Source organism: Geminocystis herdmanii PCC 6308, from assembly GCF_000332235.1.
Taxonomy (GTDB): domain Bacteria; phylum Cyanobacteriota; class Cyanobacteriia; order Cyanobacteriales; family Cyanobacteriaceae; genus Geminocystis; species Geminocystis herdmanii.
The window spans coordinates 3,252,231-3,309,901 of sequence record NZ_CM001775.1 but is presented as its reverse complement, the minus strand read 5'-3'; the positions used below and the strand labels follow the sequence as shown (position 1 = coordinate 3,309,901).

Sequence of the window (57,671 nt, the reverse complement as noted above, 5' to 3'; positions counted from 1 at the left end):
TTCAGTGGGTTTACGCCCTTCAAAATCAATTACTGCCAAATCACCCATTTGAGCAGGGCGATTTTCTACGGGGATTAAAGTAGCTAACTTTTCACGACGTTCATTAATCAGTTTATTTACGTCTTCTTCATTGTAAACAACTTCTTCCGCTTTAACCTGTAAGCCTTGATACTGTCCTAAAGTTACTTCAGGAGGAACATCCACAGCTGCCAAAAAAGTAAATACTTCTCCAGGCTTATAGGTATTAATTAATTCTTCAAAATCGGAACGTAATTTATAATTTCCTAAAGCATTAATAGATTCTTGTTTAATCGCTTCTTCTAGGCTATCTTGAATTAATTCCTCTAAAACTGCCGCTTTTATTCTTTCACTACCGATACGTTGCAATAAAATAGGGCGGGGTACTTTTCCTTTACGAAAACCGGGAATGTTAGTTGTTTTAGCTATTTCTTTAATAACTTTTTCGTAAGTATTTTTGGATGTTTCTGCAGGAATCTCGATTTCTAAACCGATTTGACTAGCAGGAAGTTTTTCCTGAGTTATTTTCATAAAAATTACTATGTTTTTCTTTTAACGAATTGCTCTTTTTTTGAGCAAAATTTTATCTAATAATTGCCATAATATAAGGGCTAAAGCCCTTATTACAAAATATGATTTAGATAGATTTAACCTTTTTTACGAGGTGCAACAATACCCATAATATTTTTGTTGGGATCATCTAAAACTTTAATGCCTTCGGGTAACACTAAATTGGCTACAGAAAAAGTTTTACCAATATCGACTCCAGAAATATCCATTTCTAAAAATTGGGGAATATTGGTAGGTAAACAACGGACTTTTACTTGTGTTACCATTTGTTCCATGATTCCACCTTTAGAAATTCCGATCGAACTACCGACAATTTTCAAAGGCACAACGACTTCTACATCATTATCTCCTGAAGGACAAAAGAAACTAATATGATGTAAATTACGTTTCCAAGGGTGAGTTTGTACTTCTCTGATTAAAACTTTTCCATTCCATTCCAACTCAGGAATCGCTAAATCCACGAGGGTATTATTAACGGAGGCATTTTTCAAAAGAGTAATAGCTTCTTTTTGAGTTAAAACTAAAGATACAGCTTCCGCCCCATTATGACCATATAAGTTCGCAGGAATAACACCTTCACGGCGTAAAGCTCTAGGCTTACTGCCTTCAGGTCTAGTCTTACATTCTAATTTTACTTCCATTTTACTTAATTGATTTCTTTATAAATTTGAATGCTATTGATGATTACAAAAAGAAATTAAATTACTATTAACTATAAATATAATGGTAAGTTATACAAGGAGATTTAGTTAGGATTGCACTGGATTACCGTTAGGGTGTAATAACGCTCTTTTTGGTCCATGAATGGGATCTTCTATAATAATAGTCTGATCTCGTCCAGGTCCTACGGAGACAATGGCAATAGGCAATTCCATTAATTCAGCTAAGAATTTTAAATAATTTAATGCTTTTTGTGGCAATTCCTCTAAATTATGACAATGAACTGTCGATTCTTGCCATCCTGGTAGAGTTTCATATATTGGCTTACAATTAGCGAATTTCATGGCATGGGTTGGAAATTCTCGACAGATTTCTCCGTCTATTTCATAGGCAACACATACTTTTATTTCTGCTAATTCATCGAGGACATCCAGCTTAGTAATAGCTAAACAGTCTAAACCATTGATTCGTGCCGCATATCTACCGATTACGCCATCAAACCAACCACAGCGACGACGACGACCTGTCGTTGTGCCAAATTCAGCACCTCGATCGCCCAATAAAGTACCGATGTCATCTTCCAATTCTGTAGGGAAGGGTCCTTCTCCCACACGGGTTGTATAGGCTTTTGCCACCCCAATAATTCGATCGATAATTGTTGGACCGACTCCAGCACCAACACAAGCACCACCAGCAATAGGATTTGAGGAGGTAACATAGGGATATGTACCATGATCTAAATCCAAAAGTGTACCTTGTGCTCCTTCAAACAAGATATTTTTCTTGCTACGAACGGCTTGATCAATTTTCAAGGAACTATCAATGACAAAAGGACGTAAACGATCGGCATAAACCATATACTCTTGAACCACCTCTTTTGCATTTAAAGGAGGTAAGTCATAGAGTTTTTCTAACACCGCATTCTTATAGTTAATAGTCCATTCTAATTTATCTGGATGTCGATCGCAGTTGATCAAATCAAGCATTCTAATGCCGATTCTTTCAGCCTTATCCGAATAAGTCGGACCGATACCCCGTCCAGTTGTACCAATCTTATATTTACCTCGTTTTTCCTCTGCTGCTTGGTCTAAAATACGATGATAGGGCATCGTTACATGGGCAGTTTGGGAGATAAATAAATTTTCCGTGGACACATTGAGAGCTATAAGCTGATCAATTTCTTCCAACAATTCTTGAGGATCTATCACAGTACCAGAACCGATTATACATTCAGTATCAGGGTACAAAATCCCTGACGGAATTAGATGTAATTTAAAGGTTTGGTCTTGAACAACCACAGTATGACCGGCATTCACACCTCCTTGAGAGCGAACTACGACATCTGCTGATTTACTGAGTAAATCTGTTATTTTTCCTTTTCCTTCATCGCCCCACTGGGCTCCGATTACGATAACGTTAGCCAAGGGTTTTATAGAGCTAAACTTTACACAAACTCTTATTATCGCAGTTTCGGTCTTTAATGTCAAGCACTTTATTCAGGTTGAAAGTTAAATGAGTCATGATCAAGTTTTTGGGAATGCTCAAGATACTTTAAAATACTGATAAAATAGTCGATAATTACTCTGGTTTCATTGTTTTTCCGATCTCTTATCTTCCTCAAAAAACTGTTTGTGTTGTCTCTAGTTAACCAAATTGTTCGCTAATTTCAAGGTTAAATAAAGTTTGCAGAGTCTGTAAAGCCTTACGTCGGGCTTCAATGTCTTGTTGCGATCGTAATTGTACCATAGGATCGTGTAAAATTTTGTTGACAATGCCTCTGGTTAAGGCTTCGATGACTTCTTGATGTTTTTCGGCAAATTCTGAACCTAAACGGGATAAGGCTTTCTCTAATTCTTGTTCCCTAATTTCCTCTATTTTACTGCGAAGACAGCTAATAGTTGGCACTGTTTCTAAAGATTGCCACCATAGCTCAAAAGCCTCGATTTCTTCTTCTAATAATAATTCGGCTTCCCTTGCCATTTCTCTACGACTAGCTTGGTTTTGTGCTACTACGGCTTTTAAGTCGTCCACGTTATAAGCCACAATAAAATCTAATTCCTCTACATCACTGGCAACGTTACGGGGTACAGAAATATCCACTAACATAATAGAATGATGACATTCGATCGAGCATAGATTATTTTTATCAAGAATCGGCTGAGTTGCTCCTGTGCTAGTAAAAACTATATCTGAATCCCTGACTATTTCCATCATCTCTTCGAGGAGATTAAGTTTTAACTCAATTTGAGGAAATTGTTTTGCTAATTCTTTCGATCGAGAGACAGAGCGATTTACTATCGTAATATCAGAAACACCTTTGGAAATGAGATGTTGTACTAACAAACGAGACATTTTCCCCGCACCAATAATAGATACTTTTTGACGGGATAAATCATCTAGCTTCATGTCCACTAATTCTACTGCCGCCGAACTAATGGACACCGCTCCCGTACCGATATTTGTCTCTGTGCGTACTCTTTTTCCAGCACTCATTGCCTGTTTGAAAAGTCGATCGAGTAATCGACCCATACCCTGATATTTTGTAGATAGCTTATGAGTATTTTTGACTTGGGCGAGAATTTGTCCTTCCCCTAACACCAAACTTTCTAAACCAGCAGAAACCCTCATCAAATGACGAATAGCATCCTGATGTAACAAGATAAACAAATGTCGTCTCAAACTATGTAAAGAAAGATGACCAATTTCCGCTAAAAATTGAGTAATTTCCTTAACACCTTGCTCTGTTTCTTTCACTACTGCATATATTTCAAGGCGATTGCAGGTGCTAATAATACCAACTTCTTCAATATGAGGATAACTAAGAAGATGTTTAATGGATTCTTCAATCTTAGCTTCAGGAATACTTAATTTTTCTCGCACTTCAACGGCGGCGGTTTTATGAGAAAGTCCGACTACAATAATATTCATATTATGATCTGATGTCGAAATAAATTTAGTTACTATAAAAATGCTTTTAAACAATTTTAATCATCACTGATATTGCGGTGTTTGGCAATTTTTTCTTAATCTTTTGCAATGAAACTTCATAAATAATGGAGAATTGAGAATTGAGAATTGAGAATTGAAAACTAATCAATTTTTTTGCTGTCTTCCTATTCTCCTATCTTATCTTTTCACCAGTGTAAGCACTTCGATCGAGCGACTAGCGTAGGCTTGATAACGTTCCCGTTTATTGCGTATTTTTTCGGGGAAAGGAGGAATAATACCGAAATTAGGAGGCATGGGTTGAAAATGTTTAGCGTCAGCAGTACTGATAAACTCAAATAACGCCCCCATCATGGTGACATTAGGAAGGGTTAAAGGGGTTTTGTTTTGAGCAACTCTGACAGCATTTGTACCTGCTAACCAACCTCCTGCCGCCGCCGCCGTGTAACCTTCTGTACCAATAATTTGTCCTGCGGCTAAAAGAGTGTCTCTGTATTTGAACTGTAAAGTATTTTTGAGCAGTTGGGGTGCATTTAAAAAAGTGTTTTGGTGCATTACCCCCATACGCACAAACTCCGCATTTTCTAACCCCGGTATCATCCTAAATACCCGTTGTTGCTCTCCCCATCGTAAATTTGTTTGAAATCCTACCATATTCCATAACTGTCCAGCCTTGTCTTCCTGACGTAATTGCACTACGGCATAGGGGCGTTTATCTTTGTTTTCCCGAAAGTCTCCTAAACGAGAGTCAAATAAACCAATGGGTTTCAAAGGACCATATCTCATAGTTTCTTCTCCCCGTTGCGCTAATTCTTCAATAGGCAAACAGGCTTCAAAAAATTTGGCGTTTTCTCGCTCAAAATCTTTCAATTCCGCTTGTTGGGCTTGGCGTAATTCCTGCCAAAAATGTAGATACTGCTCTTTATTCATGGGGCAATTCAGATAAGCGGCTTCTCCTTTGTCGTAACGGGAGGCGAGAAAAGCAATGTCTTTATTGATGGACTCTCCCACAATAATCGGACTCGCTGCGTCAAAAAAGTTAAGGTAATCCATGCCCGTCAAATTCTGTAATTCTTGGGCGAGGGGAGGACTGGTGAGAGGACCTGTAGCTAATACTACAATTCCGTCCGATGGTATCGCCTTAATTTCTTCTCGTTTAAGGGTGATTAAAGGGTGATGAGCAAGGGTGTTCGTGAGTTCTTGACTAAAAACGCCTCGATCGACCGCTAAAGCCCCTCCCGCGGGAACTTTGTGGGCATCCGCAGTGCGTATTACGATCGAACCAAGGGTTCGTAATTCTTCGTGTAATAATCCTGCTGATCGATCGACGGCATCCGCACCAAAGGAGTTACTGCACACTAATTCGGCTAATTCCTCGCTATGGTGTGCCGGGCTTTTGACAACGGGGCGCATTTCATAGAGGGTAACGGGAATACCTGCTTGGGCGATTTGCCATGTGGCTTCTGTACCTGCTAAACCACCTCCAATAACTGTTACGGAATTTTGATTCATAAACCTTCGATCGCATTAGAATAATTATCTATATCATAAACTAGACTTGAAATTAAATATTAGTTATTACTCATTACTCCTTACTCATTACTCCTTACTCTTCCTTATGAGTTTAAAGTCGAGCCACTCCTGCTTCTCTGGCGGCTTGTTGTACGGCAGCCGAAACGGTGGTAGCTACTCGATTATCGAAGACGGAGGGGACAATATGTTCTTTATCCAATACATTAGGAGATACCAAAGATGCGATCGCCCTAGCCGCTTGAAGATACATTTCTGTCGTTAAGGAAGTAGCACGACAATCTAATGCACCTCGGAATAAGCCGGGGAAGGCTAAAACATTATTAATTTGGTTGGGATAATCGCTTCTTCCTGTGGCAATTACGGCGGCAATGTCTTGGATTAATTCGGGTTGAATTTCGGGGATGGGGTTAGCCATAGCGAAGATAATTGGCTCTTTTGCCATAGTTTTAACCATTTCAGGGGTAACTACTTTCGGGGCACTCACTCCAATAAAAACATCGGCATCCACTAAGGCATCCGCTAATAATCCGCTTTTTTCTACGGCAAAAAATTGTTTTTCTGGAGTTAAATTGGCTCGATCGAGACTTATGATACCTTTAGAATCACAAAGAGTAATATTAGTACAATGGGCTTTATTGAGTAAATTAGCGATGGCAATTCCTGCCGCCCCAGCACCATTAATCACTACTCGGATGGTTTCCATTTCTTTTTTAACCAATTTCAAAGCATTGATTAAAGCCGCTACGGTTACGATCGCAGTACCATGTTGATCATCATGAAAAATAGGAATATCTAACTCCTCTTGTAATCTTTTCTCGATTTCAAAACAACGGGGGGCGGCAATATCCTCAAGGTTAACCCCGCCAAATACAGGGGAAATATTTTTCACAGTTTTAATGATTTCTTCCACATCCTGAGTTGCTAAACAAATGGGAAATGCGTCAATGTCAGCAAATTCTTTGAATAACATCGATTTGCCCTCCATCACTGGTAAAGAGGCTTCCGCACCCAAGTTTCCTAAGCCTAAGACGGCACTACCATCGGTAACGATCGCCACACTATTACTTTTGATTGTCAAGGAAAATACTTTTTCGGGTTCTTCGTGGATAGCCTTACAAATGCGCCCTACCCCCGGAGTATAAGCCATAGCTAAATCGGAGGAAGAAGTGATGTTAATACGATTTTGGATGCGAATTTTGCCTCCCCTATGAATATCGAAAGTTCGATCGCTTACATGGAGAATTTGCACCTCAGCTACGGATTTAATAGCATTGACAATTTTTTCAGCGTGTTCGGTACTAGATGCGTCAATTTGTAACTCTCTTTTAATGGTTTTCAAATTACGTTCAATGAGGGATACTTGACCTAGACTACCGCCAACATCGGCAATGGCTTTGGTTACTTTTGCCAATGTACCCGCACGATTGATTAATTCTAAACGAACGGTTAAACTAAAACTAGAGTTAGGGGTTAAATCTACCATTATTCAAAGATTCTATAATTTAATGTATGTTTTTCTATATTCTCTGAATTGTATCGTAAACGATCGATCTCCTTTATTCTTCTTTGTTATGGAATAATCACTTTGAAAAAAAATTAAAAAAATCGAGAAAATCCCTTGACAACTTATTGACTTTTTGATAAAATATATGATAATGGGAATATTGACATTTTTGTAGATAGACGGTAAGATTCCCATTATGATCTTTATATTTTCTATTATTACCAAAAAAAAGAAAAAAGTCAAGGAAAATCGAATTTTTTTGGTCAATAATCAAAGTGCGATCGCTCTTCAGTCGCACTGCTTGATCGTTTGAAGCTAGATGATAAGATAAAAACCTACAGAAATATTGTTGGCAATTCCTGTTCAATCATCCTAGAAATGAGGAAGGTCGAATGAGATAATAAAAGCTAGTTATGATTAAATTATTGAAAAATAAAAGTATGATGATCAAAAATAAAGTATTATCTTGGCTCACTATAATTATATTTAGTGTTATTTTAGTGGGTTGTAATGATTCGATTGAGAGTACACAGGCTTTTAATAGTGAAGCAAAACCTCCCATTCCCAACGTGGAAAACATAGCCGAAGTTGCCCCCCCTAGCTTGATTTCACAATTAAATGAAAATTTTGCCCAAAATCAACCCCAAGTCAAAATTTTAAGCCCTCAAAACAACGAAACATTAAATACTAACAACGTCTCCGTTAGTTTACAAGTCAAGGGATTAGATATATTTAAAAATGAAGAATTAAAAATGGGTCCTCATTTACACTTTTTTGTAGATGATCAACCCTACCAAGCTATTTATACCACAGAAGATTCCATTCAACTCAAAGATTTATCACCCGGTACTCATACTATCAGAGTTTTTGCTTCTCGACCTTGGCATGAAAGTTTTAAAAACGAAGGTGCTTACGCCCAAACCACTTTTCATGTATTTACCCCCACAGAAGACAACAACCCCTCCCCAGATTTACCCTTACTTACCTACAGTCGCCCCCAAGGAGTATATTCTGCTGAACCGATTATGTTAGACTTTTACCTAACTAATGCTCCCCTCCATGTAGTGGCTAACGAAAATCCCGATGATGACATTGCCGATTGGCGCATTCGAGTCACCATCAATGGAGAATCTTTTTTATTAGATACATGGCAACCTATTTATTTAACTGGTTTTAATAAAGGGCAAAACTGGGTAAAATTAGAATTTATCGATGACAATGGTAATGTAATCAAAAACGCTTTTAATAGTACTGTCAGAGTTATTGATTTTCAACCCAAAGTTAAAGATACTCTAGCTAAATTAGTTACCAATAAAATTAGTTTAACCAAAGCTAAAGCTATCACCTTCAAAGATTATCCCGTCACCCAAGAAGAAGAAGTTATCCCCGAAGAAACAGAAGAAATTATCGTAGAGGATACAACTATCGAAGAAATTCCTATGGAAGAAATCACTCCCCAAGAGGTAGAAGTTAAAGAAACAACTACCATTCCAGAGGAGACAAGTATTATTGAAAATACAACTCCAGAGGAAGTAACAGCAATAGAAAATAATCCAGAGGAGGTAAAAGCGGAAGAAGTTATCCCAGAAAACTTCAGTGTCATAGAAGAAAAATGATGATGGTTTAGGGAGGGAGGAGAAATCGTTAAATATCCGTTTTCCTCTTCTCTCTGTTGAATAAAAAGTCAACATTTTCCCCAAAACAGAACGATAAAACAAGGCTTGTAAGGTTGTTGAATAAAAAATCAACCTTTTTCAAGGTGTTGAATAAAAAGTCAACAGAAGGATTAAGTTAACCTCGTTTAACTTAGCGTATCAGTTATTCAATGGTTAAATCTCGATCGAGTTTTAAGTTGAGATTTTCAGGGGTTACTACTAATAAATCCGCACGGTTTAAACCAGTGAATTGAGGAATTAAAGTAGCTAAAAGTCCTACTCCTGTACCAATCAATAACTCCCCTGTAGTAATACGTCGATCGCCCGTAACTCCTGCAATAATGGCAGCCGCCCCCGTGCCAAAAGCCGCATTACGCAATAATTTAGTTACATCCATGCCTTTACTTACCCTTTCTGTGTCGGTGATAGTTTGAGAAGAAGCATCAACCCTGATAATATTACCATTAGGCAACTCGATCGAATTAGCAAAAAATCGTGTACCATTATTTCCACTAGGTCGTAGTTCTCCTATTACTCGACTATCACGGGGAATAATTACCGTTTGATTATTGAGGATATTTTGAGTAACCGTAAAAGTTAAGGGTACAGTTTCGGAATTAGTAAGAAAAATCTTCTCTTGTTCATGTCTGACAGGGATTCTTGTACCTTGATTTAAGCCGTAAAAAGAATCATTCACTATGGGAGTCAAAGCGACAATATAGTTAGAATTAACCGCTTGTAATTGCCCTTGAGATACCAACGCCTGATAGATAAAAGCCGCAACTTCTGCTCTGGTAGCATTTCGATCGGGGTTTAACTGTTGTAAACTAGGGTAGTTAACCACGAGATTGTTTTCCGTAGCCGCCGCTACAGGAGAACGGGCAAAATTCGAGATACGATTAGCATCGTTAAAATTATTAAGAATGCTATTTATCTCATTATTCGGGGCAAAATTAAGTCCATTAGCTAATGATACCAACACTTGCTCCCTGGGGATATTTTGTTCAGGGCGAAAAACTTGCCCGGGGTAGCCCGAAAGAAAACCCATCATCACCGCATTATTAATCGCAGTATTCGCCCAATAAGTGGAAGAAACATCATTAAAATTAATCATCGGTCTGGTACTATTTCTAGGTAAGGCTTTTTGTACCATCGCCGCAAATTGCGCCCTCGTTACTGGGGCATCAGGTTTAAATGTACCGTCTGGAAATCCTGCTATAACGCCTTTTTGTACTAAAGGATTAATAAAATTAGCCGCCCAATAATTAGGGGAAACATCATTAAATTGTCGATTTTGTGCCATCACCATAGGAGGATTTATGAATGATGGTATCATTGGTATAGTAGTTCCTAATCCGAAGGTAAGACTAAGAAATAAAGCAGTGGTAGTTTGAGATTTATATAGTGTTTTCATAACTTTTTTTTATTATTGTTAATTAATTAGACTAGATAAAATTTTGAAAAGTTCCCCTAATAAAAAATAACAATTTATCCCATAATAAAGTTAGAATATAGAATCAATAATTACCTTGTTGATTGCCAATGAGTTATAAGCACTATATAGAAATATATAATTGCAGATTAATGATCTTATTTTCCTTCTTTTAAAACTATAAAATTATTAAACATACCGAGTGCTTTAAATTCAGTAATTTCTGGATTGACTTCATAAATACTAAATAATAAAAAATTTTGTCTAGTGGTGTTTTCAGTCACAAATCGAGAAACTAATTCCATACTGCTATTAGTTAATAAAGTACAAGCATTACTGACAAATTTTTCTAAGATATTTTCAGATTCTGTTTGACAAATTTCTTGTTTAATAGTGGTACTTCCTTTTTCCATGATAAATTGTTCAAACTTTTTTTGATCAGGATTAGTCACTCCTGCACCTATAATAAATACTGTAAAAAGAGATAAAGGAATTATGGGTAGTTTCATGATATTTTACCTAAAGATTATATTTAATTATAAACGATCGATCTTGCAGAATTATAAAGTTATAGGCTAAGGTAATTCCTAAGAAAAAATATCTTAATCTTCTATTCCCCTTTTTTAAGCAAAGGCTTTCATCAATAAACCGCCTTGCAATAAATTGACAAGGCTTATAGCAAAAGTCGGCTAAAGCGACTCAAAAAATGCAATTTTGCCCCTACTTTGAAAAAATTATGCTCGATAACGGAGGACGAAAATTTTATAATTGAGATAAGATTACTAGAAGTTTTAAAAGTTTCATTTAATGTAAAATATAGTTAAAAATTTGATAGGGTTGAATTTGTGTAGTTTGATTATCGATCGAATTTTCGAGGAGATTAACCCTAGTTTTTACGTCTAAATTTAATAAACCATTTACCTCTAAATTTGCGGATTCTCCATGACATTCATAACCTCTAATTAAGAATTTATTAGGATCATTTTCTGTGGTTTTTAATGCCATTAAAATAATATTATTTGTACCTACTGCACCTAAATTTATTAATTCTCCGCTACTAGGTAAACAGGACAATTTTTCATTATTATTTATATTATTATCTCTCAAAATAATATTTAAAGGGGTATTTAATTCATAGGCTTTTTTGACAGTATTGGCTTTTTTCCAATCTCCTTCATGGGGGTATAAACTATAACTAAATTGATGATAGGATAATGGTGTATTTCGATCACCAAGTGGCGCTGCACGATCGCACTTTTCATCTGGCCATTTCGGACTTCTCAGCAGACTTAAACGTAATTGATTCGGTTTTGTATCATAGCCATATTTACAATTATTGAGCAAACTTACCCCATAATCATTATTACTTAAATCTGCCCAAAAGTGAGCGGGTACTTCCCATTGTGCTTTTTCTGCTTCGGTTTCAGGCTTAGTTGTACGTTGAATATTGCCACAAGCAATGTCATAGGTAACAAAATCACTCTCAATATTGAGAGGAAAGTTTACTTTTAATAATGTATAATCTTCTTGCCAATTAACTTTATTATTTATCGTTAATATTGGTTCATTATAGTTTAAGATATAATCTTGAATAAAGCTCGATCGATTGAAGGTTTTTTCGACTCTAATAATTTGTCTTAAACTACCTTTTTCTAACCATTGAATCGAGATTAAACTAGGACTTTCTAAGGGATAATTTTCGTAATTAGGATCAATATTCCACGCATCCCAATATTGCCCTTTATCATCAAATAATTGTAATTCATTGCCAAAACCTTTTAAGATTTCTTGGTTATTAACTTTGTCATAAACCATGATTAAATTACCAGTTTTATTGTCAATGTTAGCAATAATATAACTATTTTCTAAGATAAATGTTGAATTATTATTCAATGTTTGAGAAAATTTATTTTTGGATGGTAAGCGACTATCAATATCTAAATTTTCTCTAAGATAAAAAGATTTATAACCGATACTAGGGATATTTTCCGCTAAAAATAATAGTTTGCCTTCATGACTAATTTGAGTTTCTAAAATTTGTTGATTATCATCTAAAATTTGATAGTTTTTATCAGAATTTATTTCTAATTCAACTATTTGTGATCTATGCCAATTTAAACTATTAAAAATAATCACTATTTGATAATTTTTACAGTCAATTTTAGGTATATTAATATAAGGTTCGATCGAACTTAAAGAAGACTTTAAAATATGTTGAGTATCGGCAATAACTTCTTGCCAAAGTTGATTTGCGTCTTCAAAAACAGGAGTAATAGAAGTACCGGGTAAAATATCATGAAACTGATTTAATAATACCTTTTGCCAATTTTCTTTAATAGCATTATATTGTTGATTATTAACGGCAGTGATAGAAAAATTTAGGTTAAATTTTTGAGCTAAAATTAAAGCAATAGTAGAGAATAATTCAGCCTGATAAAGTAATCTTTCAGCATATCTATTTTGATATTTTTGATCACCGTGGGTTGTATAACAGCCTCGATGTAATTCTAAATAAAGTTCATTATTCCATAGCGGTAATGTTGATAATTTTTCATCAGAAATAGAGCTAATTTTATCTAAATATTGTTGTGCAGAAGTAAAATTTATTTGAGGGAAAAAAGGCGAATTATCATAACGTTTTGCTACCTCCAGCATATCACGGGTGGGTCCTCCTCCATGATCACCTACCCCCGGAAGCCAGAAAATATCTTGTAATCCCGTTTGCTTTTCCCAATCAACACTATAGTTAGTCATGGTAATAGGGTTAGTATCCATAACTCCTGCAACGTTGGGGGGAGACATGAAAGAGAAAATACGACTACCATCGGGAGACTGCCACCAAAAACAACCATGGGGGAATTTGGTGGTATCATTCCAATGCAATTTACCCGTAACAAAGTAATTAATTTCAGCTTGTTGTAAAATTTGTGGTAACTGCCAAGGAAAACCAAAAGTATCAGGCAACCAAGCGACGGTGTTATATTTACCAAACTTTTTTAAGAAATATTTTTGCCCATATAATAGTTGTCTAACTAAGGATTCTCCACTGATTAAATTAACATCAGGCTCAACCCACATTCCTCCTAAAATTTCCCATTGATTATTTTGTACCGCTTGTTCTATTTGACGAAATAAGAGGGAATTATGGCTTTCTATCCATTGATATAGATAAGCGGTGGTATGTCCAAACATTAAATAAGGATATTTTTTTTGCAGGTTTAAAACAGAGTTAAAAGTTCGTTGGGCGACTTCGTAAGTTTCCTCAAGAGTCCATAACCAAGCCATATCTAAATGGGCATGACCTAGTAAATAAAACTGTCTTTCTTTGATATGATTAGATAGGGATAAAAGATTATTTCTGAGGTTAGCTAATTCTTGATTAAATAAAATTTTATTATTAATATAATCCCAATTAATTTTATTTATTTGGGTGGCTAAAAAATCTTTTTTTTCGGGATAAAAGTTATCAATATATTTATCTAAAATAGTTAATTCATTAGCAACGAAACTGGGATCAATGTCTTCATAATTACTCTCATAAATACAGCGAGAAGCCATTAAACCACCAATATCATGGCTAGGGCTAACTAAGCGTAAACTAATGATAAATTGTTGGTTAATATATGCTCTTTCTGTGACTAAAATTCTACTGGAGGAATCGAATAAATCTCCTTCACAAACTAACTGATTATTGACAAAAATTTGAGCAGATTTTGCCCACCATGTTAAGGCAATTCTTAAACTAAAATCTGCTAAGGAATAACCTTTATTTAAACTTTCTGGGATAACAATTTTTTGGGCAAACCATCGTATTTTATCTCCTTTTTCCCACACTAAATATTTTTTTTCATTAACGGTAGCTTGTTGCCAATTATCATCTATCATTAAAGGTGGTTTATTTAAAGCTCGATCGAGATAAAACCAATTATTTTGAATGTCTAATTCTGTTAAATTTTGGAGATTACTAATAGTATCTTGAATATTCATAAAAGAAAATAACTGGTTCTTTTATAGTAATTATATCTCTTTTTTCTCCAATTCAGCAAACACTTGCAATTGATCAATTTTAGAACTATTTTATATCTATTAATGGAACTAATATTGAATAATATAAATCAATAGACTTCTCCAGAAAAAATTTTTTATTGGCTTGTAGTAAGGGTTTCAACCCTCGTTTTTCTAATTATTGGAGATGTCTAATGAAAACTTTAAATTAGTCTTTAATATAATTAAATTTAAGGTATAGATTTCCTAATTCCCGATTAATTCACGGTGCTAAACGTTGTCTAGTCCATTGATTATCTTCTAGTTTATAGCAAAGTCGATCGTGCAGACGGTTTTCTCTACCCTGCCAAAATTCCATTAAATGGGGTACAACTCTATAACCTCCCCAATGGGAAGGGCGAGGAATATTATCGGCTTCATACTTTGTCATGACATCTTGTAGATTTGTTTCTAAAATGTTTCGGCTAGTAATGACTTGACTTTGAGGAGATGCCCATGCCCCATATTGTGAACCGATGGGACGACTAGAAAAATATACATCCGATTCTTTTTCTGTTACTTTTTCGACTTCTCCTTCAATCCTGACTTGCCTTTCTAATTCACCCCACCAAAACACAAGGGAAGCCCAAGGATTCGTCTCTAAATTTTTACCTTTATTGCTATCATAATTGGTAAAAAATGTAAAGCCTCGATCGTCCATTTTTTTTAATAACACGATTCTGGCACTGGGTTTGCCTTCTGGGTTAATCGTTGCTAAAGTCATTGCATTTGGTTCGAGGATTTGCGCAGATACTGCTTGTTCAAACCAATGGTGGAATTGTTCAAAGGGGTTTAAACTAGCTTCAGATTCGAGTAATCCTCCTTGAGTATAGTTTTTTCTAAGGTGTTCGATCGACATAATGGTACATTCTCCTTTTCTTTGTGGAATATAAATCTTTACATATCTTGATTTTTCTTAATCTGTAAATTAATTATAATCTTAAAGAGCGATCGAACCCTTCTTGATACAATTATTATACTCGATCGATATTCTCCTTTGAGGTTTCCCCGTAAAATATACTTTGATCGAGCTTCTTCCCAATAATAAAGAGCTTATTTCAAGTTTATTACACTTGTTCTAAAAGTTCTAAATATTTATCCCTTGAGATACCTGCCGTTTTTAAATTAGTCATAATATGAGTCACTGCAACATTACGAGGACTGGTTTTTATTACTACAGGGCGAGATACATTAGGTTTAGTGAGAATTAAATGATCACCTTTTTGACGCTTAACGGTAAATCCTTCCAATTCAAAGATTTTGACGAGTTTTTGATAAGGAATTGGTGTAATTTTAGCCATTATGTTAAGCGATCGCCATCAACTCCGAAACGACTGGTTTACGAGGCAACCAAACATTATTTTCCTGAATAAAACCAGCCTCTTGCAAAACTTCTTGTAAAGTATTCATGTTTTCACACTCTTCTAAAAATACCATTAAGGCTTCTTGTAAGGATGCTTTAGCTTCTTCGATGGTTTCACCAAAACTAGAGACATTCAATTCGGGGCAAATACCTACATATAAATCATCTTCTTGAAAAATCTCGCATTTGACTTGTATATTTTTGAGCATATTTCTACTTACTCTATGTTAATAATCTTTTCTACTAAATATATTATCGTTTTGAAAGTTCGATCGAACTTATTAAATAAATGTAGGGCGATGCACACCCCACCATCTTAAAATTTTGAGATTAGATTTAGAGTTATTACAATTTCTAAAAGACATCGTTTATGATTGAATAAGTGAAGGTGATAAAAATTTCAACACTTACAAAACAAAAGGTTATTAAACAATGGAAATTACTTTAAAGCCAGACTTAATCGAATTTCTGACTGATAAAATCGCTCAAGGAAAGTATCAAACTTTAGATGAAGCTATTAATAAAAGTGTTGAATTATTAAAAAATCAAGAGCAAATCTATCAGGGACGTTTTGAGGAATTACAAAAAGATATTTTACGAGGTGTGGAAGCCTCTGAAAGAGGAGAAGTAGTTGATGCTGATTTAATTTTTTCTCAATTAGAAAATAAATTAAAACAGAAAAGAATTGAGGAAAATCATGGCTAATATTTGTGTTTTTACAATTCCAGCAAGTCGAGATTTAGAAAACATTTTAGATTATCTTGCCGAGGAAAGTAGTTTAAATAAAGCAGAAGAATTTTTAGCTCAAATTAATAAAAAATGTCGGACTTTAGCTAATTTTCCTAATATGGGAAAAAGTCGTGAGGAATTATTACCTTTATTAAGAAGTTTTCCTATAGATGATTATTTAATTTTTTATCGTCCAATTAATAATGGTATTGAAATATTAAGAGTTGTTAGTGGTTATCGAGATTTAAACATATTATTTGAAGAAATTTAATGAGAGTAATTTCTATTTTTATGTTTTAAACTTTAATTCTTTGAGAAGGAAAAGGAATCTCTTTTTTACCACTAGAATAAACCGTTTCTATCCATAATTCTCTCGCTTCATCAATATTATTAATTGCCTCTTGTAAAGTTTCTCCTTGAGTGATACATCCATCTAAATCAGGAATCATAATTGTATAGCCTCCTTCTTCTTCTTCTGAATAAATAGACATTGGATATTTTAATGATAAATAATATTTTAAGGATTTTATTTGAGTGAGATTATTCATTATTAATATCCTATAAATTTAACTTTTTAATTATTTCTGTGATCTAACAGCTCCACTTCGTGATCGCACCTTACAAAAACTCATTTAATTCTGTTTGCAAAACCTGTATTTCTTTATTTAAGTTGTGTAAACTTTTTTTCAAATTATTAACCTCTAATTGTTTTTCTTGTATGGAATTTTTGATAAATTCTACTCTATTTTCAATACTTTCAATATCACCATTATTAATACAAAATAATATTTGATGGATTGAAATGTTATTCTGCTCTACAAAAATAACTATTTTATAAATATTTTCTACATTGGAGAGAATAAAATTATTTTGAAAAATAAAAGAATATCTAGCTATTTCTGAAATGGTAAAACTTTTTTGATCTACAACCTTAACAAATTCACTTATTCTTTCCCAATTAGATTTAATTTCATCATTTTCTAATAATTGTGATATGATTATTATCTCAAGATTTGTATTATTTAAAAATTTAAAAATTTTTGTCTTTATCTCTCTTTCCTCTTGATTTTGTTGAACTTTAATTTGTCCAAGAGTGACTCCATATATCTTGTATAAAATAAAATCTAAAACACTTTCTACCGTAGATAATTTTTCTGCTTCTTCATCTGATATTTTAACCTCAAATGCCTCCTCTATCGCCATACATAATTCTATTGGATCAAGTTCATTACTATATAAATTATAAAAATTAGTATCAAGAGTTACTGTATCAGGAGTAACGTCTAGTTGTTCAACAACAATTTCTGTTAGTTTTTCTAAAATTTCACTATACATATTATTCATTTTTGTTTAATTAAATTTATGCTTTAGGATAAGTTAACAAGAATTTTTCCTTGAAAATTATTTTTAGTGGTTTTTTTTTACTGTAATTTCTACATCCTGCCCTAATTTATTTAAAAATCTGATTAGAGTTTCTGTAGAAAAAAGCATTAAATTTCCTTCCAATAAATCTGATAATTCAGCTTGATTAATTCCTAATAATTTTGTTGTATTTTCGGGCTTTAAATTGCGTTGCTCGATCGTTAAACTAATTTGTCTCACTAATTCAGCTTTAGCTAACATTTCATCAGGATTTTCAAAACCTAAATCAGCAAATACGTTACCACAACCAGTGTAAACTTCTATTTCTTCTGTCATCAATTTATTTATTTTATACATTAATCGGTGATTCTATTTCCAATAATCTTTTAGCCTTATTCAAACGATATTGATATACAGGAGAATTTCTATTTTGTTCATCTAATTGAGCAATAATATCATCTAAAATTAGTATTTCAGCGTCCATTCTTTTACAAAGTTCTTGAAATTTAAGGGAAGTTTTTTTAATTTGTTCAATATCAGGGATAAATTTTTCTTGTGTCATGATAGATTAAAACTCCTTTTTTCTTCAATTATAGTAGCTTGGGTTGCCTCTATTGTTGCTTCTGCTTCCTCAATAGAACGATTTAATAAAGTTAGCATTACATTAGTCGCCATCGGTTGAGATTCTGCTATTTTACCTAAAATATTATGTAGTCTTGAATAATAAGTATAAGCTCTCTCTCTTGCATTGTCTAAATCATCTAAAGCGATAATTGTGGTTTCCGTTTCTCCATAAATCTCCAAAATGGTAAATGTTGTTTTCGTTGACTCGTTGATAATGAGAAGTAGTTGCTTCTCTAATTCTAAAACCTTTGTAATTATTTCGTCAGAAAGTTTCGCCATTGTTTTTAGTTAATTGTTGTAACAAAACAAATTAAAAAGGTGGGCATTGCCCACCCTAGTATTAATGATTACTCAATGCCTTCGATGCGATCTTCCGCTTCTTGGTACAGTTGTTGTAATCGATCGATATTCTCCTGAGAGGTTTCCCAGTAACCACGCCCGTTAACTTCTAAAAGGGTGCTTACCATACGGCGGAAGGAGTTGGGGTTTAAATCCATCAACCGTTTACACATTTCTTCATCTTGGATAAAGGTGCTGTTGGTGTCTTCATAAACCCAGTTATCCACTGCGTCGGCGGTGGCACTCCATCCCATTGTATTTACAAGGCGTTTGGATAATTCTCTTACTCCTTCGTAACCGTGGGATAACATCCCTTCGTACCACTTGGGATTTAATAATTTGGTACGGGCATCTAAACGCACGGTTTCCGATAAGGTGCGTACTTGAGCGTTAGCGGTGGTAGTGTCGGCGATATATGCAGAGGGTTTTTTACCGTCATCGCGCAAACTTGCCACAACTTTGGTAGGATCAGAGTCGAAGTAATGGGAGACATCCGTTAAGCTAATCTCAGAAGAATCGAGGTTTTGGAAGGTTGCATCAGCAGTTTTCAAGGATTTCTCGAACATTGCTCGGTTTTCATCCATTACCCCCGGATTATCGGAGTTAAACGCAAAGGATTTACGGTTTAAGTACATATCCCGCAATTCTTGCTCCTCTTCCCAACTACTATTTTCTACCGCTAGGTTAACGTTACTGGAATATGAACCAGATGCGTTGGAAAAGACACGGGTTGCCGCTTGACGTAGGTTGATGCCCATTTCTTCCGCTTGGGCTAATGCGTGTTTACGAACGAAATTCATCTCTAAAGGTTCGTCTGCTTCGGCGGCTTTCTTGACGGCTTGATCAAGTAAATTCATTTGATTGATGAATAGATCACGGAATACGCCCGAACAGTTTACCACTACGTCAATACGAGGTCTGCCTAACTCCTCTAAATCAATTAATTCGAGTTTGTTGACTCGCCCTAACGCATCAGGCACGGGTTTAACCCCAATCATCCACATAATTTGTGCCAATGATTCGCCGTAGGTTTTGATATTATCCGTTCCCCATAATACACAAGCGATCGTCTCAGGATATTTGCCACCGTTGTCTAGCTTTTGACGCTCTAAGAGTCTGTCCACAACGATTTTAGCGGATTGAACAGCTGCCAAAGTGGGGATTTTTTGAGGATCGAGGGCATGAATGTTTTTACCCGTAGGTAATACATTGGGGTTGCGGATGGGATCGCCTCCGGGTCCGGGTAGTACATATTCACCTTCAAGGGCTTTTAATAACGCACCTAATTCATTATCAGCACAAACTTGCTCTAAGCAAAATTCGAGGTATTCAAAGAGGGGTTTAAGGGCTTTTTCGTCAACTTTGGTATAGCCTAATTCGTGTAATTTGGCTACCCAAGGCTCTTTTTTGCCCATATTGAAGAAGTTGAGCTTAGAAACGAAAGAAACTCGCCCTTCTGCGTTGATTTGCTCCTCTACTAAGGCTCTTACGGCTTCTCTCGTGGCTTCGGTGATGTTTTGTAATAGCTCTACATCGACTAAAACTCCTTTGTCAGCGTTGCGGTAAATATCCTCAATTTTTCGATCGATACTATTAGCGATAATGGTAGTTAAGGCTAAAATGCCCTCGTCTTCTCTGTCTAAACTAGCGATATTAACAAGGGTTGCGATCGCCTCCTCCGCAGTGGGAGGTTTACCGACAACGTGTAACCCACAGGGTAACAGACGGGATTCAATTTCCATCAACTTGCGATACACTGAACCCACAATGTGATCTCTTTCATCTTGGGAAAGGTTGCTGGAGTCGAATAAATCTTCTTCTGGGCGAATGCCATTCGCCCCTACAATGTCACCATTCGCCCCTACGGGTGCAATTTCGGGGATGTCTTTATCGAGGTTGCAGATACGGGCTTTATCGACGATCGTATTGACAATTTGCACACCGCGCCCACTATCTTTCAAAGTCTGATATGAGCCGATTAACTCGCTTAATTCTTCTAAACCTTTATATAATCCTGCGTTTTCGGCGGGGGGAGTAAGGTAAGAAATGGTGGCGGCATAACTACGGCGTTTCGCAATAGTCGCTTCACTGGGGTTATTAGCAGCATAGTAGTAGATGTTGGGAATATTACCGATGAGGCTATCGGGGTAACAGTCTCCAGACATCCCCATTTGTTTACCCGGCATAAATTCGAGTGAACCATGAGTTCCAAAATGTAATACTGCATCCACACCCCAAATTTTTTCGAGGTAGGTGTAATAAGCCGCAAAACCATGATGAGGAGAAGCCGATCGAGAGAAAAGTAGCCTCATGGGATCGCCCTCGTAACCGAAAGTGGGTTGCACACCGATGAAGACGTTACCGAACTCTTTACCGTAGATTAACAAATTTTGTCCATCGCTGTTGAGATGCCCCGGAGGTGCACCCCAGTTTTCTTCTAATTTTTTGGAGTAGGGGGTTAAACGCTCGTATTCTTCCACACTCATGCGGTAGGCAACGTTTAATTCGGGGCTAGAATATTGGGCTTGGGCATCGTGAATCACCATCTCCATTAATTCTTTGGCGGTTTCAGGCACGTCTTGCACGTCATAGCCGTTGTTTTTCATGCCCTTTAAAACTTCGTGAATTGAGCCGAAAACGTCTAAATAAGCGGCTGTACCCACGTTTCCTTTATCGGGAGGGAAGCTAAAGACGGTAATTGCTAATTTTTTGTCAATTTTAGGCTTTTTGCGTAAATTAGTCCATTTTAAAGCCCGTCCTGCGATCGCCTCTACCCTGTCTTGTAAAGTGATTGATCGACCTGTATTACCATCACGTCCAGATAAGATGATAGGTTCGATCGCACCGTCTAACTCAGGGATAGCGATTTGTAGTGCAACTTGGATAGGATGCAAACCGAGATCACTTTCTTCCCATTCTTCAGTGGTTTGGAATACCAACGGTAAAGCCACCATATAAGGACGATTCAGACGTTTTAAGGATTCGATCGCCTTGGGATGATCTTGTCGTGCAGGACCTCCTACAAGGGCAAATCCCGTTAAAGATACTACAGCATCAACGATGGGTAACGGCTCAACTCCTGCTACTGCTTTATCTAAGAAATACTCATCCACAGGCTTGGAGAAGTCTAAACCCCCTGCAAAGATAGGGATAACACGAGCGCCCCGATATTCAAATTCTTGTAACATTGCCACATAGTGAGCATCGTCACCCGTAACAAGGTGAGTACGTTGCAACACTAAACCAATGGTAGGTGCAAGAGGGTCTTTTAAATCGTCGTTGATGTCATCACGGGTATTATACCAATTAAGATACTCCTTGATGTCTTCAAACATTTTCGGGGCGAGGGGATGCCAAATACCCATATCAGGATAAACCACAGGCTCGTTATATTCTCGGTTGCTGAGTAAGGATTTTTCCCCGGTGAAGACGTATTTATCCGCTAACATCAAGAAGAAATTTTCGAGGTTATCGGCGTTACCTCCCAACCAATACTGAAAACTTAACATGAAGTTGCGCGCGTCTTGGGCTTTTTCTACGGGGAGATATTTTAAGACGGTGGGCAGGGTGCGTAATAATTTGAGCATGGCATCTTCAAAACCTGCTCCATTTTTCTGTTTACGCTTCTTCATAAACTCGCCGATGACACTCTTACTCTGTCCGAGTTGTGCCATACTGAAAGTACCCATTTTATTGAGTCGCATTACTTCAGGCATGGAGGGGAAAACTACCGCCGCATCAAGGTTATCACGGTGAGGGGTGACGGCATCGACAACTTTTTGGGCTAAGTCTTCAATGAAAATGAGGGAAGCAATGAAGATATTGGCTTCGGATACGTCTTTCTTGAATTCTTCGTAGTTTTCAGGGCTTCGTAGTTCTTCGATAAGATAACCATTTACTTCGATCGCCAAGTTAGGATTATGGGCGTTAATGGCTTTAACGGCGGCAGTGATAGAACTTTGATATTGTGCTTCTAACAACACATAAACCACCTTCATTAAAGCACGTCCTTGTAAATCTTCGGGCGCGATATGACGAACGGCGGATTTTACGTTTGTAAACATTAAGTTGTAAACTCCTGTTAAGTGAGATTATAAAAGAAATATGAGAAAAATAATGACAGTGTGCAAAAAACACTCTTTATTGTTTTTACCACGAAACTAGGCTCTTTTACCTAGTCTGCCTTGAATCTTTACGGTTATCCCTATTTTTTGTTACATTTCTTGACTATATTAGTGAGTTATAAAATTTATGGCTCTTCTACAGTAGTTATGATAAATTACTAGAAAATAATCGCTTAAAACTTTAATATATATAGTTTTGATAATTTTAAAAATGCAATTGTTATAAATTAACAGTTTGAATTTAACCTAATACCTGCTACCTGATACCTGACACCTTTTTTTAGACATAATTTATCACGACGAGAAGTAAGAGAGCCAAATTTATCTTTTTCCGCAAATCCTAATTATCAATAACGCACACTACCCTAAAACCGACAAAGTTATAGTTAGAGTCGGCGGCATAACTACTTCTTTTTGCACTACGACAATACTGAGAAGATAGTGACCACGAACCTCCTCTTACTACTCTGGGTTGATTGCTCATTCCTCCACTATAAGCTGTGCCGTCTTTAGGTTTATGAATGTAGTTATTTGCATAAAAATCTTCGCACCATTCCCATACGTTACCATGGACATCATATAAGCCAAAGGGATTAGGGTAAAAACTATCTACAGGGGTTGTTTTTTTGTCATACTTCCCCTTTTTATGATCATTTCTTCCATCATAGTTGGCGACATCTGGGACGATCGAATCTCCGAAGAAAAAAGCTGATTTAGTATTTCCACGACAGGCATATTCCCATTCTGACTCTGTGGGAAGTCGATAGCTTCTTTTGGTGTATTTACTCAGACGTTTACAAAATTCCTGTGCGTCTAACCATGATACTTTTTCCACTGGTAAATTATCCCCTTTAAATGCAGACGGGTTAGTCTTGACAGGTCGTCCTGCTTTGGGAAATGATGATATGGTGCGCCACTGTAATTGAGTAATGGGATATTTACTGATATAAAATGAGTTGAGATTTACTAAATGTAGGGGAGTTTCGTCTTTCTCTCTACCATCTTCATTGTTATTTGATCCCATCATAAATGATCCTGCGGGAATAAAGATCATATCCAAATTAACTCCTTCCCCTAGATATTCCACGAAAAATTGTCCCTTTTTGGTGATGGGATTTTTCTTAATATTGGACATTAAACCAAATAATTTTTTTTCTAATTCGATCGAAATTGTCTCAAACTCAAAAGTTTCGATATGAGGGTAATTAGTTTTCGGTTTGATGATGGTAGGTGGTGCATTGATGGGGGATATTTTTTGTACAATAGTTTCATCATTATCTACCACGGCATTGAGAATATTTTGCCGAGTTTCTGCGGTGGAAATTGTGGTTTTTGTCGGTGTTTTTGTGGGATTATGATCGGTACTTTCTTTAAATAATTGAAACCAATCTCTTAAATTTTGAGGACGTTTTTCTATATCTAATTCCATCCCCTTAATAATGCCTTCGTTGAATCGATCGCTCAATTCTGGGGTAAACTGTTGTGGTGGTATTAAGTCTTTATAAGTCCGAAAATTTGCTGGATTTGGTAATTGTCCTGTCACGAGAACATACAATATTGCGGATAAAGCATAAATATCTGTAGCTGGTTTATTGTTAATATTAGCGGAAGGTTGCTCTGGTGGACTAAAACAGTCCATATTTTGAAGTTTTCTTGGTGCTAAAGCAAACAACTTCACCGCTAACCCATAATCTGTTAAGATCGGTTCTTCTGTATTTTGATCAATAATAATATTTTGTGGTCTTATATCTTGGTGAATATATTTGTTTTGATGGAGAATATTTAATGCTGTGGCAATTTTCGTAACTAATTTTAATGCAGAATCAGGCTCAAATTTTCCATTTCGATCGAGATAAGTCGCTAAATCCATTCCTTCCAGATAATCCATCACCATATAAGCTCGATTATCTTCCATGAAAACTTGGGGGTATAATTTAACAATATAAGGATTCGCACAGTTAGAAGCGATTAATTGGGCTTGTTTGATCAACTTTTCCTCAAAACCTTTTTTATCTTCAGAAGATGACCAAAATATATCAGTCGCTTTTATTGTTACCAATTGGGAATTAGTTGTATCTTTTGCTCGATAATAAAATCCAGTGCCACTTCTCAATAAAATAGATTCAATAATATATTTACCATTATTTAACTTTAATCCTTTTTTCCAATTACTCATTTAGACCTCTCCAAACATTTATAATCTTTATATAGTAATGACTTGATATTTAGTTGCTTGAAATACTGATTTAAAAACTTTGGGATTATCTCTATTTTTCGATCGAAACAAGTTCAATTAAAAAAGTAGATGCTTTTTGAGCCACATTTTCCCTGACAATCATCGGATGTAAATTAACTAAATTATTTTTCACAAAAGAATCTCTAACAATGACTTTTTCACCCACATTAAAATTAGTCTCATAGAAAACCTCTTTAATCCCTGCGGAAATAATTAACTTTAAACAGGCAATACAAGGCTCAAGAGTAACATAAATAGTTGCCCCATCCGTAGCGATACCGTGCCTAGCGGCTTGAGCGATGGCATTAGCTTCTGCATGAACCGCCCTAGATGGTAAAGTTTTACTAGCATCACAACTACTTAAACCCTCATAACAAAAACCTTGAGCAGTACAATGGATTGTACCAGAAGGAGAGCCATTATAACCCGTTGCCAACACTTGACGATTTTTAACAATAACTGCACCTACTGGAAAAGCTAGACAGGTTGAGCGGGTTGCTGCCAACTTTGCCATTAGCATAAAATATTCATCCCATGTTGGTCTATCTTTTTCTCGATCGAACATTAAAATAATTAACAATTAACAATTAACCATGTTACCCTCTTTTAAAGATGTTTAGTTCAGTTAAAGCTAAATTGATGTTATCACGGACCGATCGAGCCGAATCATGTAAAGCCTGAGTTTCCTCATCCGTAAGATTAATTTCTAAAACCGCCTCCACCCCACAATATCCCAAACGACAAGGCACACCCAAGAAAATATCCGTTAACCCATACTCCCCTTGTAGATATACCGCAGCAGGCAACAAACGAGACTGATTTAATAACACTGACTCGATCATATAATAAGCCGAAGAAGCGGGAGCATAAAAAGCACTACCAGTCTTTAACAACTTAACAATTTCAGCACCACCGTCTCTAGTACGCTGTATTAATCTATTAATAGTTTCCTTATCCATTAATTCTGTGATAGGAATACCACTTACCGTACAATAACGAGGTAATGGTAACATTAAATCACCATGTCCTCCTAAAACCATACCTTGTACATCATTAAAAGATACTCCCAACTCCATAGCAATAAAAGCCTGTAAACGAGTTGAATCTAAAACTCCAGCCATCCCAACTACCTTAGATGTAGCTAAATTAGTGGTTTTCCACACCAGATAAGTCATTACATCTAAAGGATTGGTAATGATTAAATAGAGAGCATTAGGAGAAAAATTAACACATTTTTGAGTGGCTTCCGTGACGATTTTCGCATTAATTTTTAATAAATCCTCTCGACTCATGCCCGGTTTACGAGCAATTCCTGCGGTGATAACTACCACATCAGAATTAGCTGTATCCTCATAATTATTTGTACCAACGACATTGCGAGTATGCAATTCCAAACCCCTAGCCTCCATCAAATCTAGGGCGATACCTTGGGGTAAACCTTCCACAATATCTAGCAAACACACATCGGCAAGATTACGCTCGACAATTCTTTGCGCGAGGGTTTTCCCGACATTTCCCGTACCAATAATGGAAACTTTGGGAAAATTTTTCGTTTTACAAACAAATTTTGTCATAAACTACTCAACTATCTCTAATTGATCTAGTTTTAGCCATACACTAGGAGTAGGAGTATAAAATTTTACAAAAGCATATTCTTCATTGAAGTCTAAAACTTCCCCTTTACTGTCGAAAATATAGTTCGGGAAACGGCTATCACTGGCTTTAGCTTCAAGGCTATCCACTAATTTTTCACGAATAGCCTTAACATAAGTACCTTTTTTTATTTTACCTGCCATAATCTTAATTTTAAATTTGTTGATATTAATTGTTCCCTAATTGTGCCATAAAAACAAGAGGGCAACAATTATCATTTAAGTTCCAATACTGCTCGGTTAGTGTCGAAAACGTTTTGGTGAGGGTAATTTAGAATTTAGAATTTAGAATTTAGAATTAAAATTTCATTGAAGTTCTTACCCTTTGCCCTTTGCCCCTTGCCCTTTGCCCTATCTTAACCGACAATTGTAAATTCCTTAACCGAGCAGTATTGGAACTGAGGTTAAATAAAATTGTTAATATGAGAAAAAAAACGCCCTAGAATTTTATTCCAGAGCAGTTTTTATTATATATATAGTTTTTATGTAATTAAACTAAATTATAAAGAAGAACCTAAACCTGCATAAGCACCATAGAAAAACAGTGCTAGTACAGTTAAAGCACCCATACCTGCGATCGTACCTACAATCCACAAAGGAATTCTGGCTTCACCCATGATCAAACCTCCTATATTAATTAAATTAGTTTTTAGTTGAAGAAATAACTAGAGAATAAAACGCCTAAAACGGCGACAAATAACAACCCTAAATAAAGGGAAGTACGATTTAACTCAACACCTTGACGGTTGGGATTTTGATTTCTGTCCATGGGTATCTCCTATCGTTGAATAAATTGCATAGCGGTAATTGCACCGACGAAAAAGACAGAAGGTACTGCTAAAGTGTGAACAGCTAACCATCTGACAGTAAAAATAGGATATGAAATTGGTTGATTAGGACTATTAGTCATCTTTTATTTACCTTTTTGATCTATTAACTATTTACTAAATTGTTCGACTTGTTGACTTGCTTTATAACGATCGCTAATAATTGGTAATTCTTCACGAGTTTGAGTGAAATACTCGTCAGGGCGAGGAGTACCAAAAGCATCATAAGCTAAACCAGTACTAACAAACAACCAACCAGCGATAAAAAGCATGGGGATTGTGATACTATGAATTACCCAGTAACGTACACTGGTAACAATATCGGTAAATGGACGTTCACCTGTATCTCCAGCCATAAAAACAGTGCCTCCTAAATTTTTTTTACTATTTAACTAATGTACAACATTTGCGACTTAACTTAGACCGCATTCTGAGTATTATATTTTAACAGAACACCACGCTCTCCTAAAACAAAACCTCGATCGGGATCAAGAAAAAGGATTTTATATAAATTAGAGGGTACAGACTCCACTTCTCGATCTTTTTCCCATGTTAAACCACCGTCACGACTAACGAGAAGATTTCCACTACCTCCTGCTACCCACACTTCATCCCCTTGACGGGTGGCTAAATCTAAAAAGCCCCAACTGGTGGAATATTCAGGGTTAATTGGTTGCGCCCAATTTTCTACATCTTGGGATTCACTCAGTTGAATTTGTCCGCCTCTGGCAATCAACCATAGTCGATCGTCATCAAAGAAACCCATATTTTGTAAACGTTTGGAGGAGTTGCGGTTATGGGGAGTCCATTCTCGATCGCCCGGTTGCCATGTAGAATAAAAGTTTCCTCTGGAACTCACAGCGACATATCTACCATCGGCAGAGCGATTAATGCTTCTGGCAACCCCCACAGCACCTTCTACTAAACCTTTCCAACTTTTACCCCCATCGGTGGTTTTATAGATAGCTCCTAAATTAGTCACCATTTCGGCGGTGTTAGGTGCAAGGGCAAATATATCATAGGGAATACCGGGCAATTCATCACTTAAAGGAATACGCTCCCAAGTTTCTCCGCCGTTGACGGTGCGTAACAATATGCCGGGTTGTCCTGTAATCCAACCTTCATTATCATAAAAACTAACCCCTGTAAAACTGACTTTTTCTTCTCCAAAATCAATGGTTTTGGGTTGCCAAGTATCTCCACCGTCATTGGTTTCAAATAAGGTGGCTTTTGTACCCACTAACCAACCATGATTAGAGTCACTGGTAAAGTCTAAATCGGCTAAAATAGCATCGGTTTCTAAATTAATATATTGCCAAGGATTCTCACTGACAGAAGGCACATTCGAGCAACTGACACAAAAGAAAGCGACTATTACTAATACTAGAATTTGTTTGACTCGATCGAATAAAAAATTCATTGTAATTTCCAAAAATATAATTTCTAATTAACCCAATCCGTATAAACTGAGAAAGAATAAGAAAGCTAAAGCCAAAGCTCCAAAAATCAATAGGTTTTTTTGATTGGGAGTTAGTTGATTTACCCCAAAACCATAATTCAAATTTTCAGCAAATCCTGATGGTGCATCGGGTGCACCAATATTAGTAAAAGCATTCCGACTTGAACCACACACAGGGCAACGCCAATTACTCGGCAAATCCGTAAACAACGTACCCGCTGGAATATTGGTTTTACTATCACCCTTAGAAGGGACATAAGTATAACCACAAGAACGACATTCATAACTCGGTGGTGCTTGTTCAGCTAGGGTTTTTTCTTTGGCAGCTTCACTCATAACGTACTTGTTTAGCAAATCTTAAAAGTTCTTTAAGAATTATTACATAAAAGGTGTTAAACAATAGATTCTTTAATCTATTTTCTCAGGTTGAAAGAAAAAATTAAAACCTTTTTTGAGTAAACCTTGCTTTAATTTATTATCCCCTGTCCATAATTTGCCTTGTAACTCTGATGTTAAAGCAACATGAACGGTATCATGTACATCGATGTCTTTACACAAATTATAGGCTAATTTTAAGTTATTTGTGTGGATTAAATCTTCTTTATAAACGTTAATTCTTTTGAGAATAATATGATAAAATTGTATAACTTCTTCTTCTGATAATTTACTCAATTTCAGAATTTTATTTTGATATTTAAAAAGTTCTACTAATACTAATTCACTAATATAAAATTCATTATTTCCTAGTAATAAAATAAAAGCAAAATTAGACTTACTGTTAAGTAATGCAGAAAATAAAATATTGGTATCAATAATTATCGGTTCTAATGGATTTGACATTTATTTTTCTAAAATACGAGATTCGATCGATTTCCAAATTTTTTGATCGATTTCACTGGCTAATTCTTCTGCTTTTTCTGATGTCAATTTACTTGAAGAACTAATATTTTCTAAGATAAGATACTCTAAAAACTTAGTTAATTGTTTTTCAGAAAAAATCTCTTTATTTACTCTCACAATAATATCTTGATTTTCTTGAAATAAACTATAAGCTGGTTGTGTTGTCATAGCAAATCATTATTTATATTGCAATTATTGGCTCTATTATAATCTTATTTATCCAAAAAATATTCATAGTTCATTATGACTTTACATAGTACCTTAAGTTTATTTATTGCGATCGTACTTCTTGCCTTGATACCGAGTGTTAGTGTTTTAGCGGTATCCCTTCGCTCTGTCACCTACGGATTTACTCATGGTGTGCTTACAACTATGGGCATCGTTTCAGGAGATATTATTTTTATCTTATTAGCTATTTATGGTTTAACATTTCTCTCAGAAATAACAGGTAATTTCTTTACATTTCTTAAACTATTGGGAGGAGGGTATTTAATTTGGTTAGGAATAGGTTTATGGAAAGCTAAATCTCAAGAAATCAACCTTGAGATAAATCAAAAATCTTCTTTTATTGCTAGTTTTTTAATGGGACTTTTTATTAGTTTAGGTGACTTAAAAGCCATCTTTTTTTACTTAAGTTTTCTTCCTGCTTTTGTTGATTTATCCACTATTTCCATCATGGATACTTTGATTATTATTGCTATGGCAACCATCGGAGTAGGAGGAACAAAATTAATTTATGCTTTAATGGGAGATAAAACCAGTTATCTTCTGAAAAAATCTCAGATGATGAAAACAATAAATAGAGTAGCTGGTACACTAATAATTTCCATCGGACTCTTTTTAATTTTTCGTTAAAATAAGATGCAATATATAAAATGATTAAAACATGATTTGGTTAGGAATTGATCCCGGATTAGCCATCGTCGGTTGGTCTATATTAGAAGGGGATGAAACTAAAATTCCCACAATTATTGACTATGGAATTATTGAAACCGATAAAAAACAACCCACGGGGGAAAGACTAGCCGAATTAGAAACAGATTTTGTGACTATTATTCAAGAGTTTCAACCTGATGCTATTGCCATGGAAATGCCTTTTTTCAGTCGAGAAATCAAAGCCGCGGGGAAAGTTTTACAGGCTTTGGGAGTGATTAACCTTGTGTGTTATCGAGAGGCTCAATTAACCCCCTTTTTCTTACATCAAGCCAGTTGGAAAGCCCATTTAGGTAACGCAAAAGCTAATAAAAAAGAAGTAGGAGCAATGTTACAACAAATTTTTGATTTACCCACTTTACCCATTGATGATAGTGTGGATGCCATTGCCATTGCTTATAGCGCTTGTTGTGGGTTACGAAACGCTATCCATTGACAGCACTACCTCGATCGACAATAATTTAAGTAAAAAGTAATTTTAAAATTTCTCTCAATTCTCAATTCTTTTTGTCATTGCGAGGCACGAAGCAATCTCAAAGTCTTATTACCGTCAAAAAGTGAATTTCACTATTCACTATTCATTATTCATCATTCATTATTCACTATTTTTATATGAGTCAAGATAATTTAATTCCCGTAGTCGTCAATGGTGCGGGGGGAAAAATGGGCAAAGAAGTCATTAAAGCCATCGCATCTTCTAAGGATATGATGTTAGTGGGAGCAGTAGATCAAAATCCTGCTTTATTAGGGCAGGATGTGGGAGAAGTGGCAGGATGTGGAGAGTTAGAAATTCCTATCCTTAACGATTTGCAAAGTGTGCTTGTTTTGGCTACCCAACACAAAATACAAGGGGTAATGGTGGATTTTACTCACCCTGATAGCGTTTATGAAAATGTCCGTAGTGCGATCGCCTATGGTGTTCGTCCCGTAGTTGGTACAACTGGACTATCCCCCGAACAAATCCAAGACTTAGCAGATTTTGCCGATAAAGCCACTACGGGAGTCTTAATTATTCCGAATTTTTCCATTGGTATTGTCTTAATGCAACAGGCAGCGATTCAAGCGGCACAATATTTTGATCATGTAGAAATTATCGAATTACATCATAATCAAAAAGCCGATGCGCCTAGTGGCACAGCCATTAAAACGGCGGAGATGTTATCGGATTTAGGAAAAAGCTATAATCCTCAATTAGTGAAGGAAACCGAGAATTTAGCAGGGGCGAGGGGCAGTATTTGCGGTGATAATATTAGAATCCATAGTGTGAGACTACCCGGATTGATTGCCCATCAAGAGGTGATTTTTGGTGCTACTGGACAAATTTATACCCTCCGTCATGATACCAGCGATCGATCGTGTTATATGCCGGGGGTATTGTTATCTATTCGTAAAATTGTCGATTTAAAATCTCTCGTTTACGGTTTAGAAAAAATCTTATAAATATATTATTCTCCTCTCCTATAGGAGAGGAGTGAGGGTTACAAAAGACTTTTTCAGCAACCCTTAATTAAGGAAATAACTGTTTTCCTAAAAGCATTTCTTGAGTATTTCCGTTACCGTCAGAGCGTAATTCATGAATATTGCGACTCATTTCTCTGGCTTGATGGTAACTGTCGATGTCTCCTTGCTCAAAATAAAGTAAAGCGGCTTTTCTTAAATCATCAACGGCTTTTTGTTTTAAACCCGTGTCTAAATAAAGCACTCCTCTTTTATGGTAGGCTTTCGCAAAATTACCATCTTTTTTAATAGCTTCGCTGTAATCTTCGATCGCACCATTTTGATTACCTAATTTTTCGTAACCGATACCTCTTTGATAGAAGAAATCCGCAGAATCAGGTTTAACTCTCAACTCTTGAGATAGATTTTCTATTTCTTTAATATCTGTAACGACATTATTTAAGTTTTGATGTTGTAAATCAATTCGCTGAATTTCTCCATTAAGAAATTCTTTTTGTGCCTGTAAATTAGTATTTAAGGATTGCTGTAATTTTTCAATACTTGTGCCTAACTCCCCTTTATTTTGGACTAATTTTTCTGTTAATTCTTGATGATTTTTCTCTAATTTTTGAATTAACTCATTAATAGTTTGTTCTTGTTTATTATAAGCCTCCACTAAACTATCATTTGACTGTTTACGACTAAAAACGTTACAACCTATTCCTATGGCTAAAGGAATAGGTGCGATCGAAAAATTCCCAGTAGCCACAGTCACAATTGCACCTATTCCCGAAATAACTGCTCCTGAAATACCGATAATATCTTGTTGTTTTTCCATAATATAAAAATAATTACTCCAAATCTAAAACATTTTCAAATAAAATAAAAAGTAAAAGTAAAATATTGTCATTGATATTAAATATTTTAGCTTTTACATAATATAAATACTTAGACTAAAACCGCACAATTAAGCTCAAAAATAGGAAGGGCTAATTTAGCTTCTTCTGGGGTTAAAAAATTAGGAATAACATTCAGTAAAACCTCATAGGTATCAATATTGTCATTCTCAAAATTATAGGCACGGGAAATAGTTTGAAACCACAGCAACATATTTGTGCGCAATCTTTCCATATCATCAAATAACAAAGCCGCCGCACAATAACGTACTAAATCGATTAAATCCCGTTTACAGGTGACATAATAATCCTTAAATTCGGGGTTACGTTTTTGTTTCCCGACTCTTACCGCTTCGATAATCTCGTCAGCATTATCTCTGATTTTAGTATAAGCGCTCAGTCTGATTTCCTGAGATTCTAAGTAATCTTCTAAGAATTTTAACTCATAATCTTGGGCATAACGACCATCCGCTTCTAAAGTCAAATCTCCAAATTGTTTTAACATTGTGATAAATCCTTATATACTAAATTGAATAAAAAATTAAACTGCGTCACTGGTATTAGCTAAATATTGGGATACTTCCCCTTTAGTATTCTCTAATTGACTAATCATCGATCGAGTGATCAACTTTCCTTCTTGTACTAAAATTTTTCCTGATATGGGGTGTAAAATGTTTTGTTGCGCTCTCCTACCAATCAACTCCTCAATATCATCAATCTCACTCAAATACATCCCAGCTGGTAACTCCACCACTACCCCTTCACCAATCACCCTAGCTTGACAAGCTAAACGGGAATTAAGTTTACAAGTAGTAATCACTTCTAAAGTGCGTTTTTCCCGCCGATTAAGAGGAGATAAACTCTCCATTCCTGCTTTTACATAAATATGACAGGTTGAACACATTCCCCTACCGCCACACTCCTGCATGACGTTAAGTTGATTTTTTAGTAACCCTGATAAAAGATTATCATTGGTTTTTATCGCTGTTTCTGTACCGAGAGGATCAAGTTTGATGAGTTTAGCCACTATCTTATTTCTCTAAATATGTTTAATAGTCTAATTTTAGATTAGCTTAAATGTTATGGAAAATAAAACATAGCTAGGATTAGTAACAATAATTAAAGTTAACTTTAAGAATCAGAATCTTTTAAAATTCGATCGAGGATAGTACCATGATCATGACCTTCTTCTGATAAAGTTTTAGCTAAGATCAATCGCTCATTTAAACCCAGAATAAAAGTATTATTCTGTGCGCCTAAAGATTCGCAACTGGTTTGAACACAAACAAGGTCTTCTCCCGTTAATTGACTGAAAAAAGAACTTAAAATACCCGCTTCGGGTTGACAAGAAAAACCCTTATCTTGGGGTGCCGCTTGAGCAAAAGGAGAATTAACCGTAGTCGCCACAATAAAACCTTGAGAATAGTAATCAAAATTAAAATTAATTACTCCCCAACCGTGAGTTTTCCAACACTGTTTTAAACAACTTAAAAACTGTGCCATCTCCATCTCAGCTAAAGGCATTTCATAATATTCGCTTACCTCTTGCAGAAAACGGCGGTAAAAACTTTTACCCCACCAACGCCCACAGTTATATAAAACGATACCTGTCGCTTGTCCAATTTCCTCATCTAAACCAGCATAAACCCCCTGTAAAAAAACTTCAGGTAATGCAATTAATCTTGAGCCTAAACGGGTTTCGAGTAATCCTAACTCAAAATCCCCCTGCACATAAGCCTCTGGAGCAAAATAATTGCCTTTAAGGGCTTTGTCTTGAACTAAATCTGCCACTGAAATCATCTATTTTTCCTCATTTCTTGGATATTTTTTAGTAAGTTAAACACTAATAACGGGAATATTGCTTAAATAATCATTTGCTTGAGTTAAAAAAGGTTGAATCTGTTGTAATCCAGCCTCCGATAATTCTTCACCTAATTTCACCATTAATAGAGAATATATAGTAGAAGAAATAGCCTGAGAATCATGAGCTTGAACTACATCTGTTAACCATTCCAATAAACGATGCTCTAAAAAGTCTGGATTATTAAGTAACATTGCCATACCGCAATACCGAGTAATTAATAACCAATGACGGAGGGCAGTTTCTATCTTTTTGGTATTTTCTTCGGGTAATTTTTTTACTGCCTTATCAGCTACCTCTTGAAAAATACTAATTTCTTGATCTCTCAGTATTTTGTAAGCTGTCAGTCTATCTTTTAAGGTAGAAACTTCCTGAGTTAATTTATGTAAATTATCCGCCTGTAAATACTGATGTTCAGCTTCGTGAATTAATGCTTGTAATTCTGGGTACATAGTTTTTCTTTAAAGTAAATCCGATAAATCATTAACATTCAAAGGTTCAACCGTCGAGCTAAAAGTATTTGACGGAGAAACTTGGGGTAAGGATGCGATCGATCCCTTCTTGTAATTTATTTGTCCAGTCCATGGCATTCTTTGGAAAAATTCCCCTACGGACATAGTGAGAGAATAATTAGGCGGAACTACTGAAACAGAAGAGGATGAATCAGAGGATGTAGAAAACTGAACAAATTTGGTTTTAACTACCCCTTGCCAATTAGCCTGTTGAAAAAAATCTTGTACTGTCAAATCAAAAGTAGGTGTAAAAGTATCTTCTACCACTTCCTCTTGAAACCTAGATTCTTCAGGGATAGTAACTAACTTTAATCCTTGCCAATTAGCCCTTTGAAAAAAATCTTCTACGGTAATGGTTTGTGAAAGAATCATTTGAGATACTCTCCGTTAACGAGTTTTTTCTGAATATCTTTTGCACCTGCGCCCTCGTTTTGCCAGAAAGTAGCTGCATCGATGCGATCTTGTTTTCCCAACAAAAATTTACAATAGGTTTCTCCCATAGAGTAACATTGAATCTCAATGCAGTTAAGTTGTTTATTAATAAAACGACTGAAAAAACCTGCCATTAAACCAGCGTAAATATGACATACAGGTTTCCCTACATCTCCTAAAGTACGAGCAACGGCGGAGTCAAAAATATTAACAAACATAAAGCCGTTTTTTTGTTCACTCAAATCCACATCCCAGTTACCCCATCCTTGAGTAGTAAAAGGCCACCACCACGCTTCGAGAACGTATAATAAGTTCATGTTGTGAACATCTTTGGGATACTCATATTCTTTTTGAAACCATTGTTCAAAAAATTCCGCATCTCGAATACCCCATTCACGACCGATATTATACATAACCACGCTAGAAGCAGAACCAACTTCTTCTTCTAAACCTTCGATTAAACCTACGATAAAATCTTCAGTTACAAGAACGTTACGAGACTCATTCCAGTCGGTAATATTACCGTTTGCGGTATCAAAGTAAAAGAAATCTTCTAAAGTATAATGATCATGTTTTTTGGGATACTTATTTTTCCAAAGATTTTGGGAAATTTTTTCTACAGTACGACTTGATTTTGTGGGTGTAAAAGTCATCTGGTTTTTTATCCTCTCAAGTTTATTCTAAATTATTTAATTAATTGACAAAAAATTTTTTTTCTACTTTTATTGTAACCATTTTTTTTGTTTTTAATCTTATTTCTTCAACATTTCTATACAATTAATACTTAACAATTATTAATATTAAAAAATAGGGAATTATGGTGTATAATTTAACGGTTGTTTAATCCATAAAACACTTTTAAGAGGGATTGAGGGGGATCAGAAATTTTTAAAACAACTTCTTACTTATTAGACATCGATCACATTTGGGGTAGGGTGAGCGAAAAAATAGTTGGCAAGTCAGATAATGTCTCGAATGTTAGGCTGTTAGGGTGTTAGGGGGAAATATCCTCAATCCCCCAATTCCCCAATCCCCCAACCTGCGAAAATTGATGTCTATTATTCATTAATCAATTTTACGCTACATTATTTTTAATTAAATAATCAACGGTTAAGTGTTTTTCTTCAATGATATTAGGTAAATCTTGAATAATGATAGAGCTTTTTTTGATGAAAGCGTTAGTCCATTTTTCTAACCATTTTAATTGCATCATGGTGGCTTGATGGTTTAATGTACCTGTAAAACTTATTTTTCCTTGTCTATCCATAGAAAATTGTTGTAGCCATTCGATGTCAGGACGACTTTCGTTAAAGTTTTTAGCGGTTATCATGCCACCTAAATAACAACCTGTGATACTGGCGATCGATTCAAAATTACTAATAACTTGGGCAATAGTAATTTTTTTACTGGCGGATGCTTGAAAAGATGAAAGTAAAGTCATCCCTAGGGTAGCAGGATCAAAACATCGATCGAACCGAGTAGTATTGTCGTATGATGCCCCCTGAAAAATAGCACCATTTAAGTGAGCTCCATTCAAAAAAGCTCCTGATAAATCGGCTTTCATGAAATTAGCTTTGGTGAGGAAACTCCCCGTAAAATAGGTTTCTTTAAGAATAGCTTTTTTAAAACTCGTTTTAGTTAAATAGGCTTTGATGAGATAAGCACCTGTTAAATTCGCCCCTGTTAAATTCGCACCACTTAAATTAGCCTCATTTAAGTAACAATGGCTTAAATTAGCATTGCTCAAATCAGTATCTCTTAAATCAGCATAACTTAGATCAGAACCTTGTAGATTAATGCCTTTTAAGTTACTATTTCTTAAATCAATTCTTCTCAACTGCATTTTAGGAAAATCTCTTTCCCCTTGACCGTATTGAGCTTTAATATCAGTATTGTAGTTATTTACCAGCATCTTATTATTTCCTTTTATCTAAATTATGTTGATTTAAGATTCTTAATTTTTAAGTTTATAAAAGAATTTTTTAATGTTTACTTTTCTTAATGATTTTTTTATCTTTCTTTAATTTTAACGGGATTCATGACAAAAAGGGTATTTTTTTTAACAAAAGTTTGCTAAACTTTAAACATCTTATAAATAATTATTTTTGTTGAGTATTTATACAGAGAAAACATCAAAAATAAATATTATTTATTAAAAATTTTTATTGAGGATTTATGGAGGGTTTGATGATCCTAAGTATTTCTTGATAAATTTGACTACTGATTCGATCGCCCCTCTTGCCATATTCTAATTTAATATCATCCACAAAAAAATTAAGTTTAAACTCATAATACAGAAAACCCTCATCATGATTTAATGCAGTGATCCAAATTTGGGGGTCTTGCCATTTTTTTCTTTCTTTAAATTTCGACTTAAACCAATCGCTCAATTCCAATACATAATCATCTAATCGAGTTTCTTCTAATTGAGGGTTAATAATTTTTTGGTATAAACGATAGGTTCTTTTTTTGATTAAATTAATTTTGCGATCCCATTCTTGGGGGATCAAATAAAGGTCTTCTTCTTGCAAATTAGGGTCTTTTAACCAAAGACGATACCATTGTTTAACTAACTCGATTAAGGCTTCTGAGTCTTGAGACTCGATAAATTCATTAAGAAAGATGTCTTGATCTCCCTCCGTAATATTAAAACCGATTAAAGAAAGAACTTGTTGATATTCTTGGATAATATTAGCAATTTCTTCAGAGGTTAAACCACCCTTTTCGGCGAATTGTAATGTCACCACTAAGGCTTCTAAAGAATATTCGATTTCCTCTAGTTTTTCGTTAACTTGTTGTTCCGCTAATAGTCTTAATTTCCCGATTTCCTGTTGTTGCTTCCCATGAACAGAAGATTCATTATCTAGGTAGTATCGATCGATCAAACTCAATTTTTGTTCAATATTAGCTAAAGTATCAGGATGAGCAAGGACAACTTCAGTAATGATTTTTTGCAGATATTCCAACTCATATTCAGAAGCAGGAATTTCTAAAGTACTGGAATAGTAAAAATAAGAAGTAGGACGACTTAAATTAGTAATATTTTGATTTTGTAAGATACTATTAGGGATATAAACATCACAATGACTATCAAATAAATAAATTTGTGTCACCCTCACACCGATACGAGATAACATTCCGATCGAGCCATCTTCCAATCGTAAAACATCTCCAAATTGAAAAGGAGTATCAATCAACAACACGATACCACTAAAAAAATTAGCGAGAATATCTTTTAAGGCAAAACCAATAATAAAAGTAGCCCCTCCCAATGTCACCCAAATTCCCGTTAAATCCACCCCAAAGGTTTTTAAAGAGAAAACACCACCCAATAAAAAGATAATAACAGGAATAACAGCTTCTACCAAAGGTAATAAAACATCATCCCACATCACTTCTGTTTGTTGAGTATATTGTTTGAGATAGTAGATAATTACTTGCTTTAAAAGTGATACCAACCAATAACTAACAATAATAATTACCGTCACCGTGAGGATAGTTTGCAGGATATTTTTATCTTCTACCAACTCCAAATCTCTCAAAGTGAATTTAAGATTAAGTACTGTAAATATACTTAGAAGAGGATACCCCGATACATTGAGAGTCACTAAAGCAATATCTTGTTCTAACTGACGAAAGAGAGGACGTAAAATAAAAAATAAAATAAGATAAATAACTATAAATCCGATACTTAAAAATCCTAAGTGAAAAAGAATAGATTGAATGGGAGGAGAAAGATTAAACCAATATTCTTGAAACATATTTTAAGAATTGAGAATTGAGAATTAAGAATTGAAAATGCAAAATTAAAAACTATTCATTATTCACTATTCATTATTCACTGCTTAATTGTATTTTTGGATACAGAAAAGATTAGTTAAAACATAACAATATTTAACAGTTAATTGAAGACTTAAGAGATTAAATCCTCAATTTCTATGTAGTTTTGGTGCAAATCTATACCAATAAAAATTCATGGTGATGATGTCAAAAAAAATGAATAACAAAGTATCTCGATCGAACGATCAAGGTAGTTTTATACTTAATTCTATAGCTCGTGTTAGAAATTTATTTTCTCCTTATCAGTTAGCCTGTATTCCCTTAACCGCCATTATTATTATGGTGTGGAATAGCGCCGCAATGGCACAAGGATTTGGACAACCCGAAGATGTAGGGCAATTAAAAATCGTTTTAGATTCTGTTTTCTTATTGATAGCAGGTATTTTAGTTGTGTTCATGAATGCGGGTTTTGCCATGCTAGAAGCGGGTTTTTGCCGTCAAAAAAATGCTGTTAATATCCTTGCTAAAAACTTAATCGTCTTTGGTATCGCCTCTATTGTTTATTGGGCGATCGGTTATGGTTTAATGTACGGTAACGGTAACGGTTTTATCGGTTTAGATGGTTTCTTTTTCAATGGTAGCAGTCTCCCTTACAGTGACTCAGAAGCCTTTGAAATAACCAAAACCATGGTTGAAGGAGTAGAAGTTGAAGTGAAAACTTTGACAAAAGTACCTGAGTCTATCTCTTTCTTTTTCCAATTAGCTTTCGCCGCCACTGCTGCCACGATCGTATCTGGTGCGGTAGCCGAAAGAATTAGATTTGATGCCTTTTTAATTTTCAGTGTACTATTAATCGGAATTGCTTATCCCATTACTGGACATTGGGTATGGGATGGCGGTTGGTTAGCGGAAATGGGATTTAAGGATTTTGCAGGTTCAACCGTAGTTCACTCTGTCGGTGGTTGGGCAGCCTTAATGGGGGCTTCCATTTTAGGACCCCGTCAAGGTAAATATTCCAGCGATGGTAAAGTAAATGCTATACCCGGTCATAATATGAGTATTGCGACTTTAGGATGTTTAATCCTTTGGATTGGCTGGTTTGGTTTTAACCCCGGTTCTGAGTTAGCTGCTACTGCAAACGTACCCTATATTGCTCTTACTACCAACTTAGCCGCAGCGGCAGGTAGTATTACAGCTACTGCGACATCTTGGGCAAAGGATGGTAAACCAGACTTATCCATGATTATTAACGGTGTTTTAGCTGGTTTAGTGGGTATCACCGCAGGTTGTGCTGATGTAACTTATTTCGGTGCTATTATTATTGGTGCTATTGCTGGTGTCATTGTGGTTTTTGCCGTAGGATTTTTTGATAAAGTTTTAAAAATTGATGATCCTGTTGGTGCAACTTCTGTTCACTTAGTCTGTGGTATTTGGGGAACTTTAGCCGTAGGTATTTTTAGTGTAAATGGTCATAGTTTCTTCACCCAATTAATCGGTGTTTTAACCGTGGGTGGTTTTACTGTTGTTGTTAGCACTATCTTTTGGTATGCTCTCAAAGCTACTGTAGGTATTAGAGTTCATGTTGAGGAAGAAGTGAAAGGTTTAGACATTTCCGAACACGGTATGGAAGCCTATAGCGGATTTGTCAAAGAAGCTGACATTCTTGCTGGAGGCTTTGGCTCTAGCGTTGGAGAAGTTAGTTCTGGCATTGAATTATAGTTACAAAAGCAGTTAGGTTGTAGGGACGCAAGGTTTGCGTCCATTAAAGTTTGCGTCCATTAAAGTTTGCGTCCATTAAAGTTTGCGTCCATTAAAGTTTGCGTCCATTAAGGTTTGCGTCCATTAAGGTTTGCGTCCATTAAGGTTTGCGTCCATTACAATCAATAACTCAGTTAATCCTGTCTCTTAGAAGACGGGTTTTTTTTGCTTGTTTTGAAGATTTAAGTTTAAAATTGACTTAAAATTAGTCTTTTTTTACGCAATGATAACCAATGCGATTATTTGTTTCGTTTTATTACTCTTTCAAAGTGTTTGTTTTTTTATTCTTCTGAGTCGATTATTTAGGGGGGCAACTCGATTTCCTCCTTTAAAACCTGAATCTGCTGATCCTTCTTTGTTAGCTAAAGTTAGTGTGATTGTACCCACTCTCAATGAGGTCGATCGAATTGATAAAATGCTAGAAGGCATTACCCGTCAAAGTTACGAAGTCAAAGAAATTATTATTGTCGATAGTAACTCCCAAGATGGTACAAGAGATAAAGTAATAGAAGCCTCAAAAACTGATCCTCGTATTCGTCTTGTCACCGATCCCCCCTTATCTAATAATTGGGTGGGCAGACCTTGGGCATTACATAATGGATTTTTAAATAGTTCAGAAACCAGTGAATGGATTTTAGGCATAGATGCAGATACTCAACCCCAAAAAGGCTTAATTCCCAGTTTGATAAATTTTGCGAATGCACATAATTATGATGTGGTGTCTCTTTCTCCTCAATTTATTCTCAAGGGTGCTGGAGAATGGTGGTTACAACCTGCTTTGTTAATGACTTTGCTTTATCGTTTTGAGTCGTCAGGAGTCGATGCAAAAAGTGCGGAAACGGTGATGGCGAATGGACAATGTTTTTTAATTAAACGCAAGGTTTTAGAAGCTATAGACGGTTATAGTTTTGCTTCTAATTCTTTTTGTGATGATGTGACTTTGGCTCGTTATATCGCCAGTTTAGGTTATAAGGTGGGTTTTGCTGATGGTGCAAAAGTGATCAAAGTGAGAATGTATGAGGGTTTAGAAGAAACTTGGCGTGAATGGGGAAGATCGATCGATCTCAAGGATGCAGGTTCAAAAGCTCAGTTATGGGCAGAATGTGGCTTTTTAGCTTTAATTCAGGCTTTACCCTTTTCGATCGTGCTTATAGGCTTTTTCTTCTGTTCTCAGTTAGATTTTCTCAGTTTTTACTTGTTATATATCCTTAATTGTATTTTACTATTAATCCGTTTTGCCTTATTAGGTGCGATCGCCCCTTCCTATCAATTTACGAAATCACCGAGGGAATTATTCTTTTTACTCTCCCCTACCGCCGATATTTTCGCAGTAGTAAGAATCTTTTTATCAGCTACGCAAAAACCCCGTCAATGGCGAGGCAGAAACTATTAGACATCTCCATTAATTGCTAAAATGAGGGCTGAAGCCCTTACTACGAGCCAATAAAAAATCTTTTTTGGAGAAGTCTATTAAGTACCTGAGTTCGATATAAAAATAGGTGAGGACTGACTTGGAAGACAGGCAGACAGGCAGACAGGAGGATTGTGTTTTTTTGAGTCAATAAAATTATTTTTAAAACCCACAAATATTGGGAATTTTTCTACCTGTCCACTTGTCCACTTGTCTACCTGTCTAGTTTTCATCATTTTCTTTATGTCGAACTGAGGTATTAAGTAGGGTTTGCTGAAAAGTCTACGGAGGAAAATCAATGATTAGTTTTGATGATGAAATGAATAAACTGTCACCTGAAAGACGAGCAAAAATTGAAGCTAAAACTCAAGAATTGTTACAAGAAATGCAAATCATTGACGAGCTTCGTCAACGACTAGAAATTTCTTCGGAAAACATTATAGAAAGTGAAAATGAATACTCCTATTTTTCAAAAAAATCGGCTGATTTAAAACAACATCTTACCCTAGAAAATTTAACCCGTATGATAACTGAATTAGGAGGAGAATGGGAACTTATTCTCAAATTTCCTGATACACAAATCATTAAATTAAATAATCATCAATTAAATTAAACCTAAAATCTACTAACTGAAACCTTCCCTTATCCAATATTTTCGTATCAAACTCTACTTAGATGCAAACTAGCTCACGAATAAATTGGGAGAAAATTGTTCTTTGTGGACTTTTAAAAAACCCTTAAGTAATTACAATTAAAGATTATCTTTAAAAAAGTAACTATGAGCGGAAATAATTCACGGGTTCAAGCCATTAACCAAATTACCAATAGAGAAATCAAGCCCTTTAACACTCCCAAACGGTTAGAGGATATGTGGGCAAAAGATGTTTTTACTCTTAGCAAGATGCAAGAGTGTCTCCCTAAAGATATTTTCAAATCTCTGAAAAAAACCATTCAAACAGGTGAACCTCTTGATGTGTCTATTGCCGATGTGGTAGCAACAGCCATGAGAGACTGGGCAATTTCCAAAAAAGCCCTTTACTACGCCCACGTTTTCTATCCTCTTACTAACTCTACAGCAGAAAAACATGACGGTTTTGTCTCCGTACAGGGTGACGGTTCGGTTATTTCTGAGTTTGCAGGTAAAGTATTGGTAAAAGGCGAACCCGATGGCTCATCTTTTCCTAATGGGGGGATTCGATCGACCTTTGAAGCCAGAGGCTATACGGCATGGGATGTCACCAGCCCAGCCTATGTTATGGAAACTGATAATGGCGTAACCCTTTGTATCCCTACGGTATTTGTTTCTTGGACAGGAGAAGCCCTAGATAAGAAAACTCCCCTACTTCGATCGAATGCAGCTATGAATAAAGCGGCTCGTAAAGTCTTAAAATTATTAGGACATAAAGAGATAGCTCCCGTTAACTCCAGTTGTGGAGCAGAACAAGAATACTTCTTAGTAGATGCCAATTTTGCTCATAGTCGCCCAGATTTATTATTAGCAGGAAGAACCTTATTTGGTAAACCCTCCGCTAAAGGACAAGAATTTGATGATCACTACTTCGGAGCAATTCCTGAAAGAGTACAAGTGTTCATGCAGGATGTGGAAGAATCCATGTATCGCTTAGGAATTCCTGCCAAAACTCGCCATAATGAAGTTGCTCCCGGACAATTTGAATTAGCTCCCTTCTTTGAAGCAGCAAACGTAGCAACAGATCATCAACAGTTAACCATGACCATTTTACGCAAAATGGCAAAAAAACATGGTTTTATCTGTTTACTCCATGAAAAACCCTTTGCAGGTATTAACGGTTCAGGAAAACACGTTAACTGGTCGGTAGGTAATGCTACACAAGGTAACTTACTAGACCCGGGTGATACTCCTCACGCCAACGCTCAATTTTTAGTTTTCTGTGGAGCAGTAATTCGAGGCGCCCATAAATACGGACCCCTTTTGCGCGCAGTCGTAGCAACAGCAAGTAATGATCACCGTTTAGGGGCAAACGAAGCTCCCCCTGCCATTATGTCCGTGTATTTAGGTTCACAATTAGAGGACGTTTTTGAGCAAATCCGCAACGGTGAAGTTAAAAGTTGCAAAAAAGCTGAAACTATGAATATTGGTGTGGATACTTTACCAGAGATTCCCATGGATCCGGGTGACAGAAATCGTACATCTCCCTTTGCCTTTACAGGTAATCGTTTCGAGTTTCGTGCGGTAGGTTCAGGGCAATCTGTAGCAGGTCCTCTTGTGGCTATGAATACCATTTTAGCGGACTCCTTAAACTGGATTGCAGAACAGTTAGAATCTGAATTGGAAAAAGGTACAGAGTTAAATACTGCTATTCAAAAAGTCCTCAAAGAAATCATGGAAAAACACGGTAACGTGGTTTTTGGGGGCAATGGTTATTCTTCCGAATGGCATGAAATGGCGGTGGAAGAAAGAGGTTTAGCTAATTTACCTACCACTGCTGATGCTTTACCTGTTTTAAAAGAAAAATATATTGAGGAATTATTTGAGAGAACTGGTGTACTTTCTCCCGTAGAATTAGAAAGTCGTTTTGAAGTTTATGCGGAACAATATTTATTGTCGATCGAAGTAGAAGCTAAATTAGTGATTAGTATCGCAAAAACGACTATTTATCCTGCGGCGATGAAATATTTATCGAATTTAAGCGGTACTATTGTCATTCTCAAAAATATGGGTATTGAAGTTGATGTAACTCCAGTGAAAAAAGTAGCTGAATTAGCTGATGCGATGATGGCGGAAGTTTATAAATTAAGTCATGCCCTAAGTAAACATGATTTTGACAGCGTGGAAGATCATCTTCAATATTATGCTCAAACCATTCGATCGTTAATGGATGAAGTGCGCAAATATGCCGATGGTTTAGAAGCGGAAATTGCCGATGAATTATGGCCTTTGCCCACCTATCAAGAGATGTTATTTATCAAGTAGGGGTTTTTAATTAAATTTTGAGAAGATGAAATCATTGTAGAGGTGTAAAATTTTACGTCTCTACGGGAATTGTGTGTATTATTTATCCCCTAAAAACCTTTATTTATCCTATCTCCTGTCTCCTAAATCCTCTCTCACCCGAGTGAACTATAAAAATAGATGAGGGCTGACTTGGAAGACAGGCAGACAGGCAGACAGGAAGATTGTATTTCTTGTGAATGAATAAAATTCTCTCAAAAGTACATCAAATATTAAGAATTTTTCTCCCTGTCCACTTGTCCACTTGTCCACCTGTCTAGTTTTCATCATTTTCTTTATGATTCACTGAGGTTCTCTCCTATCTTCATCATTCGACTATGAGGCAAAGCCTATAATAATCCTGCGTTGGATAAGCCTAAGACAAAACCAGCACCCAAAATATGCCCAAAACTAAGGGTAGCCAATAATTCAGGGAGTCCAAATCTTTTCCATAATGCAGGTTTTCCTACGGGTAAATCAGGACCAATTCCAGTTTGTTGGATAGCGAAACGCCCAATAAATACTGCTAATAAGTTCGCTGAAATCATCACTAAAGCTACATTAAAATTCCACTCTACCGTTTGAGGAATACTTGCTAGAAGATTTGATAACACTAAAAAGTTCATAATTTTAAGAATTTAATTTGATTTAAGGTAACTATTTTCGTTATGGTAATATTTACAGGGCTTTTTTATTAATTCTCTTAAAGATTATTAATCATTTTGATTTCTTACTCAATTTTTTTCTTATTATGCGTATTAAAATATGTGGAATTACTGACTTGCAACAGGCGATTTCGATCGAGTCTTTAGGGGTGGACACATTAGGATTTATTTGTGTCAAAAAATCTCCTCGCTACATTCAAGAGGAGGAAATCAAAAAAATCATTAAAGTTTTATCCTCACCTATCAGTAAAGTAGGGGTTTTTGTCAATGAAGAAATAGACAATATCATTAAAATAGTTAAAAATACAGGCTTAACAGCAGTACAACTTCATGGAGATGAAACCCCGAACTTTTGCTCACAATTAAGGGAGTTGTTACCTGACAGAGAAATTATTAAGGCTTTTCGTTATCAAAATGCTGATTCTTTAAGTTTATTACTAGAATATTCTCCTTTTATAGATACTATTTTACTAGATACTTTTCAACAAGGTATTTATGGCGGTACTGGTAAAACTTTAGATTGGCAACAATTAGATAATTTTAGACCATCTCGTCCTTGGTTACTAGCTGGAGGCTTAACTCCAGACAATGTAATGTTAGCCTTACAAACCTTACAATGTGATGGAATTGATTTGTCTAGTGGTGTAGAAATCAGTGCAGGAAATAAAGATTTAGAAAAAATAAAATTATTATTAAATAACTTAAATCAAGTTAAAAATTAATAGTTTTTTCTATGCTTAATTCTATAAATTTTTTAGTAAAAATATTCTTGCAACTTAGGATAATTAATGGTTAAAAAAAGTTTGTAGTGAGGGTTTTAACCCTTAGTTTTAGTTATCGAAAATTTAATTTTTGAAGAAATATCTTAAATACTAAAACGAGAAGCAAGGGAAAAAATACCAAAGATTAATAAAACTGCTCCACTAAGGGGATTTATCCACTGAGTAATAATGCGTAAATTTAGCAAACTTTTTAATGTCCCGGTAAATGTACCTGCTAAGATTAGAGGAAAAACATATCCAATCGCATAAAAAATAAGAAAAATTGCACCAATCACAATATTTTTACTACTAGCAATATAAGCTAATAAAGTAATTAAAACTGGAGTACTACAAGGAGAGGCTATCAAACCAAAAGTTAACCCCAACAGGTAAGATTTTAGATTACTAGGAAAGTTATCTTTTATCCAGTTTGTGGTATCCCAATTTGGAAATTTTAAGGGAATTATCTCTAATAAATTTAAACCCATTATAATAGCGATCGAGCTAACAATAATCGGTAAACCAATACCAATTTGCCCGTAAACTTTACCTAATAAGGCGGCAAAAACCCCCAGAATAGCTAAAGTAGTGGCTAACCCGAAGGCAAAATAACTCGATTGCACAAAAGAAGCTAATTTCCCTTTATCTTCATAACCTCCAATATAGGCGATCGTCAAGGGAAGCATGGATAACATACAAGGGGTAAGACTGGTAATTAAGCCTGTAAATAAAATAACGAGAATAGAAACAAGGCTAAGATGATTTAATTGATTAGCAACTAATTGTTCGGCTAATTGTTGCAAATGATACAGTTTTGTGGATACAGATTCAAAAATCATTATCAATGAGGTGTTAGGTTTTAGGTTTTAGGTTTTAGAATATTAGGGATTAGGGCGTTAATCAATAGCTCACCGTGTAATAAATTACACCGCTAATAATATCACGTTCAATAAATTGAACTAGAAATTTTTGAAGAAAGGCAATATTGTTAATTATTCATTCTCCATTTTGCATTCTCAATTCTCCATTATTTATTATGACTGACTTACAATGGATTTTAATTTGTGCGGGGTTAGTATTTTTAATGCAACCGGGGTTTATGTGTCTGGAGTCGGGGTTAACTCGATCGAAAAACAATATAAATGTAGCAGTAAAGAATTTAGCAGATTTTGGTATTTCCGTTGCCTTATTTTGGATGTTTGGTTATGCCTTGATGTTTGGCTTGAGTTGGGGAGGATTTATTGGCACTCAAGGCTTTTTTATTGACGTGGGAGATAACTCAGAGTTAGGCGCTTTTTTCTTGTTTCAGGCAATGTTTTGCAGTACCGCCACCACCATTGTATCAGGAGCAGTGGCAGAAAGATTAAAATTTGGTGCTTATATTATCGCTTCTATAATTATTTCTGGCATTATATACCCTGTTTTCGGTCATTGGGTTTGGAATGGTATTGATAACACTCATACTCAATTTACAGGATGGTTAGGAAATCTAGGTTTTGTGGACTTTGCAGGGTGTACAGTAGTTCATTCCATCGGTGCTTGGGTAGCATTTGCCCTTTTACTTATTATAGGTCCTCGGCACGATCGTTTTTCGGTGGATAAAATAAATGGCTCAAATTTGCCTTTATCCGTCTTAGGTGTCATGTTACTGTGGATTGCGTGGTTTGGTTTTAACGGTGGTAGTATTTTTGTTTTTGATAATCATGTCCCCAAAATTTTAGTCAATACCCTCATGGCAGGAGTGGCAGGAATGATTAGTGGTTGCTTTTTTGGTTGGCAAAAGTATAAAATACCCGAAGTAGAATTTTTGATGAATGGTACGATCGCAGGGTTAGTTTCCATTACAGCTTCTTGTCATGTGGTTTCTACTCCCCAAGCGGTAATTATTGGGGCGATTGGTGGTTATTTAATGTTATTTACCAAGTCACAATTTGAGCGTTATAAAATTGATGACGCAGTAGATGCTGTTGCCGTGCATGGTATAGGAGGCACTTGGGGCATTTTAGCCGTAGCTTTATTTGGTAAACCAGAGTTACTTGGCACAGGTTTAAACTCTTTTCAACAATTATTAGTACAATTATTAGGGATTATCGTCTGTTTTGTTTGGGGTTTTGGGGTGGCTTATCTATTACTTAATATCAGTAATCATTTTTTCCCCTTACGAGTCTCTTTAGAAGAAGAAGATATAGGTTTAAATGTATCCGAGCATAGAGCAAAAACTGAGGTTTATGACTTACTAACAACAATGGATACTCAAATTAAAACGCAAAATCTTAGTTTGCGTGTACCAGTTGAACCTTTTACGGAAGTAGGACATATTGCCACCCGTTACAATCAAGTCATGGAATCTTTAGAAAAATCCACCGCCCAACTTCAAGCAGGAAATATAGAATTAGCCTTAGCCAAAGAAAAAGCTGAAATCGCCAATCAAACGAAAAGTATCTTTTTGGCGAATATGAGTCACGAATTGCGCACTCCCATGAATGCTATTTTAGGTTTCTCTCAAATTATGATGCGATCGAACACCCTACCAGAAGACCATAAAGAAAATATTAACATAATCCATCGCAGTGGGAACTATCTTTTAAATTTAATTAATAATGTATTAGATTTATCGAAGATAGAAGCAGGAAAAATGACATTGAATGAGAAAAACTTCGATCTCTATACATTATTAGAGGAAATTGAAGACTTATTGCAATTAAAAGCCGAAGAAAAGGAATTACAATTAAACTTTGAGCGAGAAAATAATGTGCCTCGCTATATTTACACTGATGAGACTAAATTGCGTCAAGTATTGATAAATTTGTTAAATAACGCCATCAAATTTACCCAAGAAGGAGGAGTTAACCTGTTTATCTATTTAACTCCTCATCAAATTTTCAAAGATGATCAAATTAGTATCACCTTTGCCGTAGAAGATACTGGTGCAGGAATAGCCCAAAAAGATTTAGGCAAAGTTTTTGAAGCCTTCTCTCAAACAGAAGTCGGCAGAAATAGTCAAGAAGGTACAGGTTTAGGTTTACCCATTAGCCGTAAATTTGTGCAACTCATGGGAGGAGACATCACCATCAAGAGTAAACTAGGGGAAGGAAGTATCTTTAGTTTTGACATTGTCACTAAAATAGTCAATGCCGATGAAGTGGAATTAGAACAACGATCGTACTCCCGTCATGTGGTAGCCTTAAAATCAGGACAACAAAGGTATCGAATCTTAGTAGTGGACGATCGACCCATGAATCGTTTACTATTAATCAAACTATTACAACCCTTAGGATTTGAATTGAAAGAAGCAGGAAACGGACAAGAAGCGATCGAAATATGGGATGATTGGAAACCTCACCTAATTTGGATGGATATGCGAATGCCCGTCATGGATGGTTACGAAGCAACCCAACATATCAAAGGCACAATCAAAGGTAACGCCACCGCCATAATTGCCCTAACTGCTAGTGTCTTAGAAGAAGAAAAAGCCGTCATTTTATCCGCAGGATGTGACGATTTTATCAGAAAACCCTTTAAAGAATCAGTTATCTTTGAGGCAATGGCAAAACACTTGGGAGTAGAATATATTTATGAAGAAGAAACTCATATGGCTAGTGTATCCACCAGTCAACCTTTAACCCTTGAAGATTTACAAATAATGCCCTCATTGTGGATAGAAAAACTATATCAAGCATCCGTTGATCTCGATGATGATTTAATATTAGAATTAATAGCACAAATTCCAAAAAAAAATCAGGCATTGATAGAAAAACTCACCAACTTAGTCGATAACTTTCAACTTAAAAAAATCAGAAAACTCATTGAAAAGGAATAAAAACAATGGAGAATTGAAAATTAAGAATGAAGAATTGAAAAACTCTGTATTGTGTCTCTAACCCTTCTATTGCTTTTTTTATAATATTGTCATTGCGAGGAAACGAAGCAATCTTTCATGATTAAGGAGAAATCCCTATTTTTTCAAACAGCAATTCTAACATTATTGAAAAGTATCCATTCCCTATTTTATTTTTACAAAAGATTTAAAACAGTTATATTTTATTAACAAATTTTAATACCAAATTTAAGAGTATAAGAAGTAAAATTTTATCAGGAAATCAAAGGAATAATTTTAATGGTTAATTGTGATATTAAATTTTTAAATGAATCAATGAATGAATATGATTTTTCCCCAGAAAATAACCTTATTGAAAGTATTTTAATCGTTGATGATCAACCTGCTAATTTAAGAGTACTTTCAAAGATGTTAGAGATAAAAAACTATAAAGTAAAAAAAGCCCCTGATGGAGAAACCGCAATTTTAGCAGCTCAATCTAATCCACCAGACTTAATTTTACTAGATATTTTAATGCCAGATATGGATGGTTATACTGTTTGCCAAAAACTCAAGTCAGAGGAAAAAACAAAAGATATTCCCGTTATTTTTATTAGTGCTTTAAGTGATGTATTTGATAAAATAAAAGCCTTTGAAGTAGGGGGAATTGATTATATAACTAAACCTTTTCAAGAAGAAGAAGTTATCGCTCGTATTAGTAGTCAATTAACTATTCAAACCCAAAGAAAATTATTAGAAAAAGAGCAACAATTAATTAAAAAAGAGCAAGAAAATCTTAGAAAAGAAATTCGTCAAAGAAAAGAAGCTGAAGCAATTTTATATCAATCGAGGGCTTTAATCTCTAGTATTTTAAATGCCTCCCTTGATGGCATTGCCGCCTTAGAAGCTGTAAGAGACACACAAACGGGAGAAATCAAAGATTTTCGTTGTATCGTAGTAAACCCTGTTACCGCCCAAATTTTTAATAGTCAACCAGAAGATTTAACAGGAAAATTAGTTTTTAAAAAATTTATTAGTAAAATTAAACCAGAGTTATTTCCAGCTTTTATCAAAGTAGTAGAAACAGGGAAATCTTTAGAAGAAGATATTAGATATAATCATAAAAATACTCAAAAATGGTTTCATTTTATTGCCGTCAAATTAGGTGATGGTTTTTCTGTCACCGTGAGAGATATTACCGTTAGAAAAAAATTAGAATTGAAACTAAGTAAATTAGCCACTATTGACGGTTTAACAGGGGTTTATAATCGACACTTTTTTGATAATACTTTAAATCAAGAATGGCAACGTTGTGGGAGAGAAAAACAACCCTTATCTCTTATTCTTTGTGATGTGGATTATTTTAAACCTTATAATGATATTTATGGCCATCAAGCAGGAGATAAATGTTTAATTAGAGTAGCACAAATAATGAATAATATCGTTAAAAGAGCCTCCGATTTTTTAGCTCGTTATGGCGGTGAAGAATTTGCGATAATTTTACCTAATACGCCCTTAGAAGGTGCAATTAAAATTAGTGAAGAATTGAGACAGGCAATAGAAAATTTAAAAATTCCCCATGAAAAATCTCAGGTTAGTCAGTATATTACTTTAAGTTTAGGTGTTGCTTCTGTTATTCCTTCCCCTGAAAGTTCCATTGAATCTTTAATTAAAATGGCTGATAATGCCTTATATGATGCTAAAGAAAGTGGTAGAAATCAAGTAAAATATCATATTCTATAGAATCAAGTATATCTGTTCTTTATTTATACTCATCAAGGCTGTTATCTCGTGTTGTAAAAGTTATAGTTGCCTACTTGCCCTTTGCCTACCTTCACCAAACTCCAGTTTATTAAAACTACTTTTCTTGAAGTGGAGAGTCTCAGATGTGAAAGTAGATATTTTTAACAGATTTGCACCTGAAAATCTGAATAGGTGAATTTCGATCGAATCATTGTGTCTTTAAAATTGAAATCAGATTAATTGTCATTTGTCAATTCATACAAGATAATTAGTTAATGAAAATTAATATTAAGATTGAGGAGTAACAATCAGTGACTTTAGCCGAATTAATTGAAAAAGGTGGCGTAGCGATATGGCCTTTACTATTTTTATCCATTCTTGCCTTGGGTACTATCATCGAACGTATTTGGTTTTGGTCAAAAGTATTGATCAAAGAAGAACAAATTTTAAACAATATTATGGACGCTGCTGCCACTAATTGGGAAAAAACTTTAGAGATTACCTCTCGATACCGTAGTCATCCATTAGGAAAGTTTTTAAATACCCCTTTACAATTAGATAATCCCGAACCTGAAATATTCCACTTAGCCTTAGAAACAGGAGCAGATGATGAATTAGCCCTAATGCGTAAAGGTGACAAAATTTTAGAAGGAGTTATTGCCTTATCTCCCTTGTTAGGATTATTAGGTACAGTTTTAGGGTTAATTCGTTCTTTAGGCTCGATTTCTCTCAGTGACTTAGGCACTGGTGCAACTTCAGGAGTTACTCAAGGTATTGGGGAATCTTTAATTTCTACAGCCGTGGGATTAATCGTAGCTATTACTAGCGTAGTTTTTTATCGATTATTTCAGGCTTTTTGGTTTAACCAAGTACGAGTTTTTAGGAAAGCTGGAAGTGATTTAGAAGTTATTTATCGTCAGCGATGGATTCAACGAGAAGAAGAAATGAGAATTGGTTTATCAAGGGATAAGTGAAGTACCTAACACTATACCGTAGGTTTAATGTAGGCTTCTCGTCTCACTTGCCAATGCTTTACAATACTCCGAACCAAATCTAAGCATTGTCGAGTCTTACTAAGCATCTCTGGTATTACTACCTTTATGGCTTCCGCCAACCCGAGCAGGAGTCCGCCTTCCGCAGACCCATAGAACAAAAATTCTATTCGCTTCCTACCAGCGTCTTACGACCTTTTAGTGAACTGATAGTTGCTTCCCTAGTCTCTGCCGAGTACTTTTACACCACTTCGGTAGCCTCTTAGTCAGCTGGGTGGGTCAATGACCAAGTTTATTCTAGCACAAGATTTTGATTTTGGGAATGTATTATCAGACTTTTTTATGTTGGTGGATCGGCATCCCACGCTGAAACGTAATGTTTTGCTATAGTGTTTACAGCGTGGGACTTCTTTCTCCCATCTAAAGTTAAAAGTTCGATCGAACAACCCTGTATTAATATTGGACTCTCTTTGATTACCACAATTTATCAAAAAATCTTTATCATTAAAAATATTATTTGTAGCGAAAACCTTTATGACTCAATTATCTGAAAAATCTCAACTATCGGAAAAAAAATCAGCCAATCACCATAAATTTGGCGTAAAACCCTTTAAACTCTGGCAAGATATTAACGCCCAAGAAGTCAGTATCGAAATTGTGCCAATGATTGACGTAATTTTTTGTATTTTGACTTTTTTCATTCTTGCCGCCGTAGGATTTTCCCGTCAACAAGCCTTGAGTTTAAACCTACCCCAAGCCAGTACAGGCACATCTCAAATGCGAGAAATGTTAGTCGTTAGTTTAGACAATCGAGGACAACTATACTTAGAAAAACAACCCGTTAGCCAAGTGCAATTATATAGTGCCATCAAAAACTATCATAGTTTGAACCCTAGCGGATTAATGGTACTTCACGCTTCCCAAGAAGTCCGTTATAGTCAAGTCATTGAAGTCTTAGATATGCTCAAAGAAGTAGGGGGAGAAAGAGTTGCCTTAGCCACTTTACCCGGTAAATCTCAAGCGCCAACTCAAACCGTTGATCCTTATTCTGGTTTTAACCCCTATTATCCTAGTTATCCCGATAGTTCTACCACTCCACAACCAACCCAACCTCCAGCACCAGTATCACCCACACCTCCTCCCCTTCCTTAATCTATTCTTAAATGTAGGGTGGGCAATGCCCACCATCAAAATTTTAACTCTTATTAATAGTGGACATTTGCGATCGTAAACTTTTAATTTTATCTCGATATTCTACTGCTTTTTCAAACTCTAAATCTTTTGATGCTTGTAGCATCTTTTCCTCTAATTGTTTAATTAAAATAGGTATTTGATCTAAACCTATTTCTTCAATATGAGTACAAACTTCTTCTAATTCTTGATTATTTAATTTTCTGGATATATCTAAAAATTCTAAAATAGAATTACTTGATTTTTTGACGATCGATCGAGGAATAATATTATTATCTTGATTATATTTAAACTGAATTTCTCGACGACGATTAGTTTCATTAATCGCTTTTTCTATGCTTTTAGTAAAATTATCAGCGTATAAAATAGCTTGGCCATTAACATGACGTGCAGCCCTACCAATCGTTTGAATTAAAGACTTTTCTGATCGTAAAAAACCTTCTTTATCAGCATCTAAAATAATCACCAAAGAAACTTCAGGTAAATCTAAACCTTCCCTTAATAAATTCACTCCAATTAAAACATCAAACTCTCCAGCTCTTAAACCTTGTAAAATCTCAATACGTTCGATCGATTGAATTTCCGAATGTAAATATTGTACATTTATCCCTCGTTCTTGTAAATATTCCGTCAAATCTTCTGACATCTTCTTAGTTAAAGTAGTAATTAAAACCCTTTCTTTTTTCTTAATTCTTTCTTTAATTTCCGCAAATAAATCATCAATTTGTCCCTCACTAGGTCTAACAAAAACTTGAGGATCTAAAATACCAGTAGGGCGAATAATTTGTTCCACAATTTCATGGTTCGATCGTTCAATTTCCCACTCACTAGGAGTAGCAGAAACGAAGATACATTTTTTCACCTTTTGCCAAAACTCATCCGCTTTTAAAGGACGATTATCAGAAGCACTAGGTAAACGAAAACCATGATCAATTAACACTTTTTTCCTAGCTTGATCACCATTATACATTCCCTTAATTTGAGGTACAGTAACATGAGATTCATCCACAATTAAAAGCCAATCTTCAGGGAAATAATCCACTAAACAATCAGGAGGTTGTCCTGCTTTTCTGCCTGTTAAATGACGAGAATAATTTTCCACCCCATTACAATATCCCACCTCTTTTAACATCTCCAAATCGTAGTTAGTTTTTTGTTTTAATCTTTGTGCCTCAACTAATTTTCCCTCTTTTTCTAAAACTATTAATCTTTCCTCTAATTCTTCCTTAATATGTTCGATCGCACACTCTAATTGGTCTTTTGGTGTTACAAAGTGCTTGGCAGGATAGACATTAATTTGCTTTAATTCCTCTAATAATTGGCTAGTAACAGGGTCTAAAAGAGAAATTGCTTCAATTTCATCTCCAAAAAATTCTACCCGTATAACTCGATCCTCGTAGGCAGGGACAACTTCTAAAACATCCCCCTTAATGCGAAAAGTAGCACGACGCAGATCAATATCATTGCGACTATATTGTACATTGACTAAATCTCGAATCAATTGACGAGGATCATATTCCACTCCAACCCTCAGAGGAATAGAGGCTTTCAAATATTCCACAGGCATCCCCAAACCATAGATACAACTAATAGAAGCCACCACGATAACATCTTTTCTTTCAAAGAGCGATCGAGTTGCCGAATGACGAAACATATCAATCTCATCATTAATAGAAGAAGTTTTCTCAATATAAGTATCCGTGACAGGAATATAGGCTTCTGGTTGATAATAATCATAATAACTGACAAAATATTCCACCGCATTGTGAGGGAAAAATTGCCTCAACTCATTACATAACTGAGCCGCCAAAGTTTTATTATGTGCCAATACCAAAGTCGGTTTTTGCCACTGCTCGATCGTACAAGCAATAGTATAAGTCTTTCCCGTACCCGTAGCACCCAGCAAAGTTTGAAAAGAATATCCAGCCTGTAATGATTGTATCAGCCGCTCGATCGCCTTTGGTTGATCTCCCATAGGCTTAAAAGGTGCTTCTAAACTAAACATATATTGACACGTCTCCCGAAAAGATTTTATCCTTGTTTCTCATCAAGGCCTGATTTTCTTATTTTACTAATTTGTAGGTTGGGTTGAGGAAACGAAACCCAACAAAAACTTCAAACTTGACGGAGTAGGGCGATGCACTACCCACCAAATCAAAAAAAAAATTAAAAAGAAAAACCCATATAAATCAACACTTCTAGCCATCATTAAAAAGAAAATCAAAAAAAGATTGGCAAAAAAGTTGCCGTTTTTTTTTTAATTAGTTATATTAGTAAATGTGCGATTGAGGCAAACGCCCCAGTCTAACACACCACGAACCTCGAAAATTCAATAGTTTGAAAGCCATTTTCAAATATAACATACACCCTTGTTAAAGAACTTTAAATTAACAAAAAAGTATTAAATTACTAAAAACAAAGAGCAATCAAAAAGCTCATTATAGAAGACTGAGTAATCGAAAGGTGAAAAAGAAATCTACAATGGAGAGTTTGATCCTGGCTCAGGATGAACGCTGGCGGTATGCTTAACACAT

At 35.5% G+C, this 57,671-nt stretch carries 57 protein-coding genes (1 of these 57 only partly in view); 15 read left to right on the top strand and 42 right to left on the bottom strand.

The genetic code is table 11. The annotated features are described in order from the left end of the window. The 6 genes from tig to SYN6308_RS16610 all read right to left on the bottom strand — a co-directional run. A protein-coding gene (gene tig, locus SYN6308_RS16635; protein WP_017295581.1) for a trigger factor crosses the window boundary here: on the bottom strand, positions 1 to 549 show its beginning. Its footprint begins 819 nt before the window's first position; 549 of the gene's 1,368 nt are visible here — the first part of the coding sequence; its start codon is at positions 547 to 549; its stop codon lies off the left edge, out of view. A 116-nt stretch (positions 550 to 665) separates the two neighbouring features. Continuing rightward, complete coding sequence (locus SYN6308_RS16630) at positions 666 to 1,229, bottom strand: 50S ribosomal protein L25/general stress protein Ctc (protein WP_017295580.1); 564 nt, start codon at positions 1,227 to 1,229, stop codon at positions 666 to 668. A gap of 108 nt (positions 1,230 to 1,337) precedes the next feature. After that, a complete protein-coding gene (locus SYN6308_RS16625) occupies positions 1,338 to 2,672 on the bottom strand; it encodes an adenylosuccinate synthase (protein ID WP_017295579.1) in 1,335 nt (444 codons plus the stop codon). A 220-nt stretch (positions 2,673 to 2,892) separates the two neighbouring features. Then, a complete protein-coding gene (locus tag SYN6308_RS16620) occupies positions 2,893 to 4,176 on the bottom strand; it encodes a glutamyl-tRNA reductase (RefSeq protein WP_017295578.1) in 1,284 nt (427 codons plus the stop codon). A gap of 198 nt (positions 4,177 to 4,374) precedes the next feature. After that, a complete protein-coding gene (gene trmFO / locus SYN6308_RS16615) occupies positions 4,375 to 5,706 on the bottom strand; it encodes an FADH(2)-oxidizing methylenetetrahydrofolate--tRNA-(uracil(54)-C(5))-methyltransferase TrmFO (RefSeq protein WP_017295577.1) in 1,332 nt (443 codons plus the stop codon). Positions 5,707 to 5,818: 112 nt separating this feature from the next. Further along, complete coding sequence (locus SYN6308_RS16610) at positions 5,819 to 7,210, bottom strand: NAD-dependent malic enzyme (protein ID WP_017295576.1); 1,392 nt, start codon at positions 7,208 to 7,210, stop codon at positions 5,819 to 5,821. Between the two features lie 434 nt (positions 7,211 to 7,644). On the opposite strand from SYN6308_RS16610, the gene SYN6308_RS16605 reads away from it, so the two are divergent. Then, positions 7,645 to 8,847, top strand: a complete 1,203-nt coding sequence (locus SYN6308_RS16605) for a hypothetical protein (RefSeq protein ID WP_017295575.1) — start codon at positions 7,645 to 7,647, stop codon at positions 8,845 to 8,847. Positions 8,848 to 9,049: 202 nt separating this feature from the next. On the opposite strand, the gene SYN6308_RS16600 is transcribed toward SYN6308_RS16605, so the two are convergent. The 6 genes from SYN6308_RS16600 to SYN6308_RS16575 form a co-directional block, all read right to left on the bottom strand. Next, positions 9,050 to 10,300, bottom strand: coding sequence for an S-layer homology domain-containing protein (locus SYN6308_RS16600; protein WP_026102132.1), 1,251 nt, complete (start codon positions 10,298 to 10,300; stop codon positions 9,050 to 9,052). A 176-nt stretch (positions 10,301 to 10,476) separates the two neighbouring features. Next, a complete protein-coding gene (locus tag SYN6308_RS16595) occupies positions 10,477 to 10,827 on the bottom strand; it encodes a DUF4359 domain-containing protein (protein WP_017295573.1) in 351 nt (116 codons plus the stop codon). Positions 10,828 to 11,122: 295 nt separating this feature from the next. Beyond that, complete coding sequence (locus SYN6308_RS16590) at positions 11,123 to 14,305, bottom strand: alpha-mannosidase (RefSeq protein WP_017295572.1); 3,183 nt, start codon at positions 14,303 to 14,305, stop codon at positions 11,123 to 11,125. Between the two features lie 280 nt (positions 14,306 to 14,585). Then, entirely contained in the window at positions 14,586 to 15,221 is a 636-nt protein-coding gene (gene pdxH / locus SYN6308_RS16585) for a pyridoxamine 5'-phosphate oxidase (RefSeq protein WP_017295571.1), read from the bottom strand. A 208-nt stretch (positions 15,222 to 15,429) separates the two neighbouring features. After that, positions 15,430 to 15,663: a type II toxin-antitoxin system HicA family toxin gene (locus SYN6308_RS16580; RefSeq protein WP_017295570.1), complete on the bottom strand. Its 234-nt coding sequence runs from the start codon at positions 15,661 to 15,663 to the stop codon at positions 15,430 to 15,432. 4 nt (positions 15,664 to 15,667) lie between these two features. Next, positions 15,668 to 15,934: a type II toxin-antitoxin system HicB family antitoxin gene (locus SYN6308_RS16575; protein ID WP_017295569.1), complete on the bottom strand. Its 267-nt coding sequence runs from the start codon at positions 15,932 to 15,934 to the stop codon at positions 15,668 to 15,670. Positions 15,935 to 16,157: 223 nt separating this feature from the next. Here SYN6308_RS16575 and SYN6308_RS16570 point away from each other — a divergent pair, with 223 nt between their 5' ends. Both SYN6308_RS16570 and SYN6308_RS16565 read left to right on the top strand, forming a co-directional pair. Further along, entirely contained in the window at positions 16,158 to 16,430 is a 273-nt protein-coding gene (locus tag SYN6308_RS16570; protein WP_017295568.1) for a ribbon-helix-helix domain-containing protein, read from the top strand. After that, positions 16,423 to 16,725 (top strand): type II toxin-antitoxin system RelE/ParE family toxin, encoded by a 303-nt coding sequence (locus SYN6308_RS16565; RefSeq protein WP_017295567.1) that lies wholly within the window; start codon positions 16,423 to 16,425, stop codon positions 16,723 to 16,725. The genes SYN6308_RS16570 and SYN6308_RS16565 overlap by 8 nt, the downstream gene beginning before the upstream one ends. Before the next feature lie 25 nt (positions 16,726 to 16,750). On the opposite strand, the gene SYN6308_RS16560 is transcribed toward SYN6308_RS16565, so the two are convergent. From SYN6308_RS16560 to SYN6308_RS16480, 18 genes are all read right to left on the bottom strand, one after another. Beyond that, the gene (locus tag SYN6308_RS16560; protein WP_017295566.1) at positions 16,751 to 17,002 is read right to left on the bottom strand and encodes a type II toxin-antitoxin system HicB family antitoxin; all 252 of its coding nucleotides are present in this window, start codon (positions 17,000 to 17,002) and stop codon (positions 16,751 to 16,753) included. Between the two features lie 70 nt (positions 17,003 to 17,072). Next, positions 17,073 to 17,789 carry an acyl carrier protein gene (locus SYN6308_RS25840; RefSeq protein WP_083879567.1) on the bottom strand — a complete coding sequence of 239 codons (717 nt, stop codon included), beginning with the start codon at positions 17,787 to 17,789 and terminating at the stop codon, positions 17,073 to 17,075. A gap of 72 nt (positions 17,790 to 17,861) precedes the next feature. Then, entirely contained in the window at positions 17,862 to 18,173 is a 312-nt protein-coding gene (locus SYN6308_RS16550) for a helix-turn-helix domain-containing protein (protein WP_017295564.1), read from the bottom strand. Then, complete coding sequence (locus SYN6308_RS16545; protein WP_017295563.1) at positions 18,166 to 18,378, bottom strand: hypothetical protein; 213 nt, start codon at positions 18,376 to 18,378, stop codon at positions 18,166 to 18,168. The genes SYN6308_RS16550 and SYN6308_RS16545 overlap by 8 nt, the downstream gene beginning before the upstream one ends. Further along, on the bottom strand, positions 18,375 to 18,719 hold the full coding sequence (locus tag SYN6308_RS16540; RefSeq protein ID WP_017295562.1) for a hypothetical protein: 345 nt from the start codon (positions 18,717 to 18,719) through the stop codon (positions 18,375 to 18,377). Before SYN6308_RS16540 ends, SYN6308_RS16545 begins: the two co-directional genes overlap by 4 nt. 68 nt (positions 18,720 to 18,787) lie before the next feature. Next, positions 18,788 to 22,843 carry a magnesium chelatase subunit H gene (locus tag SYN6308_RS16535; RefSeq protein ID WP_017295561.1) on the bottom strand — a complete coding sequence of 1,352 codons (4,056 nt, stop codon included), beginning with the start codon at positions 22,841 to 22,843 and terminating at the stop codon, positions 18,788 to 18,790. Positions 22,844 to 23,243: 400 nt separating this feature from the next. Then, entirely contained in the window at positions 23,244 to 25,079 is a 1,836-nt protein-coding gene (locus SYN6308_RS16530) for a bifunctional serine/threonine-protein kinase/formylglycine-generating enzyme family protein (protein ID WP_017295560.1), read from the bottom strand. Between the two features lie 91 nt (positions 25,080 to 25,170). Next, positions 25,171 to 25,704 carry a deoxycytidylate deaminase gene (locus SYN6308_RS16525; protein WP_017295559.1) on the bottom strand — a complete coding sequence of 178 codons (534 nt, stop codon included), beginning with the start codon at positions 25,702 to 25,704 and terminating at the stop codon, positions 25,171 to 25,173. A gap of 31 nt (positions 25,705 to 25,735) precedes the next feature. Continuing rightward, a complete protein-coding gene (mdh, locus tag SYN6308_RS16520; protein WP_017295558.1) occupies positions 25,736 to 26,713 on the bottom strand; it encodes a malate dehydrogenase in 978 nt (325 codons plus the stop codon). Between the two features lie 3 nt (positions 26,714 to 26,716). Then, positions 26,717 to 26,935 (bottom strand): NAD(P)H-quinone oxidoreductase subunit O, encoded by a 219-nt coding sequence (gene ndhO, locus SYN6308_RS16515; protein ID WP_017295557.1) that lies wholly within the window; start codon positions 26,933 to 26,935, stop codon positions 26,717 to 26,719. Between the two features lie 356 nt (positions 26,936 to 27,291). Then, positions 27,292 to 27,411 (bottom strand): photosystem II reaction center protein J, encoded by a 120-nt coding sequence (locus SYN6308_RS16510; protein WP_026102130.1) that lies wholly within the window; start codon positions 27,409 to 27,411, stop codon positions 27,292 to 27,294. A gap of 29 nt (positions 27,412 to 27,440) precedes the next feature. Beyond that, complete coding sequence (locus SYN6308_RS24050; protein WP_071590992.1) at positions 27,441 to 27,560, bottom strand: photosystem II reaction center protein L; 120 nt, start codon at positions 27,558 to 27,560, stop codon at positions 27,441 to 27,443. 9 nt (positions 27,561 to 27,569) lie between these two features. Then, on the bottom strand, positions 27,570 to 27,701 hold the full coding sequence (psbF, locus tag SYN6308_RS16505; protein WP_017295555.1) for a cytochrome b559 subunit beta: 132 nt from the start codon (positions 27,699 to 27,701) through the stop codon (positions 27,570 to 27,572). Positions 27,702 to 27,728: 27 nt separating this feature from the next. Continuing rightward, positions 27,729 to 27,974, bottom strand: coding sequence for a cytochrome b559 subunit alpha (psbE, locus tag SYN6308_RS16500; protein WP_017295554.1), 246 nt, complete (start codon positions 27,972 to 27,974; stop codon positions 27,729 to 27,731). Between the two features lie 62 nt (positions 27,975 to 28,036). Next, entirely contained in the window at positions 28,037 to 29,038 is a 1,002-nt protein-coding gene (locus SYN6308_RS16495) for a photosynthesis system II assembly factor Ycf48 (RefSeq protein WP_017295553.1), read from the bottom strand. Between the two features lie 27 nt (positions 29,039 to 29,065). Beyond that, positions 29,066 to 29,413, bottom strand: coding sequence for a rubredoxin (locus tag SYN6308_RS16490; RefSeq protein WP_017295552.1), 348 nt, complete (start codon positions 29,411 to 29,413; stop codon positions 29,066 to 29,068). A 72-nt stretch (positions 29,414 to 29,485) separates the two neighbouring features. Continuing rightward, positions 29,486 to 29,917 (bottom strand): PIN domain-containing protein, encoded by a 432-nt coding sequence (locus SYN6308_RS16485; protein WP_017295551.1) that lies wholly within the window; start codon positions 29,915 to 29,917, stop codon positions 29,486 to 29,488. Continuing rightward, on the bottom strand, positions 29,918 to 30,145 hold the full coding sequence (locus SYN6308_RS16480; protein ID WP_017295550.1) for a hypothetical protein: 228 nt from the start codon (positions 30,143 to 30,145) through the stop codon (positions 29,918 to 29,920). Between the two features lie 75 nt (positions 30,146 to 30,220). Here SYN6308_RS16480 and SYN6308_RS16475 point away from each other — a divergent pair, with 75 nt between their 5' ends. From SYN6308_RS16475 to dapB, 3 genes are all read left to right on the top strand, one after another. After that, positions 30,221 to 30,832 (top strand): LysE family translocator, encoded by a 612-nt coding sequence (locus SYN6308_RS16475; RefSeq protein WP_017295549.1) that lies wholly within the window; start codon positions 30,221 to 30,223, stop codon positions 30,830 to 30,832. A gap of 31 nt (positions 30,833 to 30,863) precedes the next feature. Further along, positions 30,864 to 31,346, top strand: coding sequence for a crossover junction endodeoxyribonuclease RuvC (locus SYN6308_RS16470; RefSeq protein ID WP_017295548.1), 483 nt, complete (start codon positions 30,864 to 30,866; stop codon positions 31,344 to 31,346). A 176-nt stretch (positions 31,347 to 31,522) separates the two neighbouring features. Beyond that, on the top strand, positions 31,523 to 32,350 hold the full coding sequence (dapB, locus tag SYN6308_RS16465; RefSeq protein ID WP_017295547.1) for a 4-hydroxy-tetrahydrodipicolinate reductase: 828 nt from the start codon (positions 31,523 to 31,525) through the stop codon (positions 32,348 to 32,350). 67 nt (positions 32,351 to 32,417) lie between these two features. On the opposite strand, the gene SYN6308_RS16460 is transcribed toward dapB, so the two are convergent. From SYN6308_RS16460 to SYN6308_RS16420, 9 genes are all read right to left on the bottom strand, one after another. Further along, positions 32,418 to 33,185, bottom strand: a complete 768-nt coding sequence (locus SYN6308_RS16460) for a tetratricopeptide repeat protein (RefSeq protein ID WP_017295546.1) — start codon at positions 33,183 to 33,185, stop codon at positions 32,418 to 32,420. Between the two features lie 110 nt (positions 33,186 to 33,295). Continuing rightward, positions 33,296 to 33,748, bottom strand: coding sequence for a hypothetical protein (locus SYN6308_RS16455; RefSeq protein ID WP_017295545.1), 453 nt, complete (start codon positions 33,746 to 33,748; stop codon positions 33,296 to 33,298). A gap of 36 nt (positions 33,749 to 33,784) precedes the next feature. Beyond that, the gene (locus tag SYN6308_RS16450) at positions 33,785 to 34,270 is read right to left on the bottom strand and encodes a 2Fe-2S iron-sulfur cluster-binding protein (RefSeq protein ID WP_017295544.1); all 486 of its coding nucleotides are present in this window, start codon (positions 34,268 to 34,270) and stop codon (positions 33,785 to 33,787) included. Between the two features lie 104 nt (positions 34,271 to 34,374). Further along, positions 34,375 to 35,043, bottom strand: coding sequence for a V4R domain-containing protein (locus SYN6308_RS16445; protein ID WP_017295543.1), 669 nt, complete (start codon positions 35,041 to 35,043; stop codon positions 34,375 to 34,377). Positions 35,044 to 35,079: 36 nt separating this feature from the next. Continuing rightward, a complete protein-coding gene (locus tag SYN6308_RS16440) occupies positions 35,080 to 35,556 on the bottom strand; it encodes a hypothetical protein (protein WP_017295542.1) in 477 nt (158 codons plus the stop codon). Between the two features lie 9 nt (positions 35,557 to 35,565). Next, entirely contained in the window at positions 35,566 to 35,988 is a 423-nt protein-coding gene (locus SYN6308_RS22790) for a hypothetical protein (RefSeq protein ID WP_017295541.1), read from the bottom strand. Beyond that, entirely contained in the window at positions 35,985 to 36,701 is a 717-nt protein-coding gene (locus SYN6308_RS16430) for a V4R domain-containing protein (RefSeq protein WP_017295540.1), read from the bottom strand. The genes SYN6308_RS22790 and SYN6308_RS16430 overlap by 4 nt, the downstream gene beginning before the upstream one ends. A gap of 422 nt (positions 36,702 to 37,123) precedes the next feature. Beyond that, positions 37,124 to 37,960 (bottom strand): pentapeptide repeat-containing protein, encoded by an 837-nt coding sequence (locus SYN6308_RS16425; protein WP_017295539.1) that lies wholly within the window; start codon positions 37,958 to 37,960, stop codon positions 37,124 to 37,126. 250 nt (positions 37,961 to 38,210) lie between these two features. After that, positions 38,211 to 39,809 (bottom strand): mechanosensitive ion channel family protein, encoded by a 1,599-nt coding sequence (locus tag SYN6308_RS16420; RefSeq protein ID WP_017295538.1) that lies wholly within the window; start codon positions 39,807 to 39,809, stop codon positions 38,211 to 38,213. Positions 39,810 to 40,044: 235 nt separating this feature from the next. Here SYN6308_RS16420 and SYN6308_RS16415 point away from each other — a divergent pair, with 235 nt between their 5' ends. The 4 genes from SYN6308_RS16415 to SYN6308_RS16400 all read left to right on the top strand — a co-directional run bounded on the left by SYN6308_RS16415 (position 40,045) and on the right by SYN6308_RS16400 (position 45,950). Next, a complete protein-coding gene (locus SYN6308_RS16415) occupies positions 40,045 to 41,547 on the top strand; it encodes an ammonium transporter (protein ID WP_017295537.1) in 1,503 nt (500 codons plus the stop codon). Positions 41,548 to 41,809: 262 nt separating this feature from the next. Continuing rightward, positions 41,810 to 42,979 carry a 2'-O-glycosyltransferase CruG gene (gene cruG, locus SYN6308_RS16410; protein ID WP_017295536.1) on the top strand — a complete coding sequence of 390 codons (1,170 nt, stop codon included), beginning with the start codon at positions 41,810 to 41,812 and terminating at the stop codon, positions 42,977 to 42,979. Between the two features lie 316 nt (positions 42,980 to 43,295). After that, positions 43,296 to 43,610 carry a hypothetical protein gene (locus SYN6308_RS16405; protein WP_017295535.1) on the top strand — a complete coding sequence of 105 codons (315 nt, stop codon included), beginning with the start codon at positions 43,296 to 43,298 and terminating at the stop codon, positions 43,608 to 43,610. 165 nt (positions 43,611 to 43,775) lie between these two features. Then, positions 43,776 to 45,950 (top strand): glutamine synthetase III family protein, encoded by a 2,175-nt coding sequence (locus tag SYN6308_RS16400; protein WP_017295534.1) that lies wholly within the window; start codon positions 43,776 to 43,778, stop codon positions 45,948 to 45,950. A 368-nt stretch (positions 45,951 to 46,318) separates the two neighbouring features. Here the strand turns inward: SYN6308_RS16400 and psaK are convergent, their stop codons facing one another. After that, entirely contained in the window at positions 46,319 to 46,594 is a 276-nt protein-coding gene (gene psaK / locus SYN6308_RS16395; protein ID WP_017295533.1) for a photosystem I reaction center subunit PsaK, read from the bottom strand. A gap of 125 nt (positions 46,595 to 46,719) precedes the next feature. Between psaK and SYN6308_RS16390 the strand changes: the two genes are divergently transcribed. Then, positions 46,720 to 47,355: a phosphoribosylanthranilate isomerase gene (locus SYN6308_RS16390; protein ID WP_017295532.1), complete on the top strand. Its 636-nt coding sequence runs from the start codon at positions 46,720 to 46,722 to the stop codon at positions 47,353 to 47,355. Positions 47,356 to 47,498: 143 nt separating this feature from the next. Here the strand turns inward: SYN6308_RS16390 and SYN6308_RS16385 are convergent, their stop codons facing one another. Next, positions 47,499 to 48,230 (bottom strand): cytochrome c biogenesis protein CcdA, encoded by a 732-nt coding sequence (locus SYN6308_RS16385; protein WP_026102129.1) that lies wholly within the window; start codon positions 48,228 to 48,230, stop codon positions 47,499 to 47,501. Between the two features lie 200 nt (positions 48,231 to 48,430). On the opposite strand from SYN6308_RS16385, the gene amt reads away from it, so the two are divergent. From amt to SYN6308_RS16365, 4 genes are all read left to right on the top strand, one after another. Next, positions 48,431 to 51,214, top strand: coding sequence for an ammonium transporter (gene amt / locus SYN6308_RS16380; RefSeq protein WP_017295530.1), 2,784 nt, complete (start codon positions 48,431 to 48,433; stop codon positions 51,212 to 51,214). Positions 51,215 to 51,547: 333 nt separating this feature from the next. Then, positions 51,548 to 52,954: a diguanylate cyclase gene (locus SYN6308_RS16375; RefSeq protein ID WP_052312648.1), complete on the top strand. Its 1,407-nt coding sequence runs from the start codon at positions 51,548 to 51,550 to the stop codon at positions 52,952 to 52,954. 311 nt (positions 52,955 to 53,265) lie between these two features. Continuing rightward, the gene (locus tag SYN6308_RS16370) at positions 53,266 to 53,928 is read left to right on the top strand and encodes a MotA/TolQ/ExbB proton channel family protein (protein WP_017295528.1); all 663 of its coding nucleotides are present in this window, start codon (positions 53,266 to 53,268) and stop codon (positions 53,926 to 53,928) included. A gap of 552 nt (positions 53,929 to 54,480) precedes the next feature. Further along, entirely contained in the window at positions 54,481 to 55,098 is a 618-nt protein-coding gene (locus SYN6308_RS16365; RefSeq protein WP_017295527.1) for an ExbD/TolR family protein, read from the top strand. Between the two features lie 43 nt (positions 55,099 to 55,141). Here SYN6308_RS16365 and uvrB read toward each other — a convergent pair whose 3' ends face one another. Next, a complete protein-coding gene (gene uvrB / locus SYN6308_RS16360) occupies positions 55,142 to 57,142 on the bottom strand; it encodes an excinuclease ABC subunit UvrB (RefSeq protein WP_017295526.1) in 2,001 nt (666 codons plus the stop codon). Between the last annotated feature and the right edge of the window lie 529 nt (positions 57,143 to 57,671).

Coding starts and splice junctions, on each gene's coding strand:
- SYN6308_RS16630 (WP_017295580.1), bottom strand. CDS start 1,229: ATGGAAGTAAAATTAGAATGTAAGACTAGACCTGAAGGCAGTAAGCCT.
- SYN6308_RS16620 (WP_017295578.1), bottom strand. CDS start 4,176: ATGAATATTATTGTAGTCGGACTTTCTCATAAAACCGCCGCCGTTGAA.
- trmFO (WP_017295577.1), bottom strand. CDS start 5,706: ATGAATCAAAATTCCGTAACAGTTATTGGAGGTGGTTTAGCAGGTACA.
- SYN6308_RS16610 (WP_017295576.1), bottom strand. CDS start 7,210: ATGGTAGATTTAACCCCTAACTCTAGTTTTAGTTTAACCGTTCGTTTA.
- SYN6308_RS16605 (WP_017295575.1), top strand. CDS start 7,645: ATGATTAAATTATTGAAAAATAAAAGTATGATGATCAAAAATAAAGTA.
- SYN6308_RS16600 (WP_026102132.1), bottom strand. CDS start 10,300: ATGAAAACACTATATAAATCTCAAACTACCACTGCTTTATTTCTTAGT.
- SYN6308_RS16595 (WP_017295573.1), bottom strand. CDS start 10,827: ATGAAACTACCCATAATTCCTTTATCTCTTTTTACAGTATTTATTATA.
- SYN6308_RS16590 (WP_017295572.1), bottom strand. CDS start 14,305: ATGAATATTCAAGATACTATTAGTAATCTCCAAAATTTAACAGAATTA.
- pdxH (WP_017295571.1), bottom strand. CDS start 15,221: ATGTCGATCGAACACCTTAGAAAAAACTATACTCAAGGAGGATTACTC.
- SYN6308_RS16580 (WP_017295570.1), bottom strand. CDS start 15,663: ATGGCTAAAATTACACCAATTCCTTATCAAAAACTCGTCAAAATCTTT.
- SYN6308_RS16575 (WP_017295569.1), bottom strand. CDS start 15,934: ATGCTCAAAAATATACAAGTCAAATGCGAGATTTTTCAAGAAGATGAT.
- SYN6308_RS16570 (WP_017295568.1), top strand. CDS start 16,158: ATGGAAATTACTTTAAAGCCAGACTTAATCGAATTTCTGACTGATAAA.
- SYN6308_RS16565 (WP_017295567.1), top strand. CDS start 16,423: ATGGCTAATATTTGTGTTTTTACAATTCCAGCAAGTCGAGATTTAGAA.
- SYN6308_RS16560 (WP_017295566.1), bottom strand. CDS start 17,002: ATGAATAATCTCACTCAAATAAAATCCTTAAAATATTATTTATCATTA.
- SYN6308_RS25840 (WP_083879567.1), bottom strand. CDS start 17,789: ATGTATAGTGAAATTTTAGAAAAACTAACAGAAATTGTTGTTGAACAA.
- SYN6308_RS16550 (WP_017295564.1), bottom strand. CDS start 18,173: ATGTATAAAATAAATAAATTGATGACAGAAGAAATAGAAGTTTACACT.
- SYN6308_RS16545 (WP_017295563.1), bottom strand. CDS start 18,378: ATGACACAAGAAAAATTTATCCCTGATATTGAACAAATTAAAAAAACT.
- SYN6308_RS16540 (WP_017295562.1), bottom strand. CDS start 18,719: ATGGCGAAACTTTCTGACGAAATAATTACAAAGGTTTTAGAATTAGAG.
- SYN6308_RS16535 (WP_017295561.1), bottom strand. CDS start 22,843: ATGTTTACAAACGTAAAATCCGCCGTTCGTCATATCGCGCCCGAAGAT.
- SYN6308_RS16530 (WP_017295560.1), bottom strand. CDS start 25,079: ATGAGTAATTGGAAAAAAGGATTAAAGTTAAATAATGGTAAATATATT.
- SYN6308_RS16525 (WP_017295559.1), bottom strand. CDS start 25,704: ATGTTCGATCGAGAAAAAGATAGACCAACATGGGATGAATATTTTATG.
- mdh (WP_017295558.1), bottom strand. CDS start 26,713: ATGACAAAATTTGTTTGTAAAACGAAAAATTTTCCCAAAGTTTCCATT.
- ndhO (WP_017295557.1), bottom strand. CDS start 26,935: ATGGCAGGTAAAATAAAAAAAGGTACTTATGTTAAGGCTATTCGTGAA.
- SYN6308_RS24050 (WP_071590992.1), bottom strand. CDS start 27,560: ATGGACAGAAATCAAAATCCCAACCGTCAAGGTGTTGAGTTAAATCGT.
- psbF (WP_017295555.1), bottom strand. CDS start 27,701: ATGACTAATAGTCCTAATCAACCAATTTCATATCCTATTTTTACTGTC.
- psbE (WP_017295554.1), bottom strand. CDS start 27,974: ATGGCTGGAGATACAGGTGAACGTCCATTTACCGATATTGTTACCAGT.
- SYN6308_RS16495 (WP_017295553.1), bottom strand. CDS start 29,038: ATGAATTTTTTATTCGATCGAGTCAAACAAATTCTAGTATTAGTAATA.
- SYN6308_RS16490 (WP_017295552.1), bottom strand. CDS start 29,413: ATGAGTGAAGCTGCCAAAGAAAAAACCCTAGCTGAACAAGCACCACCG.
- SYN6308_RS16485 (WP_017295551.1), bottom strand. CDS start 29,917: ATGTCAAATCCATTAGAACCGATAATTATTGATACCAATATTTTATTT.
- SYN6308_RS16480 (WP_017295550.1), bottom strand. CDS start 30,145: ATGACAACACAACCAGCTTATAGTTTATTTCAAGAAAATCAAGATATT.
- SYN6308_RS16475 (WP_017295549.1), top strand. CDS start 30,221: ATGACTTTACATAGTACCTTAAGTTTATTTATTGCGATCGTACTTCTT.
- SYN6308_RS16470 (WP_017295548.1), top strand. CDS start 30,864: ATGATTTGGTTAGGAATTGATCCCGGATTAGCCATCGTCGGTTGGTCT.
- dapB (WP_017295547.1), top strand. CDS start 31,523: ATGAGTCAAGATAATTTAATTCCCGTAGTCGTCAATGGTGCGGGGGGA.
- SYN6308_RS16460 (WP_017295546.1), bottom strand. CDS start 33,185: ATGGAAAAACAACAAGATATTATCGGTATTTCAGGAGCAGTTATTTCG.
- SYN6308_RS16455 (WP_017295545.1), bottom strand. CDS start 33,748: ATGTTAAAACAATTTGGAGATTTGACTTTAGAAGCGGATGGTCGTTAT.
- SYN6308_RS16445 (WP_017295543.1), bottom strand. CDS start 35,043: ATGATTTCAGTGGCAGATTTAGTTCAAGACAAAGCCCTTAAAGGCAAT.
- SYN6308_RS16440 (WP_017295542.1), bottom strand. CDS start 35,556: ATGTACCCAGAATTACAAGCATTAATTCACGAAGCTGAACATCAGTAT.
- SYN6308_RS22790 (WP_017295541.1), bottom strand. CDS start 35,988: ATGATTCTTTCACAAACCATTACCGTAGAAGATTTTTTTCAAAGGGCT.
- SYN6308_RS16430 (WP_017295540.1), bottom strand. CDS start 36,701: ATGACTTTTACACCCACAAAATCAAGTCGTACTGTAGAAAAAATTTCC.
- SYN6308_RS16425 (WP_017295539.1), bottom strand. CDS start 37,960: ATGCTGGTAAATAACTACAATACTGATATTAAAGCTCAATACGGTCAA.
- SYN6308_RS16420 (WP_017295538.1), bottom strand. CDS start 39,809: ATGTTTCAAGAATATTGGTTTAATCTTTCTCCTCCCATTCAATCTATT.
- SYN6308_RS16415 (WP_017295537.1), top strand. CDS start 40,045: ATGAATAACAAAGTATCTCGATCGAACGATCAAGGTAGTTTTATACTT.
- cruG (WP_017295536.1), top strand. CDS start 41,810: ATGATAACCAATGCGATTATTTGTTTCGTTTTATTACTCTTTCAAAGT.
- SYN6308_RS16405 (WP_017295535.1), top strand. CDS start 43,296: ATGATTAGTTTTGATGATGAAATGAATAAACTGTCACCTGAAAGACGA.
- SYN6308_RS16400 (WP_017295534.1), top strand. CDS start 43,776: ATGAGCGGAAATAATTCACGGGTTCAAGCCATTAACCAAATTACCAAT.
- psaK (WP_017295533.1), bottom strand. CDS start 46,594: ATGAACTTTTTAGTGTTATCAAATCTTCTAGCAAGTATTCCTCAAACG.
- SYN6308_RS16390 (WP_017295532.1), top strand. CDS start 46,720: ATGCGTATTAAAATATGTGGAATTACTGACTTGCAACAGGCGATTTCG.
- amt (WP_017295530.1), top strand. CDS start 48,431: ATGACTGACTTACAATGGATTTTAATTTGTGCGGGGTTAGTATTTTTA.
- SYN6308_RS16375 (WP_052312648.1), top strand. CDS start 51,548: ATGAATGAATATGATTTTTCCCCAGAAAATAACCTTATTGAAAGTATT.
- SYN6308_RS16365 (WP_017295527.1), top strand. CDS start 54,481: ATGACTCAATTATCTGAAAAATCTCAACTATCGGAAAAAAAATCAGCC.
- uvrB (WP_017295526.1), bottom strand. CDS start 57,142: ATGTTTAGTTTAGAAGCACCTTTTAAGCCTATGGGAGATCAACCAAAG.